Genomic DNA, 56,383 nt, shown 5'->3' on the forward strand with positions numbered 1-56,383 from the left:
CCACCCCGCGCCCGCCCCCACCAGCCGGCCCCCGCCCCCCCCCCCCCGGATGCCGCCCCCCCCCCCCCCCCCCCCGGGGGGTGCGGCGCCCTTGCCGTCGCCGCTCCTTCAGCCCAGGGCGGCGTCGAGGATCCCGGACCACTGGGCGACGACGCGGTCCCGGCGGGCGGTGTCATCGGTCAGGACGTTCGCCAGGCCCAGCCCCCGGGCCATGTCCAGGAGGCCCTGCACGGTTTCCCGTACGCCCGGCACCGACTCGTCCGCGCCGAGCAGCTCGACGGCGATGCGGTGCGTCTCCCGGCCCACCCTGGCCTCCAGCTCCGTCACCTGCGGGCGCAGCTGCTCCTCGTTGGAGGCGGCGACCCACAGCTGGAGGGCGGCCCGGAACAGGGCGCCGGTGTAGAGGTCGACGAGGGCCGCGACGACCGCCGGCCGGGGCGCCGGCGCGGCCTGGAACAGCTCCCGCAGGGCAGTGGAGCGCTCCTCGGCGACGTACTCGACGGCGGCCGTGAAGAGCGCCTCCCGGGTCGGGAAGTGGTGCTGGGCCGCGCCGCGCGAGACCCCGGCGCGTTCGGCGACGACGGCGACGGTGGAGCCCGCCCAGCCGTGCTCGGCGAGGCAGGACACGGCCGCCTCCAGGAGGTGGCGGCGGGTGACCCGGCTGCGGGCCTGCTTGGGGAGGCCGCGGACGGGGGTCGTGCCCTTCTCGGACGCGGTCAGCGCACCCATGACGGGTCCCGGCGCTCGAAGCGGGCGGTGATGCCCTCGCGGGCCTCGGCGGAGGCGAAGAGCCGGGCGGAGAGCTCCGTCAGGCGGCCGCCGTCCCGGTCCAGGGCCTCCCGTACCCCGGCGGCCACCATCGCCTTGGTCTCGGCGAGGGCCTGCGGGGAGGCCTTGCGCAGCCCGTCGAGGACGGGGGCGAGGGCGGTGTCGGGGTCGCCGTCGGTGTGGAGGGTGAGCAGCCCGATGCGGGTGGCCTCGGCCGCGTCGAAGGGTTCGGCGGTCAGGAAGTAGCGGGAGGCCGCGCGGGGGTCGAGGCGGGGCAGCAGCGTCATCGAGATCACGGCGGGGGCCAGGCCGAGGTGGGTCTCGGTGAAGGCGAACGACGACTGCGGGCCGGCGGCGGCGATGTCGCAGGCACCGAGCAGACCGAGGCCGCCGGCGCGGACGTGGCCCGTGACGCGGGCGACGACGGGCTTGGGGAGGGCGGTGATCTCGCGCAGGAGGGCGAGGAAGTCGGCGGGGTCGCAGGGGGACTTCAGGTCGGCGCCGGCGCAGAAGGTGTTGCCGGTGTGGGTCAGCAGCACCGCGCGGGTGTCGGGGTCCCGGCCGGCTTCGGCGAGCGCGCCGCGCAGCTCGGCGACGAGGCGGGCGGAGAGCGCGTTGCGGTTGCCCGGCGAGTCGAGGGTGAGGGTGGTGATGCCGGTGGCCTGGGCGGCGTGCACGAGTGGGGCCATGTCTCCTCCGGAGGGGTCTGTTGACGGGGCGCCCTTCCTCCCGGGAGGGTACGCGGCACCCCCGTGGGGCCCCGTGCCCCGCCGGTCAGCCCGCCCGCCGGGCCGGGACGGGCGCGGGCTGCCGTTCACCCGGTCGGGGGCGGGGTGCGGAACCCGGTGGGGCCCGGCCGGGTCAGTAGGACTTCGGGAGGCCCAGGGTCTGGTGGGAGACGAAGTTGAGGATCATCTCGCGGCTGACCGGAGCGATCCGGGCGACCCGGGCCGCCGTGATCAGGGACGCCAGCCCGTACTCCCGGGTGAGCCCGTTCCCGCCCAGCGTGTGCACCGCCTGGTCCACCGCCCGCACACACGCCTCGCCCGCCGCGTACTTCGCCATGTTCGCCGCCTCCCCGGCCCCCGTGTCGTCGCCCGCGTCATACAGGCGCGCGGCCTTCTGCATCATCAGCCGGGCCAGTTCGAGCTCGATGTGCGCCGCCGCCAGCGGGTGCGCGACGGCCTGGTGGGCGCCGATCGGCTCCTGCCACACCTGGCGGGTGCGGGCGTAGTCCACCGCCCGGCCCAGCGCATAGCGGCCCATCCCGATGGCGAAGGCCGCCGTCATGACGCGCTCGGGGTTGAGTCCCGCGAAGAGCTGGAGCAGACCGGCGTCCTCGTCACCGACCAGCGCGTCGGCGGGGAGGCGGACCTCGTCCAGGACCAGTTCGAACTGCTTCTCCGCCGCCTGGAGTTCCATGTCGATCACCGAGCGGGAGAAGCCCGGGATATCGCGGGGGACGATGAACAGGCAGGGCTTCAGCCGGCCGGTGCGAGCGTCCTCCGTCCGGCCGACGATCAGGGTGGCGTCGGCGATGTCCACGCCGGAGATGAACACCTTGCGGCCCGTGAGGAGCCAGTCGTCGCCGTCGCGCCGGGCGGTGGTGGTGATGCGGTGGGAGTTGGAGCCGGCGTCGGGTTCGGTGATCCCGAAGGCCATCGTGCGGCTGCCGTCCGCGAGCCCGGGGAGCCAGGCCCGCTTCTGGACTTCGGTGCCGAAGCGGGCGATGACCGTGCCGCAGATGGCCGGGGAGACGACCATCATCAGGAGCGGGCAGCCGGCGGCGCCCAGTTCCTCCAGGACGATGGAGAGTTCGGCGATCCCGCCGCCCCCGCCCCCGTACTCCTCGGGCAGGTTGACCCCGAGGTAGCCGAGCTTGGCGGCATCGGCCCACAGTTCGTCGGGGTGGCCGCCCTCGCGGGCGAGGCGGGCGAGGTAGTCGCGGCCGTAGCGCCGGCCGAGGGCGGCGACGGCGGTGCGCAGGGCCTGGTGCTCTTCGGTTTCGGTGGGGCTCATGACGGCGTTTCCTCCTGGACTACGGCGAGCAGGGCGCCGAACTCGACCTGTCGGCCGGTGGCGGCGTGGAGCGCGGTGAGCGTGCCGGAGGCGGGGGCGAGGATGCGGTGCTCCATCTTCATGGCCTCCAGCCAGAGCAGGGGCTGCCCGGCGGTGACGGCCGAGCCGGGGGCCAGGCCCTCGGCGACGCGGACGACGGTGCCGGGCATGGGGGCGAGCAGCGAGCCCGGTTCGGTGCGGTCCTGGGGTTCGGGGAACCGGGGGACGGGGGTGAGGGTGTGGGAGCCGAGCGTGGAGTCCACGTAGACGGTGTTCGATTTGTGTTTCACGTGGAACACGCGTCGTGCGCCGTCGACTTCGAGGGTGACGAGCGTGGGGGTGGCGGCCAGGACGCGTACGCCGGGATGGTCGACGGGCTGGTACTGGACCTCGTGCTCGGTGCCGGAGACGGTGTAGCGGCGGGTCTGCGGCTGGGAGCGGAGGTTGCGCCAGCCGCCGAGGCGGGCGGCGAGCGGCGCGCCGGGGGCCGGGGCGGCCTCGGCGAGGGCGGCGGCCAGGCAGGCGAGGGCGGGGTCGGGGCCCCCGTCGGTGAGGGCTTCGAGGTGGCGGTCGTAGAAACCGGTGTCGAGCCGGGCGGCGGTGAAGTCGGGGTGGCGCAGGGAGCGTACAAGGAGTTCGCGGTTGGTGGCCGGGCCGTGGATCCGGGCCCGGGAGAGGGCGTCGGCGAGGACGCGGACGGCTTCGGTGCGGGTGGGGGCGTGCGCGACGACCTTCGCGAGCATGGGGTCGTAGTGGACGGAGACGGTGTCCCCGTCGGTGAAGCCCGTGTCGACGCGGACGTGGCCGGGGAGGGAGAGGGTGTGCAGGACTCCTGTCTGCGGGCGCCAGCCGAGGGCGGGGTCCTCGGCGTAGAGGCGGGCCTCGACGGCGTGGCCCGAGGGCTCGGGCGGGGCGGGCGGCAGGGGCTCGCCTTCGGCGACGCGCAGCTGGAGGGCGACGAGGTCCAGGCCGAAGACGGCTTCGGTGACGGGGTGTTCCACCTGGAGGCGGGTGTTCATCTCCAGGAAGTACGGGCGTCCGTCGGCGCCGACGAGGAACTCGACCGTGCCCGCGCCCCGGTAGGAGACCGCCCGGGCGGCGGCGACGGCGGCCTCGTGGAGGCGGGTGCGCAGGTCCTCGGGGAGGGCGGGGGCCGGAGCCTCCTCGATGACCTTCTGGTGGCGGCGCTGGAGGGAGCAGTCGCGGGTGCCCAGGGCCCAGACGGTGCCGTGGCCGTCGGCGAGGACCTGTACTTCGACGTGCCGGCCGCGCTCCACGTACGGCTCGGCGAAGACCTCGCCGTCGCCGAACGCGGACAGGGCCTCGGCGCGGGCGGCGTCCAGGTTCTCCTTGAGGGAGTCGAGGTCTCGTACGACGCGCATCCCGCGGCCGCCGCCGCCCGCGGCGGCCTTCAGCAGCAGGGGGAGGTCGGCGGCGGTGGCGGTGGCAGGGTCGACGGGTTCCAGCAGCGGCACCCCGGCGGCCCGCATGAGGTCCTTGGCCCGGGTCTTGGAGGCCATGGCCTCGATGGCCGCGGGCGGCGGGCCGATCCAGGCCAGGCCGGCGGCCTCGACCCGGCGGGCGAAGTCCGCGTTCTCGGAGAGGAAGCCGTATCCGGGGTGGACGGCGTCGGCGCCCGCCGTACGGGCCGCCTCGACCAGCAGGTCGGCGCGGAGGTAGGTGTCCGCGGGAGCGGCCCCCGGCAGCCGGACGGCGGTGTCGGCCGAGCGGACGTGCAGGGCGTCGGCGTCGGGGTCGGAGTGGACGGCGACCGTGGCCAGGCCCAGGGCGCGGGCCGTACGGAAGATCCGTACGGCGATCTCGCCCCGGTTGGCGACGAGGAGGGAGGTGATCGGGTTCGTCATGGGCGGGCTCACATCCGGAAGACGCCGAAGCCGCCACGGGCGCCCTCGACGGGGGCGTTGTGGACGGCCGACAGGCACAGGCCGAGGACGGTGCGGGTGTCGCGCGGGTCGATGACGCCGTCGTCGTACAGCCGCCCGGACAGGAACATGGGCAGGGACTCGGACTCGATCTGCGCCTCCACGAAGGCCCGCATCCCGGCGTCGGCCTCCCCGTCGTAGGGCTGTCCCTTGGCGGCGGCGGACTGCCGGGCCACGATCGAGAGCACCCCCGCCAGCTGCTGCGGGCCCATGACGGCGGACTTGGCGCTGGGCCAGGCGAAGAGGAACCGTGGTTCGTAGGCGCGGCCGCACATGCCGTAGTGGCCGGCGCCGTAGCTCGCGCCGATGAGGACGGACAGGTGCGGGACGCGGGAGTTGGACACCGCGTTGATCATCATGGAGCCGTGTTTGACGATGCCGCCCTGCTCGTACTCCTTGCCGACCATGTAGCCGGTGGTGTTGTGGAGGAAGAGGAGCGGGATGTCGCGCTGGTTGGCGAGCTGGATGAACTGGGCGGCCTTCTGGGACTCGGCGCTGAACAGCACGCCCTGGGCGTTGGCGAGGATGCCGACCGGGTAGCCGTGGAGGCCGGCCCAGCCGGTGACGAGGCTGGGGCCGTAGAGGGGCTTGAACTCGTCGAAGTCGGAGGCGTCGACGATGCGGGCGATGACCTCGCGCGGGTCGAAGGGGGTCTTCAGGTCAGGCGGGACGATCCCGAGGAGCTCCTCCGCGTCGTACAGCGGCTCCTCGGCGCGGGGCGGTTCGGGGTACGGCTTGCGGTGGTTGAGCCGGGCGACGATGCGGCGGGCCTGGCGGATGGCGTCGTACTCGTCGAGGGCGTAGTGGTCGGCGAGGCCGGAGACGCGGGCGTGCATGTCGGCGCCGCCGAGGGACTCGTCGTCGCTCTCCTCGCCGGTGGCCATCCTGACGAGGGGCGGACCGCCCAGGAACACCTTGGAACGGTCCTTGATCATGACGGTGTGGTCCGACATCCCCGGGATGTACGCGCCGCCGGCCGTGGAGTTGCCGAAGACGACGGCGACGGTGGGGATGCCGGCGGCGGAGAGCCGGGTGAGGTCGCGGAAGATCGCCCCGCCGGGGATGAAGATCTCCTTCTGGGAGGGCAGGTCGGCGCCGCCGGACTCGACGAGGCTGATGCAGGGGAGCCGGTTCTGCAGGGCGATCTCGTTGGCCCGCAGAGCCTTCTTCAGGGTCCAGGGGTTGCTGGCGCCGCCGCGCACGGTGGGGTCGTTCGCGGTGATCAGGCACTCGACGCCCTCGACGGTGCCGATGCCGGTGACCATGGAGGCGCCGACGGGGTGATCGCTGCCCCAGGCGGCGAGCGGGGACAGTTCGAGGAACGGGGTGTCGGGGTCGAGCAGGAGCTCGACCCGCTCGCGGGGCAGGAGCTTGCCGCGGCCCCGGTGGCGGGCGGTGTACTTCTCCCCGCCGCCGGCGAGGGCCTTGGCGTGCTCGCCGTCCAGCGCGGCGAGCCGCTCCAGGGCGGCGGTACGGGCCTGCGCGTGCTCGGGGGCGCGGGGGTCGACGGCGGTACCGAGACGGGTCATGAACGGATCCCCTCCGGGGCGGACGGCGTGGGCTCGGGGGTGGACGGCGCCCCGTCGGGGGCGGAGGGCAGGAGGCGGGTCGGGATGTCCACGTGGCGGGCGCGGAGCCATTCGCCGAGGGCCTTGGCCTGGGGGTCGAAGCGGTGGCCGGAGGCGACCCCGGCGCCGAGGATCCCGGTGACGGTGAAGTTCAGCGCCCGCAGGCGGGGCAGCTCGTGGCGGGCGACGGCCAGGGGCGCGGTCTCGGGGAGCAGCTCCCGGAAGAGCTCGACGGTGAGGGTGGCGCGGAGCCACTCCCACGCCGCGTCGGTCTCGACCCAGACCCCGATGTTGGCGTCGCCCCCCTTGTCCCCGGACCGCGCCCCGGCCACCAGCCCGAGCGGGGCGCGGGTGGTGGGGCCGGCGCCGGAGCCCGCGGCCACCGCCGCGCCCCGACCGGAGCCACCCGTCGGAAACCCGGCCCCGCAGCCCCCGGACAGGGTCTCGCTGCCGGGGCCGGGGGTGTTGGGGGCGGGGGCGACGGCCGTGGGCGGGGTCCGGGGCGCAGCCTCGGTTCCGGGAAGGGGCGGGGTGGGGGGACCCAGGTCCCCGGCCCCGCCGCGCGGCCCGGCCCCGGCCCCGGCCGGCGGGACCTCCACCCTGACCCCGTCCGGGAGTACGGCCGTGTGCGGGACCGAGGCCGCCGGGACCAGGACGGACGTGAACACCCCGTACGGCTGGGCCGCCCCCGGCGGGGCCGTGACGTGGAAGCCCGGGTAGCTGGACAGGGCCAGCTCCACGGCCGCCGACGTCAGCTCCCGCCCCACCCGCTCCGCCGACGGATCGCGGACCACCAGCCGCAGCAGGGCGCTGGCCTCCTCCTCCGTGTCCGCGTCCGCGCGATCGGTGCGGGCCAGCGTCCACGACACCCCCGCCACCCCGGCCAGGGCGTCCGCCAACTGCTCGCGCACCAGCGCCGCCTTCGCCTCGACGTCCAGCCCCGTCAGGACGAAGACGACCTCGTTGCGCCAGCCCCCCACCCGCGTGACCCCCACCTTGAGGGTGTCCGGCGGCGGCTCCCCCACGGTCCCGCTGATCCGGACCCGGTCCTCCCCGTCCGGGGTGAGCCGGACCGTGTCCAGCCGGGCCGTGACGTCCGGGCCCAGGTACCGCGCGCCCTGGGTCTCGTACAGGAGCTGCGCGGTGACCGTGCCCGGGGAGACGATCCCGCCCGTGCCGGGGTGCTTGGTGACGACCGCCGAGCCGTCCTCGAAGACCTCCGCCAGCGGGAAGCCGGGCCGGCGCACGTCGTGGGCCGTGAAGAACGCGTAGTTGCCGCCGGTGGCCTGCGTCCCGCACTCCAGGACGTGCCCCGCGACCACCGCCCCCGCCAGCCGGTCGTACTCCTCGGGCCCCCAGTCGAACCACCACGCGGCGGGCCCGCTGACCAGCGCCGCGTCGGTGACCCGGCCGGTGACCACCACGTCCGCGCCCGCCCGCAGGCAGGCCGTGATCCCGGCGCCGCCGAGGTAGGCGTTGGCGGTCAGCGCCCCCTCGCCGGTCACCGCGTCCCCGTACGGCATCAGGTCGTCGCCCTCGACGTGCGCGACGCGTACGGGAACGCCCACCTTGCCGGCCAGCGCGCGCACCGCGTCCGCCAGCCCGGCCGGGTTCAGCCCGCCGGCGTTCGTGACGATCCGCACACCGCGTTCGTGCGCGAGCCCGAGCCCCTCCTCCAGTTGCCGCAGGAAGGTCCTGGCGTACCCGAGGTCCGGGTTCTTCAGCCGGTCGCGGCCGAGGATCAGCATGGTCAGCTCGGCGAGGTAGTCGCCGGTGAGGACGTCGAGCGGGCCGCCGGTCAGCATCTCGCGCACCGCGCCCAGCCGGTCGCCGTAGAAGCCCGAGGCGTTGCCGATGCGCAGGGCGCGCCGGGCCGTCACCGCGTCCCCCGGGGTGCACGGCCCGGACCCGCCGGACCGGCGAAGGCCTGGGCGATGTCCAGCCAGCGGTCGGCGTCGGGGCCGGTGGCGGTGAGCGCGAGGTCGGCGCGGTGGGCGCGCTGGGTGACCAGCAGGCAGAAGTCCGACGCCGGCCCCGTGACCCGCTGCCCGGCGTCCTCGGGCCCGTACGCCCAGAGCCCCGCCCCGTCCGGCGCGGTCAGCTCCACCCGGAACTCCTCTTCCGGCACCGCCAGTCCGCGGACGGCGTACGCGTAGTCGCGCGCCCGGACCCCGATCCGCGCGACGTGCCGCAGCCGGGCGGTCGGGGCCCGGCGCACGCCGAGCGCGTCGGCGACGTCCTGGCCGTGGGCCCAGGTCTCCATCAGCCGGGCACTGGCCATCGAGGCGGCCTTCATCGGCGGCCCGTACCAGGGGAACCGGGCGTCGGAGGGGGCGGCGGCCAGGGCCCGGTCCAGTGCCTCCCGCCCGGCCCGCCACCGGGCCAGCAGCTCGGCCGGCGCCAGCCGGGCCCCCTCCTCCGCGCCCGCGTCGACGAAGGTCTCCGGCGCCTTGAGGGCCGCCTCCACCTCCCGCGCGAACCCTTCGGCGTCGGTGAGGGCGAGGAGCGCGGCCCGGTCGGTCCAGTGCAGGTGCGCGATCTGATGGGCGACGCTCCACCCCTCGGCGGGCGTCGGCCGCGCCCACTGGGACGCGCCCAACTCCGCTACGAGGAAGTCGAGTTCACGGCCCTCCTCGCGGAGATCGGCGAAGACGGCGACGACGGACGGCTCGGGCACGGGCGTGCTCCCCTCTCGGCGTGAGGGGAAGCCTGGCAGCCACCCGAGAAACAATCAAGCACGCTTGCATGATTTTCATCCGATCCCGCCGGAATCCCGCCACCAGCCAACCGAGGCGCGACAGCGGGAACTTGACCCCGCCGCCCTACTTCCCCGAGGCCGCGGGGCCCGCCACCGCCCCCGCCCCGCGGCCGGATCCGGCCGTACGGCCCCCGGCCCCCGGGCGCACCCGGCGCACCGCGCCGATACTGAGTGCGCCGCCGTACCGCCGGAGCAGAAGCAGCGCCGCCGCCCCCCGCATCCGAACACGTCCGTGCCGCGCCAAGCGGAGCCGACGAGATGACGAGACGACGAGGATGATCCGACGTGCACCCTGCTGCCCACTCCCTGTACCCCGAACTCGACGCGACCGCCCTCAACGCCTTCGCCGCCGCCCTGGAGACCGGTGAGCCCGCCGGCCTGCCGCCCGCACGCGCCGCCGAGGCCGCGGCCGTACGCGCCGCCACCGTCTTCAGCCGGGGCAAGGTGACCGGCGCCGACGGCACCCTCCTCGACGCCGCGCTCTGGCGGCACACCGGGCCCGCGCCGCGGCCGGTGGTCGTGATGCCCGCGCCGTGGAGCGACCTGGGCTGGCCCGCGTACGCCGTCCAGGCCTCCCGGTTCGCGATCCGCGGCTACGACGTCCTCGCCTACAGCCCGCGCGGGTTCGCCGCCTCCGGGGGCCACGCCGACTGCGCCGGGCCGCTCGACGTCACCGACGGCCGGCACGCCCTCGACCACCTCCTGGAGCGCACCGCCGGACCCGTCACCCGGATCGGCGTCCTCGGCGTCTCCTACGGCGCCGGCATCGCCCAGCTCGTCGCCGCGCACGACGCCCGCGTGGACGCGGTGGCCGCGCTCAGCGGCTGGGGCGACCTCGGGGAGGTGCTGCGCGAGAACCACACCCGCCGCACCGCCGCCGTCCACACCCTCCTCACCGCCTCCCCGCGGGCCCGGCTGAGCCGGCCGACGGAGCGCGCCCTGGAGGACGTCCTCGCCGGCCACGCCCTCGGGGAGGCCCTGGCGTGGGCGGAGCAGCGCTCACCGTTCACGCACGTCAAGGAGTTGGGACGGCGACGGGTCGCGGTCTTCTGCGCGCAGGCCTGGCACGAGACCCTCTTCCCGGCCGGCCAGGTGCTGCGGATGTTCCAGGAGCTGACCGGCCCCAAGCGCATCGACCTCTCCATCGGTGACCACTGCGGTCCCGAGATGACCGGCCTGCCCGGACTGCCGAACCGGATCTGGGCGGACGCCCTGCGCTGGTTCGACCACCACCTCGCCGGAGTCGACAACGGCATCGACGCGGAGGGGGAGGTCCTCTCCGAGGTGATGTGGACCCGGGCCCTCGAACCGTCCCCCGTCTGGCCCCTCCCCACCCACCGCGTCCGGCGCCTGCACCTCACCGGCACCGGCGAACTGGCCGACGCACCCGACCCGGGCTGGGCGGCGGTCGTGCTGTGCGGGGTCGAGACACCGGTCGCCGTCGCCGACGCGGTCGCCCGCTCCGGGTACGCCGAGCTGGAGGGCCTGCCGAAGCGCTACCCGGCCGCGGACGCCATGGACCGCACCGCGACGGCCGTCTGGACCGCCGCCCCGGCGGCGGAGACCACCCGCCTGCGCGGCACGCCGCGCCTGCGCGTCACCTACCGCGCGGCGAACTCCGGCTCCACCGTCGTCGCGTACCTCCTGGACCTCGCCCCGGACGGCTCGGCCCGCCTGATCACCCACGCCCCGTTCAGCGACCTGGACGCCCCGCCGGACAGCCTGATCAGCGCGGACGTCGACCTCCACCCCATCGCGTACGACCTCCCGCCGGACCACCGCCCGATGCTGGCCCTGACGACCCGCGACCCCTTCTACGCGGACGCCAACCTCCCCCGCGCCACCCTCTCCTTCACCTCCCCGGAGCCGACGCCGTCGTACGTGGAGCTCCCGCTGGGGTGAACCGCCCGCCCCCCTTGACCGGTTTCAGGGAGGGGTTGGGGCTTTCCCGTCCGTCTCATCGTCCTTCCGTGTCGGGCCGGCCTGTCAAGGGCGCTCCTTCGTCGCGTCGCTGCGCGATGGCCTCCGGCCACCCTTGACAGACCGTCCCGCCCCGGAAAAACGAAGACTGCCGGGAAACCCCCAAAGGAACGGGACGGATGTTCATGGACACGCGGCCGACTCAGCGACCGGGCAAGGTGGTCGGGGGCCGGCAGACCAGCCATCCCCCCCCCCCCCCCCCCCTTCAGCCGCAATCGGCGCCACCCCACGCATCAGATCGCTACGTGCTCCTCGTTTCTCAGCGTCTGACGGCCGTCTGTGGCCGCTACCCGCAAGAACCGACGACCAGGAACCCCATCCCGGACCGGTGGACGCCACAGATCGCTACGCGCTGCCCAGGTTTTAGCGCCCGACGGCCGTCGAGGGCTGATACCCGCACGCGAGGACGGACTGGCCCCCGTCGGGCGCCGCCCGGCGCATCAGATCGCTACGCGCTGCCCAGGTTTCGGCGTCCGACGGCCGTCTGGGGCTGGTCGTGGGCGGGGACGACGTTGTCGACAGCGGTGGTGAACTCTCGGCCGGATCCGCCCCGGATATAGGCGAGTTCCATCCAACGTTCGTAGTCGGCGGAGTCCGAGACGTTCTCGTTGACGACGGCCATCAGCACACCCTCGGCCCCGGAGGCGATGTCGCGAACACGGCGATGCAGGAGGCGGTGGGGGACGTATTCGTACTGCTCACTCATCGGTCGTGACCTCGAAGGTGTCGAGGAAGCGCTCCCAACCGGATCGGGCGCGCGCGAGGAGTTGTGGGCTGAGTTCAGGCCTTTGCTCCGAATGCGGCCAGGAGTCAGCAGGTGAGGCGTCAGTGCCGACAGGCATGTGTCGAGTCCTCCGGATCGTCGAGTTATGCCGTTGAGCCCTTCGGGCGGGTGGCATGGAAGGAGGATCTGATGACACTGCGTACGCACTCGATATCCCAGCGGTAATCTCAGCGTGAGATGTCTTTCCGTCTCGGGGGTGCAGATGACGGGAGTAACCGATCATGGCCACACCACTCGTCCCGGTTTCATTGCCGACTTGGGCATGGGAGCGGGCAGATGTCCGTCAGGCCCTTCGCGGACGGGACGTGGCAGCCGTGTTCAGGTACGTGCAGCAGTACAGCGGAGCCAGTCAGGCCCGCATCGCGGCCGCAGTCGGGATGACGCAGGCGCGGGTGAACGAGATCATCAACCGTCGCCGCGAGGTGTCCCGTCTCGATGTGTACGAACGGATCGCCGATGGACTGAACATGCCGGACGACGCACGGCATCTCCTGGGGTTGGCAGCCGGCCGTGAGCGGCGTTCCGGCGGAGCCGCGTTCGATCTCGCGGCCTTCCCGGAGGTGGTTCGGGTCTACTCGGCGCAGGCATCGGCCAAAGAGGAGATTCAACAACAGGTCCGAACTGCGAAGGAGTTGGACGTTCTCGCTGTGCGCGGCCTCGGCCTCGTCGGTTTGAACGACTCGATGTTGCGTCCGCACCTCGTCCGGCAGAACGGCGGCTTGCGGGTGCGAGTGCTGTTGCTGAACCCGGAGGCGCCGGCTCTTGCGTTGCGTGCTGCCGAAATCGGTGAGTCGGCGGAATCGCTCGCCGGTGGTGTGCGGCTGGCCGAGGCCAGGCTGCGTGAGCTTGCCGGGATCTGCGACATCGAGGTGTACAGGTACGGCATGCTGCCGACATGGCGGTTGATCCGCGCTGACTCCACCCTGTTCGTCGGTGCCTTCGACGCAGGCTGGGAAGGCCATGAGTCCGCCACCTACAAGGTGATGCACACCCCGCACGGCCCGCTGTTCAGGGGCTTCCAGCGCATGTTCGAGGCCATGGCCGCAGGTGCTGAGCGCACGGTTTGAGAGGACGGCGCATGATCGAGGCGGAACTGAAGGCACGCGTCCGCGCGCCAGAAGAAGTGTTGCGACGGTTGGATCAACGGTCCGAGGGCCGGGTCGAGGTGTATCAGGACACCTATTACGACACCGTGGACGGAGCGCTCGACGCACGGGATGAAGAGCTCCGGGTCCGGACCGTCCACGGACCGGATGACACGCGCACCCTCCTTACCTACAAAGGCGCCCGTGTGGACGAGGAATCCGGCTCCAAACCGGAACACGAGACCCGAGTCCAGGACGCCGAAGCCGTTCACGCGACCCTGCGCGGTCTCGGCTACGTGCCCGCCATCGCGTTCGAGAAGAGGTGCAGGAACTACACCTTCCAATCCCGGGGCCGCCAGATGCTCGCCACGCTGGTCCGCGTCCCCGAACTGGACGGCACATTCCTTGAGCTGGAGACCCAGGTGGAGGAGAAGGACGTCGCCGCAGCCCTCCATGACATCAGGGCCGTCCTCGCCGAACTGGGCATCGGGCCGGACGACCTCACCAGCGAGCTGTACACGGCATCGGTCAAAGCACACCGCCTGAACGCAACCGCTTGAAGCTGCGCACCGAACCGGGTCAAGCCCCCCTGGTCCCCCTGGCCGCCGTTCGGCGGCAGGTAGCAGCCCAAGACGGCGGCGAGGCGCCGAGATAGGGGTAGTGCGTAGCGATCTGATGCGCCCACCGGCCCCTCTGCCTCTCTGGCTGGCATTTCTTGCGGGTAGCGGCCCCAGACGGTTGGCAGACGCCGAGGAATGAGGAGCGCGTAGCGATCTGGCGCGGAGGGTGGTCCCGGAGGGCGTTCGTGGCGGGGCGGGTGCCCGGTGTGGCGGCCCCGACGAGCCCGACGGGGCGCTGATGCCGCCGCATGTCCACGGAACGTCCGTCCCGTTCCTTTGGGGGGTTCCCGGCAGTCTTCGGCGTTTCGTGGCGGGGCGGGCGGTCAAGGGTCGCCGGAGGCGATCGCGCAGCGACGCGACGAAGGAGCGCCCTTGACGGGCCGGTCCGACGCGGAAGGACGATGAGACTGGCGGGAACCCCCCAACCGATCTCCGAGACCGGTCAAGGGGGTCCCGTCCACCCCCCGGCCCCCCGCACTCTCAGGGCTTCTGCGCCCGTACCGCGCCCATGCTCGCCGCGATGACCAGGGCGATCGCCAGGGCGTCCAGCAGGGACATGGCCTGGTGGAGGACCAGGAAGCCCGCCGTGGCGGCGATGGCCGGTTCCAGGCTCATCAGGATCGCGAACGTCGGAGCCGGGAGGCGGCGGAGGGCGAGGAGTTCCAGGGTGTACGGGAGCACCGAGGAGAGGAGCGCCACGCCGAGGCCCAGGGCCAGGGTGCTCGGGACCAGGAGGGCGGAGCCCGCCTGGATCACGCCCAGCGGGAGGGAGAGGACGGCGGCCACCGCCATCGCCAGGGCCAGGCCGTCCGCCTGGGGGAAGCGGCGGCCGGTGCGGGCGCTGAAGACGATGTACGCCGCCCACATCGCGCCCGCGCCCACCGCGAAGGCCGCGCCGAGGGGGTCCAGGGAGCCGAAGCCGAGGCCTCCGCCGCCGTGCCCGGAGAGGAGGACCACGCCGCCCAGGGCCAGGGCCGCCCACAGGAGGTTCACCAGGCGGCGGGAGACGATGACCGAGAGGGCCAGCGGTCCGAGCACCTCCAGGGTGACCGCCGGGCCGAGGGGGATGCGGTCGATGGACTGGTAGAAGAGGCCGTTCATGCCCGCCATGGCCACGCCGAACGCGACGACGGTGCCCCAGTCGGCGCGCGTGTAGCCCCGTACCTTGGGCCGGCAGACGACCAGGAGCACCAGGGCGGCGGCCGCGAGGCGCAGCGTGACCACGCCGGCCGCGCCCGCCCTCGGCATGATCATGACCGCGAGGGCGGCGCCGAACTGCACCGAGACGCCGGCCGCGACGACGAGCGCCACCGGGCCGAAGCGGCCGCCGGCGGCCTTGGGGACGCGGGACGGGGCGGAGGCCCGGGTGCGGGTGGGGGTGGGGGTGGTCGCGGGGGACGGGGAGGGTGCGGGCATTTCTCCAGATTAAGGGGTGGGTAAGGGTCGTGCCCGCGTGTTCTGGCTTACATCGGGTCCGGCGGAAGGGCCTCCGCGAGGAGTTCCGCCAGGTGGCGGGCGCGGTGGCCGGAGAGCTGGGCGATCTGGGTGCGGCAGGAGAAGCCGTCCGCCAGGACGGCGGTGCCGGGGGTGGCGGCGCGCAGGGACGGCAGGAGCTGCTCCTCGGCGCAGGCGACGGAGACGGCGTGGTGGCCCGGCTCGAAGCCGAAGTTGCCCGCGAGGCCGCAGCAGCCGCCGCTGAGCTCACCGGTGAGGCCGGCGCGCTCACGCAGCCGCCGGTCGGCGGTGTCGCCGAGGACGGCGTGCTGGTGGCAGTGGGTCTGGCCGGCGACGGGCCGGTCCAGGCGGGGCGGGGTCCAGTGGGGGGCGTGCTCCTCCAGGGTTTCGGCGAAGGTGCGGACCGCTGCGGCGAGGCGGTGCGCGCGGGGGTCGTCGGGGAGGAGGGCGGGGAGGTCGCCGCGCAGTGCTGCGGCGCAGCTGGGTTCCAGGACGAGGACGGGGCCCTTGACGTCGCCGAGGGTGTCGAGGGTGCGGCGCAGGACCTTGCGGGCGCGGCTGAGGCGGCCGGTGGAGACGTAGGTGAGGGCGCAGCAGACCCGGTCGGCGGGGACGGTGACGGGGAGGCCGGCGGCCGCCAGTACGCGGACGGCCGCGCGGGCGGTGCCGGGGGCGAGGTGGTCGGTGAAGGTGTCGGGCCACAGCATCACCCGTGCCGGGACCGGGACCGCAGCGTCGGCGGCGGGGGCCGGCGCCGAGTCCGACGCCAGGTTGGGGGCAGGGGCCGCCGCCGGGTCCGAATCCGACGCCGGAGCCGACGCCGACGCCGGAGCGGGGGCGGGAGCCGACCCCGGAGCGGGAGCCGACGCCGACGCCGACCCCGGAGCCGGTCGCGAGTGCGGCGTCGGATGCGTGTCCCGTGGTGCCCCGTGTGTTCGCCACCAGTGGGTGAACGGTGTGGCCGCCACCTTCGGCAGTCTCCGCTCGCGGGCCAGGCCCGGTACCCGCAGGGTCCGCCCCGCCGCGTTGACCAGGCGGGCGGCCCGCAGGGCGGCGATCAGCCGAAGCCAGGTCGGCAGGCCGCCCAGGAGGTAGTGGGACAGGGGGCGCAGGCGGCCCTTCCAGTGGCGGTGCAGGAACTCGGACTTGTACGCGGCCATGTCCACGCCCACCGGGCAGTCGCTGAGGCAGCCCTTGCAGCCCAGGCAGAGGTCGAGTGCCTCGGCCACCTCCGCGGAGCGCCAGCCGTCGCGGACGACCTCCCCCACGAGCATCTCGTGGAGGAGCCGGGCCCGGCCGCGCGTGGAGTGCTTCTCCTCGCCGGTGGCCCGGTACGACGGGCACATCACCCCGGGCCCGCCCGGCTCGCGCGTCCGGCACTTCGCGACGCCGACGCAGCGGGCGACCTCGCTGCCGAACGGGGTGGGGGGCAGGACGGCGAAGCGGAGGTTCTCGTCGAGCCTCGCGGGGCGGACCAGTACGCCGGGGTTCATGCCGCCCGCCGGGTCCCACACGTCCTTGTAGGCCCCGAAGAGGTCGATCACCTCCGGGGGGTACATGCGCGGCAGCAGCTCCGCCCGGGCCTGGCCGTCGCCGTGCTCGCCGGACAGGGAGCCGCCGTGGGCGACGACCAGGTCGGCCAGTGCGGAGGAGAAGGAGCGGAAGCGGGCGATCCCGGGGCGCGACACCAGGTCGAAGTCGATGCGGACGTGGACGCAGCCCTCCCCGAAGTGCCCGTACGGGGTCCCCCGCAGCCCGTGCCCGGCGAGCAGGGCGCGGAACTCGCGCAGGTAGGCGCCCAGCCGGGCCGGGGGGACGGCGCAGTCCTCCCAGCCGGGCCAGGCCATGGTCCCGTCGGGCATGCGCGTCGCGGTGCCGGCGGCGTCCTCGCGGAGCCGCCACAGGGCCCGCTGCCCCGCCGGGTCCGCGACGACCACCGCGTCGAGGGCGTCGGCGGCCCGTACGAGGCCGCGCGCGGCCCCCTCGTCCCGGGTCTCGACGAACAGCCACGCCCCGCCCCGGGGCAGCCCGGCGGCGCCGTGGACCAGGTCCCGGGCCATGCCCTCCACCGTGAGCGGCCCGTACGGCAGCAGCCCGGCGGCGGCGTCGGCGGCGGCGCTCTCGTCGGGGTAGCCGAGCACCGCGAGGGCGGGGGCGGGCGGGAGTTCCACGAGGCGCACCACCGCCTCGGTGACCACGCCCAGGGTTCCCTCGCTGCCGCAGAAGGCGCGGGCGAGCCGCGTCCCGCGTTCGGGGAGGAGGTGGTCCAGGCCGCCGTAGCCGGAGATGCGGCGGGAGAAGCCCGCGCCCAGCCCCGTCCGCAGGACCGCGAGGTTCCCGGCGACCAGTTCCCGCAGGCCGGGCGGGGCCCCCGTCCAGCCGTCGGCGAGCCGGTGGGCGGCACCCCCGTACGCGGTCACCGCCAGCTCGGCCACGTTGTCGGCGGTGGTTCCCCAGGCCACGGAGTGGGCGCCGCAGGCGTTGTTGCCGATCATGCCGCCGAGGGTGCAGCGGGAGTGCGTGGACGGGTCGGGGCCGAAGGTCAGCCCGTACGGGCGCACCGCCCGCCGGAGCCGGTCGAGGACGAGCCCGGGCTGGACGACGGCGGTGCGGGCGGCCGGGTCGACCGACACCAGGGCGTTCATGTGCCGGGTGAGGTCGAGGACCACGCCGGTCCCCGTCGCCTGCCCGGCGATGGAGGTGCCGCCGCCGCGCGGGACGACGGGGACGCCGGCCTCGGCGCACACCCGCAGCGCCTCCGCCACGTCCTCGGCGTCGCGCGGGGCGACGACTCCGACCGGGACGCGCCGGTAGTTGGAGGCGTCCATGGTGGCCAGGGCGCGTGCGGCGGCGCCGAAGTCCACCTCCCCGCGCAGCCGGGTCCGCAAGGTCCGCTCAAGTTCCCCTGGAGACGTCACGGACACACCCTCCCATCACCCGCGTATCACCCGCGCGTGTCTCATCGGGTGGACGCGCCTCCGACGCCCGGTCCGGGACCCGATACGCTCCGCTCGTGGCTGAGATCCAGATTCCCGCTGACATCAAGCCCGCCGACGGACGCTTCGGCGCGGGCCCCTCCAAGGTGCGGACCGAGGCGCTGGACGCCCTCGCCGCCACCGGTAACTCCCTGCTCGGCACCTCGCACCGCCAGGCCCCGGTCAAGAACCTGGTCGGCTCGGTGCGTCAGGGCCTCCGGGACCTCTTCTCCCTCCCCGAGGGCTACGAGGTGATCCTGGGCAACGGCGGCTCCACCGCCTTCTGGGACATCGCGACCGCCGGTCTCATCGAGCGGAAGTCCCAGCACCTGACCTTCGGCGAGTTCTCGTCCAAGTTCGCCAAGGCCGCGAAGCTCGCGCCGTGGCTGGACGAGCCGTCCGTCATCTCCTCCGAGCCGGGTACGCACCCCGAGCCGGTGGCGGAGGCGGGTGTGGACGTGTACGCGTACACGCACAACGAGACCTCGACGGGTGTCGCGGCGCCGATCAAGCGCGTCGCGGGCGCCGACGCCGGTTCGCTGGTGCTGGTGGACGCGACCTCGGGTGCGGGCGGTCTGCCCGTGGACATCACCGAGACGGACGTCTACTACTTCGCGCCGCAGAAGTCGTTCGCCTCGGACGGCGGCCTGTGGCTGGCCGCGTTCTCCCCGGCCGCCCTGGAGCGCGCCGCGCGCGTGCACGCGTCGGGCCGGCACATCCCGGAGTTCTTCTCGCTGCCGACGGCGATCGACAACTCGCTGAAGAACCAGACGTACAACACCCCGGCGCTGGCCACCCTGTTCCTGTTGAACCAGCAGCTGGAGTGGATGAACGGCCAGGGCGGCCTGGAGTTCACGACCTCCCGTACGGCGGCCAGCGCGGCCAACCTGTACGGCTGGGCGGAGGCGTCGAAGTACGCGAACCCGTTCGTGCAGGACGCCGAGAAGCGTTCGGCGGTCATCGGCACGATCGACTTCGACGACGCGATCGACGCGGCGGCCGTGGCGAAGGTGCTGCGCGCCAACGGCATCGTGGACACCGAGCCGTACCGCAAGCTGGGCCGCAACCAGCTGCGCATCGCGATGTTCCCCGCGATCGACCCGGCGGACGTGCAGGCGCTGACCGCCTGCGTCGACTACGTGATCGAGCGCCTCTGACCGCGGTCCGCGTCCGCTGACGCGCGGGGAGCCCCCGGTGCCGTTCCGGCGCCGGGGGCTCCTGCCGTTCCCGGGCCCGGACGCCGGGACTTTCGTCCCAAAAATCGGGGCAAAGAGCATGCAAACGGACACCCTCCCTCTGCCCTGCCGCCTGCGCGTTCCCGGCGCGGGACCTTCGGCAGGGGGTCCCGCCGGGGCTCGGAGCGGGGGCAACCGAACTCATGGAATGTCCCTCATGTCTGGTGTGCCGGGAAAGACCCGGCTGCCCGTTCAGGAGGAGATCCCATGCGCAAGGCACGCACCGTCCGCACCCTCTCGGCGATAGCCCTCGCCTCCACGCTGGCCGTCGCCGGGGGCGCCGCCACCACCGCCTTCGCCGCCGGTGCCCCGTCCCCCTCCCCGTCCACGAGCGCCCCCGCCGCCAAGGCCTCCGTGACGGTGCCCAGCTCGCCCGTGAAGCCCGGCGACGCGGTCAGCGTCACCGTGACCGCCCCCGCCGGCTCGAAGAACCTGACGGTGTCCTCGGCCGCGCTCGGCCCCGTCACGCTCGCCCCCGGCAAGGACGGCACCACCTGGACCGGCACCGCCACCGTCGCGGCCGTCAAGGACGGCGGCCACGGCGTCACCCTCACCGGATCCGGCCCCGACGGCGCCGCACTCCGGGCCGCCGCCGAGCTGACCGTCACGACCGGCTCCCCGAAGCCGAAGCCGACCCCCGCGTCCTCCACCCTCCGGCTGTCCACCGACTTCGGCCGGCCCGGCGACAAGGTCGTCATCACCGTGAGGAGCTCCGAGAGGGAGGCGTACGCGAAGTCCGCCGCCTTCACCGGCGGCCGCGTCGACCTCAAGGGCGACGGCAAGGGCACCTTCACCGGCACCGCGACCGTCGCCAACGACGTGAAGACGGGCTCCTACGGGGTGGAGGCCTTCGCGGGCGGCAGGGCGTTCGACACCGTGAAGTTCTCCGTCGAGGCCAAGGCCGCCCCCGGCGTGAAGCCCGTGAAGCCCCTGACCCCCGGCGAGCACAAGACGCCCAAGGGGTCCGTGAACACCGGCCAGGCCCCGGCCGATGCCTGAGCCCGCCCCCTCCCGCCGCCGGGGCGGCCGCGCACACCGCGCCGCCGCCCTGGCGGGGGCCGCGGCCCTCGCCGCCGCCCTCGTCACCGGCTGCTCCGCGGGCGACGGCGCGCCCCGGGACACCCCCGCGAACGCGGCCGCCGTCCTTGCCCTCCCGCCCTCCGTACCCGACCGCGTGACCATTCCCTCCCTGCACGTGGACGCCCCCCTCGACACCGTCGGCCTCGACCCGCAGGGCGTCATGCGGGAACCGGACTTCGCCACACCGCAGGACGCCGCCTGGTACCGGGAAGGCCCCACCCCCGGCGAGGCGGGCGCCGCCGCGATCGTCGGGCACATGGACACCCCCCAGGCCCCGCGGGCCGTGTTCTTCCGCCTCAAGGACATCGCCCGGGGCGGGGAGATCGACGTCCACCGCACCGACGGCACCACCGCCGTCTTCACCGTCGACGCCGTCGACACCTTCAAGAAGGACGCCTTCCCCACGTCCAGGGTCTACGGCGACACCCACGGCAGGGCCGAACTCCGCCTCATCACCTGCGGCGGCAACCTCACCGCGGACCGCCACTGGGACTCCAACGTCGTCGTGTTCGCCCACCTCACGGGCAAGACGTAGTCGTCCACGCGATACCTTCACAGCAGGACGTGGAGGCAGCACAGCGTGGAGGCAGCGGCGTGAACGTGCGAGTGACGGCGGCCCAGAGCGGCATGGACCCCTTCAGTACCGCCCGGCTCCGGCGGGCGGTGCTCGACGCGTGGGCCGCCGGACCCGCCCGGTTCCGTGAGGACGCCAACGCCGAGGAGGACCTGGCGCTCGGCGGCTACCGCGACCGGCTCGTGGTCGAGCTGGCCCAGAACGCCTCCGACGCCGCCGCCCGCGGCCGCGTACCCGGCCGGCTGCGGCTCACCCTGCACCCCGCCGTCCCCGGCGAGGACGGCCACGGCGTGCTCGCCGTCGCCAACACCGGTGCCCCGCTGGACGCGACGGGCGTCGAGTCGCTCAGCACCCTGCGCGCCTCCGCCAAACGCGCGGGCGCCTCCTCCGCCGACACCGTCGGACGGTTCGGCGTCGGCTTCGCCGCCGTCCTCGCCGTCTCCGACGAACCCGCCGTCCTCGGCCGGCACGGCGGCGTCCGCTGGTCCCTCGCCGAAGCCCGTGAAATGGCCCGCGAGGCCGCCCACTTCAGCCCCGGCCTCGGCGACGAACTCCGCCGCCGCGACGGCCACGTCCCGCTGCTGCGCCTGCCGCTGCCCGCCGAGGGCACCGCCCCCGACGGCTACGACACCGTCGTTGTCCTCCCGCTGCGCGACGCCGCCGCCGCGGACCTCGCCGAACGCCTGCTGCACGGCGTCGACGACGCCCTCCTCCTGACCCTCCCCGGGCTCACCGAGGTGGTCGTCGACACCCCCGCCGGCGGCACCCGCACCCTCTACCGGCACGCCGACGGCCCCTACACCGTCATCGAGGACTCCGCCTCCGGCACCCACCGCTGGCGCACCGTCCGCACCAACGGCCCCATCTCCCGCGAACTCCTCGCCGACCGGCCCGTCGAGGAGCGGCTGCGCCCCACCTGGAGCGTCACCTGGGCCGTCCCCGTCGACGCCGACGGCGCGCCCGAACGCCCCCGCACCGCGCCCGTCGTGCACGCCCCCACCCCCACCGACGAACCCCTCGGCATCCCGGCCCTGCTCATCGCCTCCCTGCCGATGGACACCTCGCGCCGCCACCACGCGCCCGGCCCGCTGGCCGAGTTCCTGGTGGAGCGCGCCGCCGACGCCTACGCCGAACTCCTCGCCGCCTGGGAACCGGTGACCCCCGCCCTGGTGGACCTCGTCCCCGGCCCCCTCGGCAAGGGCGAGCTCGACGGGGCCCTGCGCGCCGCCGTCCTGCGCCGGCTCCCCCGTACGGGCTTCCTCGCCCCGGCCGTCCCGTCCGAGGACCTCACCCGGCTGCGCCCCTTCGAAGCCGAGGTGGTCGAAGGCGCCGGAGCCGACACCGTACGGGTCCTCGCGGAAGTCCTGCCCACCCTGCTGCCCGCCGGGCTGGAGCGCCGGCCCGAGCTGCGCACCCTCGGCGTGGGCCGGCTCCCGCTCGGGGAGGCGATCGAGCGGATCGCCGGCATCGAACGCACCCCGCAGTGGTGGCACGACCTCTACGACACCCTGGCCGGCGTCGACCCCGACCGGCTCTCGGGCCTGCCCGTCCCCCTCGCCGACGGCCGTACCGCCATCGGCCCCCGCCACATCCTGCTGCCCGGCCCGGACACCCCCGCGGACCTGGCGCGGCTGGGCCTCAAGGTGGCCCACCCGGACGCCGCGCACCCCCTGCTGGAGAAGCTGGGCGCCCTCCCCGCCACCGCCCGGGCCGTCCTGACGACCCCGCAGATCCGGGCGGCGGTGGCCGGCTCGCTGGACGCCGGCGAGATCTGGGACGAGGACTCCGACGCCCCCGACGCCGACGAGCTCGCCGACATCGTGCTGACGCTGGTCCGCGACGCCGGCCTGGCCCCCGGCGACGAACCGTGGCTGGGCGCGCTGGCCCTGCCCGACGAGGACGGCGAACCGACCCCGGCTGGGGAACTCCTCCTCGCCGGCAGCGCCCTCGCATCCGTGGTCCGCGAGGACGAGATCCCCTACCTGGACGCCGAGCTCGCCGCCCGATGGGACGCCGACACGCTGGCCGCCTGCGGGGTGCTGACCACCTTCCAGCTGGTCCGCGCCACCGACGTCGTCCTCGACCCGGACGAGCTGGAGCCCCGCGAGGGCGACTACGCCGAGCCGGACGACGCCGGACTGCTCGACGCCGTCGACGTGTGGTGCGAGGACCTCCTCGACCAGCTCCCCGACTCCCCCGTGCCGCCGGTCGCCACCGAGCTGATCGCCGTAAGGGACCTCGACCTCGTCGACGACGACCGCTGGCCCCAGGCCCTGGCGATGCTCGCGCAGCCCCCGCTGCGCGACGCCCTCACCCAGCCGGTGCGGGTCCTGCTGCCCGACGGCACCACCCGGTCGGTGCGCCCGTACACCGCCTGGTGGCTGCGCGACCACCCGGTGCTCGACGGCCGCCGCCCGGCGGGACTGCGCGCCGCGGGCGGGGACCCGCTGCTCGCCGGCCTGTACACGCCGGCGGACGCGACGGGGTTCGAAGACGAACAGGTGCTGCGCGCCCTGGGCGTACGCACCTCGGTGCGGGCCCTGCTGGAGGAGCCGGGCGGTGCGGCCGAGCTGCTGGGCCGGCTCGCCGACCCGGACCGCGAGGTGTCGGGCGAGCAGCTGCACGGGCTGTACGGTGCGCTGGCCGACCTGGACCCGGAGCAGGTGACGCTCCCGGACGAGCTGCGGGCGGTGGTGGACGGCGAGGTGGTCGTGGTGGACGCGGCCGAGGCGGTCGTCTGCGACGCCCCCGACCTGCTGCCCCTGACGCAGGGCCTGCCGCTGCTGCCGGTGGCTCCCTCCCGGGCGGCGGACCTGGCGGAGCTGTTCCAGGTGCGGCGGCTGTCGGAGACGGTCCCGGCGGAGGTGACCACGCCGGGTGAGGTCCACGAGGTCCCGGACGCGGTACGGGTACTCCTGGGCCCGGCCACCCCGCGGACGTACGTGGAGCACGAGGAGCTGGTGGCGGGCGGTACGGAGCTGGACTGGCGCCTCACCCCGGACGGGGTGCTGCACGCGGCCACCCTGGAGGGCGTGGCGGCGGGCCTGGCCTGGTCGGCGTCCCAGTGGCCCCGCCGCTTCGAGGTCGCGGCCCTGCTGGAGGACCCGTCCCGCACGGCTGAACTCGCGCGGGACAGGTGGTTCGACTAGGACGCCGGCCGGCGGCCCCGGCCGGCGGTCTACGCCGCCGGGGCCAGTTCGCGCTGCGGGGTCGCCGGGACGAAGGTGAGCCCGTGGCGGCCGACGCGCAGGCGCAGGTTGCCGACACGGCGCAGGATCAGGCCGACGGCCACCGCGGCCGCCAGGGAGACCAGGCCGCCCGCGGCCATGCCGAGCCGGGCGCCGTAGGTGTCGGTGATCCAGCCGACCAGCGGGGCGCCCACGGGGGTGCCGCCGGTGAACACCATCATGTAGAGGGCCATGACCCGGCCTCGCATCTCGGGGTCGGTGGCCATCTGGACGCTGGAGTTCGCCACGACGTTGACCGTCAGTCCGAACATCCCGACCGGCACGAGCAGCGCCGCGAACAGCCAGAAGCCGGGCGCGAACGCCGTCACCAGCAGCAGGACGGAGAACAGCACGGCCGCCGTCACCAGCAGCCGCAGCCGGGTGTTGCCGCGGCGGGCGGCGAGCAGGGCGCCGGCCAGGGAGCCGGCCGCGATCAGGGTGTTGAACAGGCCGTACGTGCCCGCGTCCCCGTGGAAGACGTCGTCGACGAAGGCCGACAGCCAGATCGGGAAGTTGAAGCCGAAGGTGCCGATGAAGCCGACCAGGACGATCGGCCAGACCAGCTCGGGCCGGCCGGCGACGTAGCGCAGGCCCTCCCGCAGCTGCCCCTTGGCGCGCGGCTGCGGCTCGACCCGGTACAGCTCGCGGGTGCGCATCATCAGCAGCGCGGCGATCGGCGCCGCGAAGGACAGCCCGTTCAGCAGGAAGGCCCAGCCGGAGCCGACGGCGGTGATCAGCACACCGGCGATCGCCGGGCCGACCAGCCGCGCGGACTGGAAGTTCGCGGAGTTCAGGCTGACGGCGTTGGCGACCTGCGCGGGGCCGACCATCTCGGAGACGAAGGTCTGCCGGGCCGGGTTGTCCACGACGGTGACCAGGCCGAGCACGAACGCGGCGAGGTAGACGTGCCACACCTGGACGTTCCCGGCCAGGGTGAGGGCGGCCAGCGCGACGCCGGTCAGGCCCATCGCGGTCTGGGTGGCGATCAGCAGCGGCCGCTTGGGCAGCCGGTCGGCGAGTACGCCTCCGTAGAGGCCGAACAGCAGCATCGGCAGGAACTGCAGGGCGATGGTCACGCCGACGGCGGACGCGGAGCCGGTCAGGGAGAGGACCAGCCAGTCCTGCGCGATGCGCTGCATCCAGGTGCCCGTGTTCGAGACGACCTGGCCCGCGGCGAAGAGCCGGTAGTTCCGGATCTTCAGTGAGCTGAACATGGAGTTCGAGCGGGTGCCCGGTCCTCTGTTCCCGCTCGGGGTCTGGGGGGTGGGTAGGTGGCCGGGTGCGGAGTTCCCTCCGGTTCCCGTACTCAAAAGCGTTCGCCTCCTGGCGTCGTTCCTATAGGTGCGCGAGCTTCTCCAGGACGGGGGCGGCGGCGCGGAGCTTGGCCCATTCGTCCTCGGTGAGCTCGGCGGCGAGCCCGGCCAGGAAGGCGTTGCGCTTGCGGCGGCTCTCTTCGAGCATCGCCTCGGCCTCCTCCGTCTGGCTGACCACCTTCTGGCGGCGGTCGTCGGGGTGCGGTTCCAGCCTGACCAGTCCCTTGGCCTCCAGCAACGCGACGATGCGGGTCATCGACGGCGGCTGGACGTGCTCCTTGCGGGCGAGCTCACCGGGGGTGGCCTGGCCGCAGCGGGCGAGGGTGCCGAGGACCGACATCTCGGTCGGGCTCAGCGATTCGTCGACGCGCTGGTGCTTCAGGCGCCGGCCCAGCCGCATCACGGCCGAGCGGAGGTCGTTCACGGCGGCAGCGTCGTCGCCATGGGAGAGGTCTGGCATGTACTTAGAATAACTCATTACTCTGGCTAACGAACGCTGGGGGTGACGGACAGGGCGGGAAGGGGTCCGGAAACGGATCCGGCCGGATCACTCGTACGGGTGAGTCCGGCGGGGAAAGGGGCGCACGCGCGCGCCCTCTGGCCCGACCCTTTCGCCATGGGGACACATGTGCTGAGCATGCGCATAGACGGGGAGCTGCTGGAGCGGCTGAGGCACCATGCCGCCAAACGCGGAATGAGCGTCCAGGACTATGTCGTCCGGACGCTCATTCGCGATGACTTCGACGAGCGGTTCAAGGCCGCCGTCGACGAGACGGAGAAGTTCTACGGGCTTACGTGAGGCCCAGGGCCGGCATCGCGTAGTAGAAGACGAAGACCCCCGCGACGACGTACATCGCGGCCGGGACCTCGCGGCCCCGGCCCGTCGCCAGGCGCAGCACGCAGAAGCTGATGGCGCCGATGCCGATGCCGTTGGTGATCGAGTAGGTGAACGGCATCATCACCATGGCCATGAAGGCCGGAACGGCGATGGTGAAGTCGCTCCAGTCGATGTCCCTGACGGAGCCGGCCAGGATCAGGAAGCCGACCGCGACGAGGGCGGGGGTGGCGGCCTGCGAGGGGACCATCGTGGCCAGCGGGGTCAGGAAGAGCGCGACCGCGAAGAGGCCGCCGGTGACCACGTTGGCCAGGCCCGTGCGGGCGCCCTCGCCGACGCCCGCGGTGGACTCCACGAAGCAGGTGGTGGCGGAGGACGAGGTGGCGCCGCCGGAGGCGACGGCCAGGCCGTCGATCAGCAGGACCCGGTTGATGCCGGGGAAGGTGCCGTCGGGCTTGGTGAGCTTGGCCTCGTCGCCGACGCCGAGGATGGTGCCCATCGCATCGAAGAAGCAGGACAGCAGCACGGTGAAGACGAAGAGGACGCCGGTCAGCACCCCGACCTTGCCGAAGCCGCCGAAGACGCTGACCTGGCCGACGAGCCCGAAGTCGGGGGCCGCCACCGGGTTGCCCGGCCACTGCGGGACGGTCAGGCCCCAGGCGGTCGCCGGCAGGTCGGCGATCAGCTGCACCGCCACCGCGACGACGGTCATGGCGACGATGGAGATCAGGATGGCGCCGGGGGTCTTGCGGATCAGCAGCGCGAGCGTGAGCAGCACGCCGACGACGAAGATCAGGACGGGCCAGCCGTGCAGGTGGCCGTTGGAACCGAGCTGGAGCGGGACCGTGGTGTGCGCGGCGTCCGGAATGCGGGTGACGAAGCCGGAGTCGACCAGGCCGATCAGCATGATGAACAGGCCGATGCCGATCGCGATGCCCTTGCGCAGACCCAGCGGGACGGCGTTCATGACCCGCTCGCGCAGACCGGTGGCGACGAGGAGCATCACCACGAAGCCGGCCAGGACCACCATGCCCATGGCGTCGGGCCAGCTCATCCGCGGGGCGAGCTGGAGGGCGACGACCGTGTTGACGCCGAGGCCCGCGGCCAGGGCGATCGGGACGTTGCCGATGACACCCATGAGGAGGGTGGTGAAGGCGGCCGTCAGGACGGTGGCGGTGACCAGCTGGCCGCCGTCGAGCTGGTGCCCGTACATGTCCTTGGCACTGCCGAGGATGATCGGGTTCAGCACGATGATGTAGGCCATCGCGAAGAAGGTCGCGAAGCCGCCCCGTACCTCGCGGGCCACGGTCGAGCCGCGTTCCGAGATCTTGAAGAAGCGGTCCAGGCCGCTGGTGGGGGCCGCGGCGGGTGCCGAGGTGCTCATGCGGTCCTCAAACTGGGTCGAGTTAGCGGTTCCTACGACGCAATCCGGCCGTAGGCAAACCGTTTCAGTATGAACACATGAACGGAGGGCAGTCCATCTCCGCGCGTAGACTCCGAAACCGGCCACCTAGACTGGTCCTCATGGCGAAGTGGACCCCTAGGCACGAGGCACCCGAACCCCTGGAGGGGCCGGTTGTCGCCACCATCACCGGCGGAACGATCCTCTGGTTCGCCATGTTCCTCGTCCAGCTGCCCTTCTACGGCTGGTTCGCCGAGCGCGAGCTGCTGTGGTGGGTGTGGACCTGCGCGGCCGGCGGCGGCCTCGGCCTGATCGGCATCTGGTACGTCCGCGGCCGCGACGCGGCCCTCAAGGCCCACGCGGCGCGAGAGGCGGCCGGCGGCGAGGACGGGCACCGGCCCGGCCCGGCCGGACAGTAGGGCCGCCGGGGCACCGCCCGCCCCTCACGGGGGCGACCCGGGGAGGATTCGGCTCATCCTGAAGTCGGATCTTCCCGCCGCTCGGCGGGTGGAGCGCGGGAACGCCCTTTACCGTCGAAAACATGACCCAATGGGCGAGGATCGACCATGACGGGCCCGAGCGGCCCGGTGCCGCCATCGACGCGGGGGCCGAGCTGGACCCCGTCCACCCCGTGAAGCCCCCCGCCCCCCGCTTCAAGCCGGGCGGTCTGACCACCGCCGAGGTCGCCGAGCGCGTCGCGCGCGGCGACGTCAACGACGTACCGCTGCGCTCCTCGCGCTCCACCGCCGACATCGTCCGCGCCAACGTCTTCACCCGCTTCAACGCCATCATCGGCGTCCTCTGGGTGATCATGCTGTGCGTGGCGCCCATCCAGGACAGCCTCTTCGGCTTCGTGATCGTCGCGAACACCGGCATCGGCATCGTCCAGGAACTGCGCGCGAAGAAGACCCTCGACGGGCTCGCCGTCATCGGCGAGGCCAAACCGAGCGTGCGCCGCGACGGCACCACCGCCGAGATCTCCACCTCCGAGATCGTCCTGTCCGACGTCATCGAGCTCGGCCCCGGCGACAAGGTCGTCGTCGACGGGACCGTCGGCGAGGCCGAGGGCCTGGAGATCGACGAGTCCCTCCTCACCGGCGAGGCCGACCCGGTCCTCAAGAAGCCCGGCGACCAGGTCATGTCCGGGTCCTTCGTCGTCGCCGGCGGCGGCGCCTTCACCGCCACGAAGGTCGGCCGCGAGGCCTACGCCGCGCAGCTCGCCGAGGAGGCCTCCCGCTTCACCCTCGTCCACTCCGAACTGCGCACCGGCATCTCCACCATCCTCAAGTACGTCACCTGGATGATGATCCCGACCTCCATCGGCCTGATCATCAGCCAGCTCGTCGTCAAGGACGACAACCTCAAGGACGCCATCGCCCGCACCGTCGGCGGCATCGTCCCGATGATCCCCGAGGGCCTCGTCCTCCTCACCTCCGTCGCCTTCGCCGTCGGCGTGATCCGGCTCGGCCGCAAGCAGTGCCTGGTCCAGGAGCTGCCCGCCATCGAGGGCCTCGCCCGCGTGGACGTCGTCTGCCTCGACAAGACCGGCACCCTCACCGAGGGCGGCATGGACGTCACCGAGCTGCGCCCGCTGGGCGGCGCGGAGCCGGAGTACGTCAAGAAGGTGCTCGGCGCCCTCGGCGAGTCCGACCCCCGGCCCAACGCCAGCCTCCAGGCCGTCATCGACGCCTACCCCGACACCGCCGAGTGGCGCTGCACCGAGTCCCTGCCCTTCTCCTCCGCCCGCAAGTACAGCGGCGCCAGCTTCAGCGAGGGCGACGGCGAGAACAACACCTGGCTGCTCGGCGCCCCCGACGTGCTCCTGCCCAGCGGCGACCCGGCGCTGGAGGAGATCGACGGCCTCAACGAACAGGGGCTGCGGGTCCTGCTGCTGGCCCGCTCCGCGCGCGAGCTCGACGACCCGGCCGTCGCCAGCGGGGTCAGGCCGACCGCCCTCGTCGTCCTCGAACAGCGGCTGCGGCCCGACGCCGCCGACACCCTGCGCTACTTCGGCGACCAGGACGTCAAGGCGAAGGTCATCTCCGGCGACAACGCCGTATCCGTCGGCGCGGTCGCCGGCAAGCTGGGCCTGCCCGGCGCGGCCGACACCGTCGACGCCCGGCACCTGCCGGCCGAACGGGACGCGATGGCCGAGGTCCTCGACGGCAACGCCGTCTTCGGGCGGGTCACCCCGCAGCAGAAACGGGACATGGTCGCCGCCCTCCAGTCGCGGGGGCACACGGTCGCCATGACGGGCGACGGCGTCAACGACGTCCTCGCCCTCAAGGACGCCGACATCGGCGTCTCCATGGGCTCGGGCTCCGAGGCCACGCGGGCGGTCGCGCAGATCGTCCTCCTGAACAACAGCTTCTCCACCCTGCCGTCGGTGGTGGCCGAGGGCCGGCGGGTCATCGGCAACATCACGCGCGTGGCGACCCTGTTCCTCGTCAAGACGGTCTACTCGGTGCTGCTGGCGATCCTGGTGGTCTGCTCCCAGGTGGAATACCCCTTCCTCCCCCGCCACCTGACCCTGCTGTCCACCCTCACCATCGGCGTCCCGGCCTTCTTCCTGGCGCTGGCCCCCAACAAGGAGCGGGCACGGCCGCACTTCGTACGACGGGTCATGCGCTACGCCATCCCCGGCGGGGTGGTCGCGGGGGCGGCCACCTTCGCCTCGTACCTGATCGCCCGGGCGTACTACAGCGGCCCGGACGCGCTGACGTCGGAGACCAGCGCGGCGACGCTGACGCTGTTCCTGACCTCGCTGTGGGTTCTGGCGATCATCGCCCGGCCGTACACGTGGTGGCGGGTGGCGCTGGTGGCGGCGATGGGGGCGGCGTTCCTGGTGGTGCTGCTGGTGCCGTGGCTCCAGCACTTCTTCCAGCTGAAGCTGGAGGGGGTCACGATGCCGTGGATCGCGGTCGCGATCGCCGTGGCGGCGTCGGCCCTCATCGAGGCAGCGTTCCGCTGGGTCGACCGCCGCTTCCCGGCGTGACCCTCCGGGGGCGAGGAGCTCCGCGCAGCGGATATCGTCCGGGCATGAGGCTGTTCGCCGCCGTACTGCCAGAGGCACACGCCGTCGCCGAGCTGCGCGAGGCGGTGGCGGCCACTCCACGCGCCGAAGACCTCCGCTGGACCGGCGAAGCCGGCTGGCACTTCACCCTCGCCTTCATGGGAGAGGTCCCGGACGACCGCCTCCCCGAGCTGCACGCCCGTCTCGCCCGGGCGGCGGCCCACACCGCCCCCTTCCCGCTCCGCCTCCACGGCTCCGGCCACTTCGGCCGCCGCGCCCTGTGGATCGGCGCCGCCGGCGGGCTGGACGCGCTGCGGATGCTCGCCGAGCGGGCCGACGCCGCCGCCCGCCGGGCCGGGATCCCGATGGAGCAGCACCGTCGCTACACCCCGCACCTCACCGTGGCCCGCGCCCGCCACGACGCCGTCGACCTGCGGCCCTGCCTCGACGCCCTGGCCGGGTTCGAGGGCACGCCCTGGCAGGTCGACGCGCTCAGCCTCGTCCGCAGCCATCTGCCCGTCTCCGGGATCCCCGGCGAGCAGCCCCGCTACGAGGTCGTCAACGCATGGCCCCTGACCGGCCATTAGCACTATTCGGGCATTCGTGCAGGGTTTTGGGAAAGGCTTTCACATCCGGAGGCAAAGGATCCGCCGAACCCTTGCCGCGCCGCCGGGGGCCCGATGTGATGCGCGAGTCCTGTCGCTGACATCGAGGTCGAACCACACCGTGCGTTACATATCTCCCGTCGCCACCCTCTTGGCCGTCGCGGCCCTGCCGCTCGCGCTGACCGCCTGCTCCGCCACCCCCAAGGCCGCTCCGAGCACGGCTGCCAAGGCCGCCTCCCCGGCCGCCCCGAAGGCCGCCGACGCGGCCCCGGCCGCCGACGGCCCGAACAAGGGCCTCCTGACGGGTACGCAGCTCAAGGCCGCGCTCGCGCCCGCCTCCTTCTTCGCCCCGGGCTACACCGCCGACCCCGCGGACGCCCGCGACACCGGCCCCGCCTACCGGGCGCCTGCCACCGCCGACGTCCCCACCCCCGACTGCACCAAGCTCGGCGGGACCGCCTGGACGGAGATCACCGGCATCACCGGCGTCTCGTTCGCGCAGAACGCGTACGTCAACAAGAACACCTCCGAGGAGTACGCCCAGGAGATCGACGTCTACCAGGGCACCACCTCGACCACCGTCCTCGGTGCCCTCGGCATGCTCTCCAAGGCCTGCCCGACCTTCTCCGACGAGGCCACCCACAGCACGGTGACCGTCACCGAGAAGCCCCTCGCCGGCATCGGCGACGGCGCCTGGGCCATCACCGAGACCAGCCCCGCCTGGGAGGGCGGCACCACCCTCGTCGCCGCGCGCGTCGGCCACTCGGTGGTGACCGTGCTGGTCAGCAGCAGCACCGACAAGGGCCTGGCGGGTGCCACCAAGCTGACGAACCAGCTGGTCGGCAACCTCAAGGGCAAGGCCTGACGGACCGCCGCCCCGGTGCCGCCCCCGCCCCGCGGGGTCGGCACCGCCGTGCGCGCCTCAGGACCCCTGGTAGGTGATCGTCACGTACAGGTACTCGTCCAGCAGCTTGGCCAGCGGCAGCCCCGGCCGGCCCAGCTCGGCAGCCAGCGCGGCCTCGTCCAGACCGCCGCTCTCCGCGAGCGCGGCCCGCGCCCAGGCCCGGCCGGCCGTCAGGTGCCGGGCGAACGCCGCCTCGTCCCGGGCGCCCCACAGCCGCTGCGCGATCGCCGCGTCCCAGGGCATCACCGTGTCGGGCCGCAGCGCGAACAGCGCCTTGGCGGCAGCCGTCGGCCCGAGGCTGCGCCGCCCGACGGGCAGCGCGGCCAGCTCCCCGTACGCGGCGGCCAGGCAGCCGATCTCCCGGTCGGACAGGGCCGCCAGCCGGGTCCCTGGCAGGCCCCCGTGCCGGGACCACCACAGCGCCAGGCCCTCCCCGAACAGATCCGGCTCGCCCTCGCGCGGGTAGCGGATGCGGCAGCCCCACGCGTTGAGCCACCGGTGCAGGGCCGCCCGGTGCGCGGCGCCGGACAGGTCGAGCCCGGGCGCGGTGTCCGCGCGCAGCGCGAGCCAGCTGCGGTCCACCCCGGGGAACGCCCCGAACACCTCCGCGGCGGCCCGCAGCCGGGCCAGTCCGGGCGCGGGCGGCAGGCCGCCTCCCGCCCCGCCCTCCAGGTGCGCCCGGGCCACCTTGGCCGGCACGCACATCCGCCAGGCGTCGGTGACCAGCTCCTCCAGCTCCGCCGTATCGAGGGCGGCCATCCGCGCCTCCACCCAGTGGTAGCGCATGTCTCCGGAGCCGGGCAGGAAGAACTTCTCCGGCTCGGCGGCGACGAGCGCGGCCCGTTCCTCCTTGGGGAAGGCGAAGCCCAGCTCGGTCTCGTCCCGGGAGAGGGCGAGGTAGACGATCCTGCCTATCCTGAATTTCACCCGGTCGCGGATGAGGTGTTCCTCGGTGCGCGGCAGCGCGAGCGCCAGCCGTCGTACGTCGTCGACTGTGACCATGACGGAAGTCTCGCAGCCCCTGGCACGGGGGCGGGCGGCCGTCGCGTTAGTCTCGACGGGTGGATCCGAAGACCAGAAACCGTGTCATGGCCGGTGTGCTCGTGCTGATGTTCGTCGTCGTCGCCGTGGCGGCCGCGGTCGGCCAGTAGCAGCACCCCCGCGGCCGCCCCCGGGCCTACCAGGCGAAGGCCTCCGGCGAGGCACCCGGGCCGGGGAAGATCTCGTCCAGCCCGTCCAGCACCTCCTGCGACAGCTCCAGCTCCACCGCGCGCAGCGCGGACGCGAGCTGCTCCCGCGTGCGCGGGCCGACGATCGGTCCGGTGACCCCGGGCCGGGTCAGCAGCCAGGCCAGGGCCGCGTCGCCGGGCTCCAGACCGTGCTTGTCGAGCAGGTCCTCGTACGCCTGCACCTGCGCCCGTACCGTGCTGTTGGCCAGCGCGTCCGCGGTGCGGCCGGAGGAGCTGCGGCCGGTGCCGCCCCCGCCGGCGGCCTGCTTGCGGATCGCCCCGCCGAGCAGGCCCCCGTGCAGCGGCGACCAGGGGATGACGCCGAGCCCGTACTCCTGCGCGGCCGGGATGACCTCCATCTCGGCGCGGCGCTCGGCGAGGTTGTAGAGGCACTGCTCGCTGACGAGCCCGAGCCGGCCGGAGCGCGCGGCGGCCTCGTTGGCCTGGGCGATCTTCCAGCCGGGGAAGTTGGAGGATCCGGCGTAGAGGACCTTGCCCTGCTGGACGAGCACGTCGACGGCCTGCCAGATCTCCTCGAAGGGGGTCTGCCGGTCGACGTGGTGGAACTGGTAGACGTCGATGTGGTCCGTCTGGAGCCGCTTGAGGCTGGCGTCGACGGCGCGGCGGATGTTGAGGGCGGAGAGCCGGTCGAAGTTGGGCCAGGTCTCGCCCTCGGGGGACATGGAGCCGTAGACCTTGGTGGCCAGGACCGTCTTCTCGCGCCGGCCGCCGCCCTGGGCGAACCAGGTGCCGATGATCTCCTCGGTGCGGCCCTTGTTCGGGCCCCAGCCGTAGACGTTGGCGGTGTCGAAGAAGTTGATGCCGGCGTCGAGCGCGGCGTCCATGATGGCGTGGCTGGTGGGTTCGTCGGTCTGCGGACCGAAGTTCATCGTGCCGAGTACGAGTCGGCTGACCTTGAGTCCGGTGCGTCCGAGCTGCGTGTACTTCATGGGGCCCAAGCCAACTGCTTGGAGTGCGCTCGAATCAAGTCCCCCGCGACCCAGGCGTGTTACGCGCCGGTCGCCGGGCGGTAGGGGCCGCCGACGCCCCAGGCCTGGTGGAGGACGGCCGCGAACTCGCCGGCCAGGCGGTGTTCGCCGGAGGCGTTGGGGTGCGTGCCGTCATAGGTGTCCCGGTGGATGTCGTACGCGTCCGGCCGCGCGGCCAGCAGGAGGGGCGAGGTGGCGTCGGCTAGGTCGGCGACGGTCTTGGCGAGCAGTTCGTTGAATCGGACGACCTCGGCGGCGAAGGGGGCGTCCTCCTCGGCGCGGACGTTGGGTATGACCGGCAGGAGGACCATCCGGATGCCGGGGCGGGCCTCCCGGGCGGCCGTGACGAAGGCCCGGGCGTTGGCGGCGGTCTGGTCGGCCTTGGTATAGAAGCCGAGGTCGATCAGGCCGAGGGAGACGAGCAGGACGTCGGCGCGGGCCTCGCGGACGGCGGGCCCGATGAGCGGGGCCATGTGCTGCCAGCCCTCGCCCCAGCCGGCCAGGTGGCGGCGGGCGGGGGCGGGGAAGCCGGGGTCGGCGTAGTCGTCGCTGGAGGGGGCGTCGGCGGCGGTGTCGTAGAGCGCGCTGCGCGGGCCGACGATCTCGAAGGAGCCCTCGCCGAGGGTGGCGCGCAGGTGCTGCCACATCCGGTAGCGCCAGGTGTAGTCGCCGGCGCGTCCGATGGTCATGGAGTCGCCGACGAACATGAAACGCATCCGGTCATCATCGCGGATCGGGCCGCCGCAGCCCCTGTGATGCCGGACACGCCGGGCGCGGGACGGGGCGCGGCCCCCGACCGGCCCGGTCCTGGCAGGCTGGGGGGATGCGCCTGCCGACCGTGCCGACGACCGCCGTTCCCGCCGCCCTCGTCCTGGGGCTGCTGCTGCCGGGTGCCGCCGCGGCCTCCGGCGCCGCACCGGCCACCGACAGCCCGGCCCCCACCGTGTCCGGGTTCACGATCGGCGATCCGCGGATCACGGAGTCGAGCGGGCTGGCCGCGAGCCGGATCCACCCGGGCGTGTACTGGACGCACAACGACAGCGACGACGGCCCGTACGTGTACGCGGTCGACTCGTCGACGGGCAGGACGGTCGCCCGCGTGACGATGGCCGGCATCGGCACCCCGCGGGACGTGGAGGCCATCTCGCTGGGCCCGGACGGGAACCTCTACGTCGGGGACATCGGCGACAACCGCGACGGCACCTGGGACCACGTGTGGATCTACCGCTTCCCCGAGCCGAGGGAACTGCACGACACGACGGTCAACGCCGAGCAGTTCACGGCGGTGTACGCGGACGGGCCGCGCAACGCGGAGGCGCTGATGGTGCATCCGGTGACGGGCCGGGTGTACATCGCGAGCAAGAACGAGAAGGGCGGGGGCCTGTACGAGGGCCCGGAGAGGCTGTCGGCGGACGGGCGCAACGTGTTCCGGCGGGTCGCGGAGGTGCCGTGGGTGACGGACGGGGCCTTCTCCCCGGACGGGACCCGGCTGACCCTGCGGGGCTACTTCACCGCGCGGACCTACCCGTGGAAGGACGGCCGGCCGCAGGGGGAGGGCGAACGGGTGGACGCGCCCTGGCAGGGGCAGGCGGAGTCGGTGACGTACTCCCCGGACGGGCGGACGCTGCTGTTCGGGGCGGAGGGCGCGGGCAGCCGCGTGGTGGCCGTCCCGGTGGCCCCCGCCGCCACCCCGGCCCCCTCCGGTGCGGCGCATCCCGCTCCCGGCGCGGCCGCGGAGAAGGGCCCGGCGGCCGGGGCGGAGGGCGGCACCTTCACGAAGGGCGCCCTCGTCCTCGCGGCGGCCACGGCGCTGACGCTGGCGGCCAAGCGGGCCCTGAGGCGGCGCCCGAAGGACTGACCGGTGCGCGGGGCCGTCTCCGGAACCACCGGGGACCGGCGCCGCGTCCCAGCCCTCGAACACGCGCATGGCATGCCCATGCAAGAGGGAAACGGGGGCGGGCGGACATGGAGTACATCGACCTGGGTCCCGTCCGGGTGTCCACCTCCTCCCGCACCCCCGACCCCGACCGCTACCAACTCGCCCTCGGCACCGACGACCTCGTGCTCTGCGACAGCGCGCACCCCTACGAGCCCGCCGCCACGGCGCCCCGCACGGTGGTGCTCCAACTCCCGCGCGCCGCGCTCCCCTTCCGCCCCGAACGGGTCGACCGGCTGCTCGCCCAGCGGATCCCCGCCACCCGCGGCACCGGCGCCGCCCTGGCCCAGTTCCTCGGCAGCGTCGGCGCCCACGCCCACGGCTGCGGTGAACGCGAGCTGGCGCGCCTCGGCTCCGCCGCCCTCGGCCTGGCCACCGCCTGCCTCGCCGAACGCCTCGACGTGTACGACGACCTCCCGGCCGAGGCCCGCGAGGAAGCCCTGCTGCGGCGGATCGACGCCTACATCGAGCACAACCTCGGCGACCCGGAGCTGACCCCGGGCGCGGTGGCCGCCCGCCACCACATCTCCCTGCGCCGCCTGCACCTGCTCTTCCAGGGCCGCCCCGCCGGTGTCGCTGCCACCATCCGCGACCGCCGCCTGGCGGCCGCCCGCGCCGACCTGCTCCGGCCCGACCTGACGCGTCGCCCGGTGCACTCGATCGCCGCCCGCTGGGGCTTCAGCAGCGCCGCCGTCTTCAGCCGGGCGTTCCGCCAGGCGTACGGGACGAGCCCGACGGAACTGCGCCGCAAACGCGTTGCGCGCCAGGTCAACGATCCTTGCGCGCAACGCACGTGCCACCGCGCGGCACCGGCCTAAGATCGCCTTCCGGCCATCAGCCGGCGCATGCGCCGGTCAGGCCCGGTCCTCGTCGATCGGGATCTGTGTCCGACCGGGGCCTCTGCCGTTCACGGGGGTGACGGCAGAGGCCTTCCCCTCCGCCCTCCCCTCCGTCTCGCCCTTCTGCTGGGCGGCCATCGACGCCAGCAGCTGACGGGCCACCCCCAGCCCCGTACCGCCCATCGTCAGGGCCTTCGCGAACATCTCCGACATCCCCTCGGCCCCGTTGAGCAGCACCATGTGCTCCACGTTGCCGAAGGCGCCCGCGCCCGCCTCGACGATCGCCGGCCAGTTCTCGGCGAGCTGCTGGGCGACCACGGCCTCCTGGTTCTCCGCGAGCGCCGCGGCCCGCGCCTTGATCGCCTCCGCCTCGGCCAGACCCCTGGCCTTCGCCGCCTCCGCCTGCGCGAGGCCGTTCGCCCGCGCCGACTCGGCCGCCGCGAGGCCCTTGGCCTGGGTGGCCGCCGCCTCCGCCTCGCCGCTGACGCGGGTGGCGGTGGCCGCCGCGTGCCCGCGCGCCTCGGTGGCCTGGGCCTCGGCGCCCGCGGCCGTCCTGACCCGGGTCGCCTCGGCCGCCGCCGCCAGCTCGGTCTCCTTCGCCTTGGCCTGCGCCGCCGAGATGCGGGCGTCGCGCTCCGCCTCGGCCAGCGTCCTCGTCTGGTACGCGGCCGCGTCCGCGGGCTTGCGCACGTCCGCCTGGAGCTGCTGTTCCCGCCGGTGCGCCTCCAGCTCCGCGACCCGGGTCTCCTGGACGACGACCTCCTGGCGGGCGGCCGCCTCGGACAGCGGGCCCGCCTGCCGGGCGGTGGCCGCGGCCTTGTCCCGTTCGGCCTGGTAGCCGGCCTGGAGGATCTCGCTGTCCCGGGTGGCCTCGGCCATCCGGGCGAAGGCGGTCTGCTCGGCCTCGGTCGCCAGCCGGTTGGCCTCGGCCTGCGCGATGCGGGCGTCGCGCTGGACGGCGGCCGCGTGCGGCATGGCGAGGTTCTTGATGTACCCGGTCGGGTCCTCGATCTCGTGGATCTGGAGCGAGTCCACGATCAGTCCGAGCTTCTCCATCTCCGTCCCGCAGGCCGCCCGGGTCTGCCCGGTCAGCTTCTCCCGGTCGCGGATCATGTCCTCGACCGTCAGACCGCCGACGATGGACCGCAGATGGCCGGCGAAGACGATGTGCACGCGCTCCGGCATCATCTTCTGCTGGTCCAGGAAACGGCGCGCGGCGTTGGCGATGGACACGTAGTCGTCGCCGATCTTGAAGATCACGACGCCCTTGACCCGCAGCGGGATGCCCTGGTGGGTCACGCAGTCCACGTTCAGCTGCGTCTCGTTGAGGTCCAGCGACAGCTTGCGCACCGCCTGCACGCCGGGCAGGACCAGCGTGCCGCGTCCGGTGACGATCCGGAAGCCCATGCCCTCGCCGATGCCCTCGGTCTTGTGCGTGGAGCCGGAGATGACGAGCGCCTCGTTCGGTTCGGCCACCCGCCACATGAGCTTGAACAGGCCGATCAAGGCAATGATTGCGGCGAGAACGACTCCCGCCACGACGCCGACAGCCATCGGCAACGCCCCCTTATCGCGGTGCCGTTCGGCACCGACGGGGGTGAGTGTGCGCCCGTCGGGGGGCGGTGGAGAAGTGGCCGGATCATTCTTGTCGCCATCTTGATACGAGGGCGGGCGTCAGTCCTCGTAGACCGCCATCACGTAGACGGTGCGCGGGGGCTGGTACTCGACGACGGTGACGACGGCCCCCACCCCGATCCGCGAGGTCTCCCCCGGGGCGGGGTGGGCGAGGAAGTGCTCGGCGCCGCCCCGGATGTGCACGATGACCTCCCCGACGAGCCCCGGCCCCACGGCCCCGGTCACCCGCCCGGTCATTCCCACCATGTCCATGCCCTGAGCGTACGGTCCCCCGGCCGCGCGGGGCAGTTCCCCGCCCCGCGCAGCGGCTCCTACGAGTGGCCCAGGTCCTCGGGCGGGACCTCCGACACCGGCACCGAACCCCCGGTCTCGGCCTCGGCCGGCCGCAGCGGGAACTCGTCGATCGCCATCGAATCCAGCACCGGCTCCGCCGGCCTCGGCGGCTTCGGCATCACGGCCGCCTCCGAATGCCCCCCGCACCCGTACGACAGCGACACCAGCCGCCCGTCCGCCGGGCCGAACTCGTTCGCGCACACCCCGAACGCCTGCCCCAGCGACCCCCCGATGGCCACGAGGAAGCCGCAGGACACGCACGACGCCGGCGCGGCCTGCGCCATGGGCGTCTTCGCCCCGAAGGACTCGTCCCAGCGGTCGGCGGCCGTGTGCAGCCCGTACCGGGACAGCACCCGCGCACGCCGCATGCCCAGCTCTTCCGCAACGGCCGTGATCGACCCGCGCACCGGCGCGACCACCCGGTCGGTGACGTCGGCGTCCTCCGCCTCCACCAGCTCGGCCATCTCCGCCGAGACCACCGAGTTCGGCGGCGGCGCGTCCTCGCCGGTGTACCCGGGCTCCAGCCGCAGGTCGTCCGCGTCGGTCGGGAGCAGGTCACCCGGACCCATGTCCCCCGGACGCAGCCGCTCGCTCCACGGGACCCACTCCGGCGCGAGCAGCGCGTCGTCACCCGGCAGCAGCACCGTTTCGTCCAGGGTGACGTTCTTGGCGCGCGACGCGCGGGTGACGGTGACGGCCCAGCGCCAGCCCCGGTAGCCCGCTTCCATGCACTCGAAGAAGTGGGTGACGACGCGGTCGCCCTCCGCTACGACGGAGACGTGCTCGCCCACCACCCCGGGGTGGGCGGCCTCCTCGGCCGCCTCCCGGGCGAGCTCCACGGCCTCGGCGCACAGGCGGTCGGGGGCGGGGGTACGCGGGGTACGCGGGGTACGGCTTCGCGTCGTCGCAGCACTCACAGGTCTCGTTCTCTCCTACGCCGTCTCACGAGTGCGCCGTCCGTACTGTCGTCCACAACGACCCGTCGGTCTCGTCCGTACGTAGCGCGGGCGGAGCGGACCAGAGGGCCGCGTCGACGTCCGCGCCCCGATCGGCCTCGGGCGCACCCCACGTGATCCATTCTGCGGGATCGCGAAGAGGCGCGCGGCCAAGAGCAACCGCCGGTGGCGCGCTACGCACGCTACCTCCTCCGACGCCTTCGGCCCACATGCGAGGTCCGATTCGCGGACATCGGAAGCACCCGGAGCACCCCCGGACGACCCCCCGGCCGCGCCCGGACGCGCCGGGGCGGGTCCCGGCAGGCGCTCTGGGGCACTATGTCCAGGTGGCTCCCGCACGGTCGTCCGCAGACGGCTCGGGACCGGCCAGGCGGGCCGGCCGGGCGGTCGGACGCGCCCTGCGGCTTCCGTTCACCGGTGCGGCGCGCGGGATCCGGCGCGTCACGCACGCCCACGGGGCGGGGGAATCGGGGCTCGGCCGGCTGATCGAGCTGCACGCGATCAACGGCGCCGGGGACGTCATGATCACGGTCGCGCTCGCCTCGACCGTCTTCTTCTCCGTTCCCACGGACGAGGCACGCGGACGGGTGGCCCTCTACCTGGCCATCACCATGGCCCCGTTCACCCTGCTGGCCCCCGTGATCGGCCCCCTCCTGGACCGGCTGCCGCACGGACGGCGGGCGGCCATGGCGTGCGCGATGCTGACGCGGGCGGTGCTCGCGCTGACGATGTCGGGCGCGGTGGCGACGGGCGGCCTGGAGCTGTACCCGGCGGCGCTGGGCGTCCTGGTCGCGTCGAAGGCGTACGGCGTCGTCCGCAGCGCGGTGGTCCCGCGCCTCCTGCCGCACGGGTTCTCCCTGGTCAAGGCGAACTCCCGGGTCACCCTCGCCGGCCTCCTCGCGACGGGCGCGGCGGCGCCCGTGGGCGCCGGCCTGCACACGATCGGGCCGCCCTGGCCGCTGTACGGGGCCTGCGCGGTCTTCGTATGGGGGACGTTCGCGGCGTTCCAGCTGCCGCACAAGGTGGACGAGGCCAAGGGCGAGCGGCGGGCCCGCCTGTCCACCCACGAGGCGCACTCGAAGCGGCCCGGGCTGCGGACGGTGAGCCGTCCGGTGCTGTGCGGGCTGCTGGCGAACGCGGCGATGCGGGCCCTGTCCGGGTTCCTGATCTTCTTCCTGGCGTTCCTGCTGCGCGAGCACCCGCTGGACGGCCAGAGCGCGGCGGTCTCGCTCGGCATCGTGGGCGTCGCGGCGGGCGTGGGCAACGCGTGCGGCACCGCGGTGGGGGCGTGGCTGCGGGCCCGGGCTCCCGAGGCGATCGTGGCGGCGGTCCTGGCCGCCACCCTGGGGGTGGCGATCCTGGCGGCGGTCCTGTTCAGCGGCCCGCTGATGGCCGTCCTGGCCGGCACGGCGGGCTTCTGCCAGGCCCTGGCGAAGCTCTCCCTGGACGCGATGATCCAGCGCGACGTCCCGGAGGCCGTCCGCACGTCGGCCTTCGCCCGTTCGGAGACGCTGCTGCAGATGGCGTGGGTGCTGGGCGGCGGCATCGGCATCGCCCTGCCGCTGAACGGGGTCCTCGGCATGGCGGTGGCGTCCGCCATCGTCGCCCTGGGCACGGCGATCGCCCTGCGGGGCTTCCTCTCCGTCCACCACCGCAGCTCCCCCCACCCCCGCGTGGCCTGAACCCCCCTCCCGCCCCGCGCCACTCCGGGCCGGCGTCGCTGACGCGGGGTGCCCCGGGGTGCGGGGGGCGGCGGCGGAGCCGCGGCCGGTAGCGCCCCGCAGGTCCCCGCGCACCCCGCGGAGCGCAAGGGCACGCCGCCGCACCACCCCCGTGCGGCGGCGCGGCCCGGCGGCCAGATAGCCTTCGGCTCATGACCGCACCGCTTTTCCCGGGTAGGGCCCGCCGCAGCGTCGCGGCCCTCGGAGCCGTGTCCGCCGGCCTCCTCCTCCTGTCCGCCTGCGACAAGCCGACGCCGCTCGCGACCGTGACCGTCGGCAGCTCGTCGGTGTCCGCCGAGTCCGAGTGCCGCGCCGACGGCCAGGAGCTCTCCATGGACAAGGTCCAGGAGTGCCTCACCGGCCGCAAGGACGCCAAGACCATCGAGTACGGCCGCGGCGACACGCTGCGCCTCGGCGTCGAGCCGAAGATCGTCGAGGACGGCAAGAAGTGGCAGGCGGTCCTCGACGGCCAGCCGATCACCGAGCCCTCCGCGAACACCTACCGCAGCTTCGCGGGCGCCGACGTCTTCGCGACCGGCGGCCAGGGCGAGGCGCCCCAGTCGAAGATGCTGAGCTTCGTGCAGGTCGGCGAGGACGGCAAGCCGCTCGCCGTCTGGTCCTTCAAGCTCAAGCTCAAGAAGTAAGCGGCGGCGGCGCAGCGTGCGCGCGCTGATCGTGACCGCGGTGGCCGCGGAGGCCGAGTCCGCGGCCTCCGGGCTCACCCCTCATCAGGACCCGGTCACGCCCGAGCCGCGCACCCTGCCCGGGGGGTACCTCATCACCCGCCGGGACCTGCCCGGCCTCGCCGCCGACGTGCTCGTCGGCGGTGTCGGCCCGGCCTCCGCCGCGGCCGCCACGGCCACCGCGCTCGCGCTGGCCGACTACTCGCTCGTCATCTCCGCCGGCATCGGCGGCGGGTTCGCCCCCGCCGCCCCGCTCGGCTCGCTCGTCGTCGCCGACGCGCTCGTCGCCGCCGACCTGGGGGCCGAAACCCCCGAGGGCTTCGTCCCCGTGCAGGAGCTCGGTTTCGGCCGCAGCGTGCACCTTCCGCCCGCCGAGCTGGCCGCCCTGGCCGCGGAGGCCACCGGGGCGCTGCTCGCACCCGTCCTCACCGTCTCCACCGTCACCGGCAGCGCCGCGCGCGCCGCCGAGCTCGCCGCCCGGCACCCGCTCGCCGGAGCCGAGGCGATGGAAGGCTTCGGGGTGGCGGAGGCGGCCGCCGCGCACGGGCTGCCGGTCCTGGAGATCCGCGCCGTGTCCAACGCCGTCGGGCCGCGCGACCGGGCCGCCTGGCGGATCGGGGAGGCGCTGGCGGCCCTCGCCGACGGGTTCCGCGCGCTGGGACCCGTACTCGTCACCTGGGGAGAACGCCATGACCGCGACCGCTGACCGCACGCCCGCCCCCCTGCGCACCCTGGACATCGCCTACTCGCCCTGCCCGAACGACACGTTCGTCTTCGACGCGTGGGCGCACGGCCGCGTGCCGGGCGCGCCCGCCCTCGACGTGACCTTCGCCGACATCGACGTCACCAACGGGATGGCCGAGCGCGGCGAGCTGGACGTGCTGAAGGTGTCGTACGCGGTGCTGCCGTGGGTGCTGGAGGAGTACGCGCTGCTGCCCTGCGGCGGCGCGCTGGGCCGCGGCTGCGGCCCGCTGGTGCTGACCCGCGAGCCGGGGCTGGACCTGACGGGGAAGACGGTCGCGGTGCCCAGCGAGCGCTCCACCGCCTACCTGCTGTTCCGGCTGTGGGCGGCGGACGTGCTGCCCGAGGGGGTCGGCGAGGTCGTCGTCCTCCCGTTCCACGAGATCATGCCGGCGGTGCGCGACGGCCGCGTCGACGCCGGGCTGGTCATCCACGAGGCCCGGTTCACCTATCAGGAGTACGGGCTGCACCGCCTGGCCGACATGGGTGAGCACTGGGAGTCCACCACCGGCCTGCCGATCCCGCTCGGCGCGATCATCGCCAAGCGCTCGCTGGGCGCGGACGTGCTGCGGGCGCTGGCCGAGGCGGCCCGTACGTCGGTGCGGATGGCGTGGGAGGACCCGGAGGCCTCCCGGCCCTACGTACGGGCCCACGCGCAGGAGCTGGACCCGAAGGTCGCCGACCAGCACATCGGGCTCTACGTCAACGAGTTCACCGCCGACCTGGGCGACGCCGGCTACGCGGCCGTGCGCGGGCTGCTGACCAGGGCCGCGGCCGAAGGGCTCGTTCCGGCCATCGGGCCGGACGCGCTGGACTTCCCGTAGCCGCGCCCCGCACGCGCCGGTGCCCCGTCGCTCGGGCGAGCGGCGGGGCACCGGCGTACGCGCGGGGGAACGGTCAGACGTCGAGCTGGTCGGCCACCGCGCGCAGCAGGCCGGCAATCTTCGCACCGTGCGCCCTGTCGGGGTAGCGGCCGCGTTCCAGCATGGGCGTGATGTTCTCCAGCAGGGTCGTCAGGTCCTGCACGATCGAGGCGAGCTCGTCGGGCTTGCGCCGCTGCGCGGCCGCCACGGACGGCGTCGGCTCCAGCACGACTACCGAAAGCGCCTGGTCACCGCGCTGTCCCGCGACAACGCCGAACTCGACGCGCTGCCCGGGCTTGAGCGCGTCGACCCCGTTGGGGAGCACCGACGAGTGCACGAAGACGTCTCCGCCGTCGTCACGGGAGAGAAAGCCGAAGCCCTTCTCGCTGTTGAACCACTTGACCTTGCCGGTAGGCACGTCCGTCCTCTGTCCTTGTGCTCGTCGGGTCCGGTTTGCCGAGGTGAACGGCTCCGGATAGCAGTACAGCGGGTCCAGCGACCCGCCTCCTCCAGGCTAATGGTCCTGAAACGGGTGACAAGACGTTCCCCGGTCCTTCCCGCTCGACCGCTTCGGCCAGGGAACTACCCTGGTGGGGTGACTGTTACTCCTCACCCAGACGAAGCACGGCCCGGCGACGGACTGGTCAAGGCCGGCGGCGTCGTCTTCATCGTCGGCGCCGTGGCGACGCTCGTGACGATGGCTCCGCTGTTCCTGGGCACCGACCCGTTCCCGTCCTACGCGTGGGCGGTGTGCATGCTCATGGGCGTCGGCTTCGCCGTCTCCGCGGCAGGCGTGCTCCGCTCGGTGGCGGCCCAGCGCCGGGCGGCCCGGGCGTCGCAGGCCGCCTGACGCCCCACAGCCGGGCCGGTGTCAGACCGCGCCGAGGGTGCGGGCGTATTCCTCCAGCCACTCCGGCAGCGCGGTGAGGTCGTCCAGCACGACGTCGGCACCGGCCTCGCGGAGCTCGGACGCGGCGCACGGGCCGGTCGCCACCGCGACCGACAGGGCGCCGGCCGTCCGGGCGCCGCGCACGTCGCCGATGTGGTCGCCGACGTAGACCTGCGCGCCGTACTCCTGCAGCGCCTTGGCCTTGGCCTCGGCCCAGAGCCAGCCGATGACGGCGTCGGCCTCTATCCCGAGGTGGTCGAGGTGCTGACGGGCGTTGGGCTCGTTCTTCGCGGTGACGACGATGGCCCGGCCGCCGAGCGCCTGGACGGCCTTGACCGCCTCGCGGGCACCGGCCATCGCCGGGGTCCGCTCGATGGCGTGCGCCGGGTACAGCTCGCGGTAGAGGTCCCGCATCGCGGGGATCTCCTCCTCCGGGAACCAGTAGGCGAGCTCCTCTTCCAGCGGGGGGCCGAGCCGCGTGATCGCCAGGTCGGCGTCGATGAACGCCCCGGTCTTGGCGGAGACCGCCTGCCACGCCGCCTTGATGCCGGGACGGGAGTCGATGAGCGTCATGTCGAGGTCGAAACCGACGGTGAGCCGCGGGGAGATGTGGGAGGTCATAGCGCCATTGTGCCGAGGCTCCAGCCGACTGCGGGAACCTCGGAGGACGTTGGCTCATCGGATAGCGGTATTTGGCGAAATGTCAGCTATTGCCCTATTTGAGGGCACCCGTTTGCCTTTTCACCTCCGCCGACTGCGCCACATCAGGTAGACCGCGAGCGTGGCGCCCGCCGCACGGCCCAGGACCGGCCACATCGACTGGAAGGCCGGCCCCAGCTGCGCGGCCGCCAGCGCCTCGCCCCAGCGGCCCGTCGTCCGGCCCCACAGCCACAGCGCCGCCACCGTGAACACTCCGGCGGGCACGCCGAGGACCACCCACTTGCGTTCCTGCGGCCCGAGCACGCGCGACGCGTACGCCAGCAGCGCGCCCGCCCCGAGCAGCAGCCAGTACCCGGTGAGCGCCCCGGCCGCGAGCAGCACCGCCGCCAGCAGGAGGAAGCCGTGCGGGCGCGGGCGCGACCCCTTGGCCGGCCCGGGTCCCCTGGCGGCGGCCTCCTTGCCCGCGGCCTCCTTCTCCGCGCCGCCCGCGCCCGCCCGCGCCCGCCGCTCGCGCCGCTGCCGCAGGTGGCGCAGCAGGCCCCCGCCGGCCCCGCCCACCGAGGGGCCGCCGGGCGGCTCGGCGGCCCCCGCCCCGGCCTCCTCCTCGCCCGGCAGGCCGAGCAGCTCCGGGATCTCGATGCCGCCCGCGAACCCCTCGACCTGCGGCCCGCGCCCGGCGGACGGCAGCCGCCACCAGTCGGGTTCGCCGTCCGAGGCGGACCCGCCGAGCTCGTCCAGCCCCGCCAGATGCGGCGGCACGTTCCGCGGCTCCGGGGCCGGAGCGGGCTTCGAACCCGCCCGCCGCCGGTTCCCGCGCTGCTGCGGCACCGCCACCGGCGGCTCGGGGACGCGCGCGGGGGCGACCTCCGCCGCGCCGCGCCGGGCCGCCTCCTCCAGGACCTCCTCCGGCGTGCCGAGCCGCCGCAGGACGGACCGGACCGCGTCCGGCGTCTCCGGCTCGAACCGCGCCCGCCGCCGGTCGATCTCGTCGCGCAGCCCCGACACGAGCCGCATCCGGTCCCCCGACGACAGCTGCCGCTGCTGCGCCAAGTCCCCGACCCGGCTCAGGTATTCGTAGACCAGATGGTCGCTCTCGATCCCCACGTCCCAGAAGGTAGCGCGTGCACGCGTGGAGCGGCCGTCGGCGCAACGGATACCGTTGCCCGGATGGGGACCGGCCGACGACCGGCCGACGTGACCAGGAGGCGACCACCGTGCCCGAGGGAAGTCCACAGGGAAGCGCCGCGGAAGGCATCACGGAAGGCAGCGCGGACGCCGGCACGGCAGGCGGCACGGGAGGCCCCGCGGACGCCCCCGCGGCACCCCCCGCCGGGCCCGCGTCCGCCGGCCCCGCCCCCCAGCCCCCCCGCTCCCTCGCCGAGGCGCTGCGCGCCCGCGACGACGCCGCGCTCGCCGCGCTCCTGCACGCCCGCCCCGACCTGCTGAACCCGGTGCCCGGCGACATCACGCAGCTGGCCACCCGCGCCGGGACCCGGGCCTCCGTGGCCCGCGCCCTGGACCGCCTCGACCGGTTCGCGCTCCAGACCGCCGAGGCCCTCGCGGTCGCCCCCGACCCGTGCCCGTACCCGGTGCTGGAGGAGCTGCTCACCGGTACCGGGGCCGGCGCCCTCGGCGAGGACGCGGACGGCGGCACGGCGCGCGCGGCCCGCGACGCCCTCCCCCGGGCCCTGGGAACCCTGCGCGACCAGGCCCTGGTGTGGGGCGACGACGAACGGCTGCGCCTGGTCCGCACCGCCCGGGAGCTGCTCGCCCCCTCCGCGCAGCGGCCCTCCCCGACCGGGCTCGGGCCGACCGTCGCCGAGGCCACGGCGGGGATGTCCCCGACCCGGATCCAGGAGATCGTCGCGGCCGCCGGGCTGCCCCCCACCCACGACCCCGTCTCGGCGGTCGCCGCCCTGACCGGGCTGTTCACCGACCCGACGCGGATGTCGGCGCTGCTGGACCAGGCCCCGGCGGAGGCGCACCAGGTGCTGGGGCGGCTCGTGTGGGGGCCGCCGTACGGGGAGGTCACCGCGAACCCGGCGCCTCCCGTGCGCTGGCTGCGCGACCGCGGACTGCTGCTTCCGGCCTCCCCGCGCACCGTCGTACTGCCCCGCGAAGTGGCCCTGCACCTGCGGGGCGGGCTGGCGCACCGGCGGACCGAGCCGCTCCCGCCGCCGGTCGGCGCGCACCGCGAGCACCGTCCACAGCTTGTGGACGCCAACGCCGCCGGGCAGGCGCTCGCCGCGCTGGCCACCGTCGAGGAACTCGTCAAATCCTGGGAGCACAACGGCCCGCCGGTGCTGCGGGCCGGGGGGCTGGCCGTACGCGACCTCAAGCGGACGGCGTCCGCCCTCGACACCACCGAGCAGGCGGCCGCGTTCTGGATCGAACTGGCCTACGCGGCCGGGCTGCTCGCCAGCGACGGCGAGGCCGACGAACGGTACGCGCCCACCCCCGCCTTCGACGACTGGTGCGAACTGCCGCCCGCCCCACGCTGGTCGGCGCTGGCCGAGGCCTGGCTGGCCGCCACCCGCACCGCCGGGCTGGTCGGCGAGCAGGACGCCAAGGGCCGCACCCTGTCGGCGCTCGGCCCCGACCTGGACCGCTCACCCGCGCCCGAGGTGCGCCGCCGGGTCCTCGCCCTCCTCGCCGCCCTGCCCGAGGGCGGCTCCCCCGACCCGGACGCGCTGCTGGAGCGGCTCGCATGGGAGCGCCCGGAACGCGGTACGAGCGGCCTGCGGGCCCGCCTCGCGCACTGGACCCTGCACGACGCGGAGGTACTGGGCGTCACCGGCCGGGGCGCGCTGAGCGCGTTCGGCCGGGCCCTGCTGGAGGGCCGCGACCCGGCGCCGCTGCTGGCGCCGTTGCTGCCCGAACCGGTGGACCACGTCCTGCTCCAGGCCGACCTCACGGCGGTCGCGCCCGGACCGCTGCGCCGGCCGCTGGGCGACGTCCTGGCGGTGCTGGCCGACGTGGAGTCCAAGGGCGGGGCGACGGTGTACCGGTTCACCCCGGGGTCGGTGCGCCGGGCCCTGGACTCCGGGCAGACCGCCTCCGACCTGCACGCCTTCCTCGCCGAGCACAGCCGCACCCCGGTACCGCAGCCGCTGGCGTACCTGATCGACGACGTGGCCCGGCGGCACGGACACCTGCGCGTCGGGGCGGCCTCCTCGTACCTGCGCTGCGACGACGACGCCGTGCTGGGCGAGATCCTGGCCGACAAGCGGTCCGCGGGCCTGGGGCTGCGCCGGCTCGCACCGACGGTGCTGGCGGCGCAGGCCGAGCCGGGCGCGCTCCTCGACGGGCTGCGGGCCATGGGCTACGCCCCGGCGGCGGAATCCCGTACGGGCGACGTGCTGGTGGCGCGGGCGGCCGCGTACCGCACCCCCGAGCGCACGGCTCCGGTGCCGGTCCCGGACGGCCCGCCGGTGCCGGACGCGACCCTGCTGGGCGCGGCGGTACGGGCGGTCCGCGCGGGCGACATGGCGGCGACGGCGGTCCGCAAGGAGCCGGCCGGGGCCTCGGCCGCCCCGGCCCCGGGCGAACTGCCCCGCACCAGCCCGGCGGAGACCCTTGCGACGGTGCAGGCGGCCGCGCTGACCGGGTCGGCCGTGTGGATCGGGTACGTCAACGCCGAGGGCGGGGCGAGCCAGCGGGTCATCGCCCCGGTGCGGGTGGAGGGCGGATTCGTCACCGGCTACGACCACACGGCCGACGAGGTCCGCACCTACGCCCTGCACCGGATCACGGGGGTCGCGGAGCTGGCGGAGGACCAGGTCTAGGGCCTGTCGTCACACTCCCGTCGTCGCCCGGAGGGCGGCCCCGCGGCGTCATGGGGGTCCCCCCTGGTCGAGCGAAGTCGAGAGCTTGGGGGAGCGTGCTCTCGGTGCGCCGGGCGGAAGCCCGCGTACTGGACGTACTCGGCTTGCGCCCGGTGCGGCGAGAGCACGTGCCAGGCGTCGCGGGGCAGACGGGAGTTTGACGACAGACCCTAGGGCTTCCGGGGAGGAAAACCCCTGGCGGGAAGGGGTGCGCGCGGCGCACCCTGGCCGCATGCAGGAAACCACCCAGGAAATGCCCCGGGAGACCGGGCGGGTTCCGACGCGCCAGATCCGCGCCGCGCACACCGCCGCCACCGTGACGGTGTACCAGGCGTACTCCCCCGCACTCGGACTGCCGGCGGCCCGTGACGGCCGCTTCCCGCCCGCCTGGAAGCGGGAGCGGATGACGTGGATCAAGCCGTCGTTCCTGTGGATGATGTACCGCTGCGGCTGGGCCACGAAGGAGGGTCAGGAGACCGTGCTGGCCGTCGAGATCAGCCGCGAGGGCTTCGACGCGGCCCTGGCCCAGGCCTGCCTGTCGCACTACGCGCCGCGCGTGCACACCGACCGCGCGGCCTGGAAGAAGACCCTGTCGCGCTCCCCGGTCCGCGTCCAGTGGGACCCCGAGCGCGACCCGCACCTGAACCCGCTGCCCCACCGGTCCCTCCAGTTGGGCCTGTCGGGGCCGGCGTCACGGGCCTACGCCGACGAGTGGACGGTCTCCATCCGCGACGTCACCCCGCTGGTCCGCGAGATCCACGGACTCGTCCGGGCCGGCGACACGGACGCGGCCCACGCCCTGCTCCCGGTGGAGACCCCGTACCCGGCGGGCCCGCTTCCCCACCTCGACGCGTAGGCCGGCTCTTCCGGATCTCGCCGCTCGGGGTGTCCCCCGGGCGGCCCGGCAGGACCCCCACGCCCCCGGCGGGATACGGCAGACTGGAGGTTTGGCCGCCCGCGCCCGGGCGGCCGCCACCCCGCCGGAAAGGGACAGGCGTGAACGGGCCTCTCATCGTCCAAAGCGACAAAACCCTCCTCCTGGAGGTCGACCACGAGCTCGCCGGTGCCGCGCGCCGGGCCATCGCCCCCTTCGCCGAGCTGGAGCGGGCGCCCGAGCACATCCACACGTACCGCATCACCCCGCTGGGGCTGTGGAACGCGCGGGCCGCCGGGCACGACGCCGAACAGGTCGTCGACGCGCTCGTGGAGTTCTCCCGCTATCCCGTCCCGCACGCGCTGCTCGTCGACGTGGCCGAGACGATGGCCCGCTACGGGCGGCTCACCCTCTCCAAGCACCCCGTCCACGGGCTGGTGCTGACCAGCACGGACCGGCCCGTGCTGGAGGAGATCCTGCGGTCGAAGCGGATCACCCCGCTGGTCGGGGCGCGGATCGACGCGGACACGGTGGCGGTGCATCCGTCGGAGCGCGGGCAGATCAAGCAGACGCTGCTCAAGCTGGGCTGGCCGGCGGAGGACCTCGCCGGGTACGTGGACGGCGAGGCGCACCCGATCGAGCTGGAGGAGGACGGCTGGGCGCTGCGGCCGTACCAGGCGCAGGCCGTGGAGGGGTTCTGGCACGGCGGGTCCGGTGTGGTCGTGCTGCCCTGTGGCGCGGGCAAGACGCTGGTCGGGGCCGGGGCGATGGCGAAGGCCAAGGCGACCACCCTGATCCTGGTGACGAACACGGTCTCCGCACGGCAGTGGAAGCACGAGCTGGTCAGGCGGACCTCGCTGACGGAGGAGGAGATCGGCGAGTACTCGGGGACGCGCAAGGAGATCCGGCCCGTCACGATCGCCACCTACCAGGTCCTCACCACGAAGCGGAAGGGCGTCTACCCGCACCTGGAGCTGTTCGACTCCCGGGACTGGGGGCTGATCCTCTACGACGAGGTGCACCTGCTGCCGGCGCCCGTCTTCAAGTTCACCGCCGACCTCCAGGCGCGCCGCCGCCTCGGGCTGACGGCGACGCTGGTGCGCGAGGACGGCCGGGAGTCGGACGTGTTCTCGCTGATCGGGCCGAAGCGGTTCGACGCCCCGTGGAAGGAGATCGAGGCGCAGGGCTACATCGCGCCCGCCGACTGCGTCGAGGTGCGGGTGAACCTGACCGAGTCGGAGCGGCTGGCGTACGCGACGGCCGAGACGGAGGAGAAGTACCGCTTCTGCGCGACCACCGCGACGAAGCGGAAGGTCACCGAGGCGCTGGTGCGCAAGCACAAGGGCGAGCAGACGCTGGTCATCGGTCAGTACATCGACCAGCTGGACGAACTGGGCGAGCACCTGGACGCGCCGGTCATCAAGGGCGAGACCTCCAACGCCCAGCGCGAGAAGCTCTTCGACGCCTTCCGTGAGGGCGAGATCAACGTGCTGGTCGTGTCGAAGGTCGCGAACTTCTCCATCGACCTGCCCGAGGCCACCGTCGCCATCCAGGTGTCGGGCACCTTCGGTTCCCGGCAGGAGGAGGCGCAGCGCCTGGGCCGGGTGCTGCGGCCGAAGGCGGACGGGCACGAGGCACGGTTCTACTCGGTCGTGGCGCGCGACACGATCGACCAGGACTTCGCCGCCCACCGCCAGCGCTTCCTGGCGGAACAGGGGTACGCCTACCGGATCATGGACGCCGACGAGCTGCTGGCGGGTGACTGAGCCGGGCGGCGTCCGGTGCGGGTCCCCGCCCCGGGGGTGGCCTCGGGGCGGGGGCCCGGGCCGCCGGCCGCACGGTGGCGGCGGCTGCGGAGGGCCGCCGCCGCCCGGGCCGCGAGGGCGGTGAGCGGCAGGACGGCCCACACCCACAGGTGCTGCCAGTGCAGCAGCGGGGCCCCGCCGGCCGTGGGCGGGAGGTGGGCCCAGAAGCCGGCGGAGGCCTCCGGCAGGACCAGCGCCCCGAGCAGGGCGGTGCCAGTGAAGCCGGCCAGGGCGGTCAGGCCGGCCCGGACCCGCCCGGTGAGCAGCAGGTACGGGACGAACACCGCCGGGGTGAGGGTGATCCCGGCAGCGACGCCCAGCGCGAAGCCCTTGCCGAGCGCGGCGCGCGGCCGGCCCAGGTCCCACAGCGCCAGGCAGGCCAGGGCCAGGTTGATCTCTCCGGGCAGCGGGCTCTGGAACAGGGGCTCCAGCCACAGTCCGGCGATGGTGGCGGCCAGGACGGGACCCGGCCGGGCCCGTACCCCCGCGAGGCGGCAGGAGAGCAGGACCAGCAGGGCGAGCAGAGCGCCGCTCCCGAGGACGAGGACGGCCTTGAGCACACCGGCCGGCAGCCAGGCGGCGGGGGTGAAGAGGATCGCGGCGAACGGCGGATAGCCGGCGGGCGGGTGCCAGTCGGCGGCGGAGAACCCGCTGAAGAGGGCGTCGGCGGCCGGGACGCGCAGGGCGACGCACAGGACGCCGAGGGCGAGCAGCGCCCCCGTGACCAGCATGCCGGCGAGAGGCGACGGCGAGCGGTCGGGATCGGTGCTGCGGGTCACGCGCGTGACCCTAGTGGATCAACACGCGGCCTCCGCCGGGATCAGGCCACGCGTCGGTGCCGCAGGTCAGCGGCCTGGTCAACGGCTTGGTCAGCGGCCTGGTCAGCCGGGTGGTCAACGGCGTATGACGGCCGTGTCCTCGGGGTGGTCGGGGTGCTCGGCGTGCTCGGAGTAGTCGGAGTACTCGCCGAGGACGACGACGCTCACGGCCGCGGCCGCGAAGACCTTCACGGCGCGCAGCGCGTCGCCGACGCGGTGGCGGGGGTGGTGGGAGGCGATGGCGGTGGCGCCGCGAGGGCGGCCGCCCTGGATCGGGGTGAAGGTTGCGGTGCTCATGTATCCATGGTGCGTTTTTCCGCCGTCCCGCACATCGGTCTGGAGAGCCAACCTCACGGGCCGGCGGGTCCTCCTCCAGTCCCACGGCCTCCCCCCGGGCTCTGCCGAAGGTCTGACACTCCCGGGTATGACACCCGTTCGGGGGTACCGGGCCCCCGGGACCTTCGTCCCGTAAATCCGTTCGCGCCGCCCGCACCCGCTGACTACAATCTCCGCTCTTGCCGCCTCCCGCCGCCGTACCGGGGAGAGCCGCCTCCCGGCCGGAAACCGGGGGCTTTCTGTTCCGCACCGAAGCCGCTGGAGGCAGTCCCGTGCCCGCGCACGCCCCCGACACCACGCCCGACACCGCCGATCTCCTCGGGCGCGAGCGCGCCCACCTGGCCGCCTCCCGGGCCGCCCTGCGCGCGATGCGCGAGGACGTCGAGGCGCTCGACATCCGCGACGTCACCGCGAACTGGGTCAACGCCGTCGTCCTCCAGGCGCAGATCGACGACCGGATCAAGGCGCTGGCCGACCTCGCGCACACGCCGCTGTTCTTCGGCCGCCTCGACTACCTGCACGCCCCGGGCGCCGACCTCGCCGAGGGCGCGGGCGGCGAGCAGTTCTACATCGGCCGCCGCCACGTCCACGACGCCGACGGCGACCCGATGGTGATCGACTGGCGCGCCCCCGTGTCGCAGCCGTTCTACCGCGCCTCCAAGGCCGACCCGCAGGACATCGCCCTGCGCCGCCGCTTCGGCTACACCGGCGGCGACCTCACCGCCTACGAGGACGAGCACCTCTCGGACCCCGCCGAGACCGCGGCCGTCAGCAGGCTGCTCCAGCAGGAGATCGAGCGCCCGCGCGTCGGCCCGATGCGCGACATCGTCGCCACGATCCAGCCCGAGCAGGACGAGATCGTCCGCTCCGGCCTGTCCGGTTCGGTGTGCGTGCAGGGCGGCCCCGGCACCGGGAAGACGGCCGTCGGCCTGCACCGGGTCGCGTACCTGCTGTACGCGCACCGCGAGCGGCTCGCCCGCACCGGCACGCTGGTCATCGGGCCGAACCGTTCCTTCCTGCACTACATCGAGCAGGTCCTGCCGGCCCTGGGCGAGCTGGAGGTCCAGCAGGCCACCGTGGACGACCTCGTCGCCCGCCCCGGTCTGGAGGTCCGCGGCGCCGACGCCGCCGCGACCGCCGTGGTCAAGGGCGACGCCCGGATGGCGGAGGTGCTGCGCCGCGCGGTCCGCTCCCACGTCACCGCGCCCGCCGAGCCCCTGATGGTGGTCCGCGGCTCGCGCCGCTGGCGGGTCCCGGCGTACGAGCTGGAGGAGATCGTCACCGAGCTCCAGAACCGCGACATCCGCTACGGCGCCGCGCGCGACGCGCTGCCGCAGCGGATCGCGCACGCCGTCCTCGTCCGCATGGAGCAGGCGGGCGAGGCCCCCGACGACCGGGTGCAGGACGCGGTGGCCCGCAACGCGGCGGTCAAGGCGGCGGTCAAGGCGGTCTGGCCGCAGATCGAGCCGGCGAAGCTGGTGCTGCGGCTGCTGTCGGACCCGGAGTTCCTGGCGGAGCACGCCGAGGGGGTCCTCACGGAGGAGGAGCAGAAGCTGCTGCTGTGGCCGAAGCCGTTCCGCAGCGTGAAGTCGGCGAAGTGGTCGGCGGCGGACCTGGTGCTGATCGACGAGGCCGCGGACCTGGTGGAGCGGACGCACTCGCTCGGGCACGTCGTCGTCGACGAGGCGCAGGACCTGTCCCCGATGCAGTACCGGGCGGTGGGGCGGCGCTGCACGACGGGTTCGGCGACCGTCCTGGGCGACCTCGCGCAGGGCACCACCCCGTGGGCCACGCGCAGCTGGGCCGAGGCGCTGGGGCATCTGGGGAAGCCGGAGGCGGTGCTGGAAGAGCTGACCGCGGGCTTCCGCGTGCCGCGCGAGGTGATCGCGTACGCGTCGCGGCTGCTGCCGGAGATCTCGCCGGGACTGGCGCCGGTGTCGTCGGTGCGTGAGACCCCGGGGTCGCTGACGGTGACCCGGTCCGCCCCGGAGGACCTGGTGGAGGACGTGATCGGAGCCTGCCGGGCCTTCCTCGCGCACGAGGGGTCGATCGGGCTGATCGCGGCCGACGCCCGGATCCCGGTCCTGGCGGAGGCCCTGCTGGCGGCGGGGCTGCCGTACCTTTCGCCGGGCGAGGAGACGACGGCCGAGTCCCGGCTGACGCTGGTGCCGGCGTCGCTGGCGAAGGGTCTGGAGTACGACTACGTCGTGCTGGACGAGCCGGCGGCGGTCGTGGACGGCGAGCCGGACGAACGGACGGGGCTGCGCCGCCTGTACGTCTGCCTCACCCGAGCCGTCTCGGGCCTCACGGCCCTCCACGCCGCCCCCCTGCCGGCGGCCCTGTCGGCCGCCTGATCCCCTTCGGACACGGTTGTACGGCGGCACGGTGGGCGGGACTTCACCCCCCGCGAGGCGCCGGGGGCGGGCCGGTGGCTGCCCACCCGCCGGCCGGGGGTACCGCGGGGCGGGGGCGGCTAGTCCAGTGCCGCCCGCCACTCCGCCACCGCTGCCGCCGAGACCGGCCGGGCCCAGCCGGCGGGGCGGGCCGCGCCGCCGATGTGGAAGGCGTCGATCCCCGCCTCCTTCAACGCCGGTACGTGCGCCAGTGTCAGGCCGCCCCCGACCATGATCCGCGGGCCGTACCCCGGCTCACCCCGCCGCTCGGCCTCCGCCAGCAGGACCGGGAGCCCCTCGGGGACCCCGGCCGCGGCGCCGGCCGTCAGGTACGTGTCCAGCCCCGGCAGGTCGGCCAGCGCCTTGCGCAGCCCGTCCCGGTCCGCCGCGCGGTCGATGGCCCGGTGGAAGGTCCAGCGGCAGCCGTCCAGCTCCGCCAGCACCGCCTCGACCGCCGCCAGGTCGGGGCTGCCGTCCGGGTGCAGGAAGCCGAGGACGAACTCCTCCGCCCCCTCCGCCCGCAGCTCGCGCGCCGCCCTGGCCAGCCCGTCGACGTCGCCCGCCGCGAACCCGTCCGTCAGACGGAGCATCACGCGCAGCGGAATGCCGACCGCGGAACGGATCGCCGCGAAGGTCCCGCGCGACGGGGTGAGCCCGTCGGCGGCCATGTCGGTGAC

48 protein-coding genes (1 of these 48 cut by a window edge) are annotated in these 56,383 nt (G+C 74.2%); 23 read left to right on the top strand and 25 right to left on the bottom strand.

Translation table 11 applies throughout. The features are described 5' to 3' along the window. Nucleotides 1–108: 108 nt before the first annotated feature. The 7 genes from WDV06_RS00005 to WDV06_RS00035 all read right to left on the bottom strand — a co-directional run bounded on the left by WDV06_RS00005 (nt 109) and on the right by WDV06_RS00035 (nt 9,014). The gene (locus WDV06_RS00005) at nt 109–729 is read right to left on the bottom strand and encodes a TetR/AcrR family transcriptional regulator (RefSeq protein ID WP_395507470.1); all 621 of its coding nucleotides are present in this window, start codon (nt 727–729) and stop codon (nt 109–111) included. Then, nucleotides 717–1,457, bottom strand: a complete 741-nt coding sequence (locus WDV06_RS00010; RefSeq protein ID WP_395507471.1) for an enoyl-CoA hydratase family protein — start codon at nt 1,455–1,457, stop codon at nt 717–719. The genes WDV06_RS00005 and WDV06_RS00010 overlap by 13 nt, the downstream gene beginning before the upstream one ends. A 172-nt stretch (nt 1,458–1,629) precedes the next feature. Continuing rightward, nucleotides 1,630–2,787 (bottom strand): acyl-CoA dehydrogenase family protein, encoded by a 1,158-nt coding sequence (locus tag WDV06_RS00015; protein ID WP_395507472.1) that lies wholly within the window; start codon nt 2,785–2,787, stop codon nt 1,630–1,632. Beyond that, entirely contained in the window at nt 2,784–4,691 is a 1,908-nt protein-coding gene (locus WDV06_RS00020; RefSeq protein WP_395507473.1) for an acetyl/propionyl/methylcrotonyl-CoA carboxylase subunit alpha, read from the bottom strand. The genes WDV06_RS00015 and WDV06_RS00020 overlap by 4 nt, the downstream gene beginning before the upstream one ends. 8 nt (nt 4,692–4,699) lie before the next feature. Next, nucleotides 4,700–6,298 (bottom strand): acyl-CoA carboxylase subunit beta, encoded by a 1,599-nt coding sequence (locus WDV06_RS00025; RefSeq protein ID WP_395507474.1) that lies wholly within the window; start codon nt 6,296–6,298, stop codon nt 4,700–4,702. Continuing rightward, nucleotides 6,295–8,142 carry an acyclic terpene utilization AtuA family protein gene (locus tag WDV06_RS00030; protein ID WP_395507614.1) on the bottom strand — a complete coding sequence of 616 codons (1,848 nt, stop codon included), beginning with the start codon at nt 8,140–8,142 and terminating at the stop codon, nt 6,295–6,297. The genes WDV06_RS00025 and WDV06_RS00030 overlap by 4 nt, the downstream gene beginning before the upstream one ends. 71 nt (nt 8,143–8,213) lie before the next feature. Continuing rightward, complete coding sequence (locus tag WDV06_RS00035; protein ID WP_395507475.1) at nt 8,214–9,014, bottom strand: TIGR03084 family metal-binding protein; 801 nt, start codon at nt 9,012–9,014, stop codon at nt 8,214–8,216. A gap of 366 nt (nt 9,015–9,380) precedes the next feature. On the opposite strand from WDV06_RS00035, the gene WDV06_RS00040 reads away from it, so the two are divergent. Further along, entirely contained in the window at nt 9,381–10,997 is a 1,617-nt protein-coding gene (locus tag WDV06_RS00040; protein WP_395507476.1) for an alpha/beta fold hydrolase, read from the top strand. Between the two features lie 526 nt (nt 10,998–11,523). Here WDV06_RS00040 and WDV06_RS00045 read toward each other — a convergent pair. After that, complete coding sequence (locus WDV06_RS00045; protein WP_395507477.1) at nt 11,524–11,781, bottom strand: hypothetical protein; 258 nt, start codon at nt 11,779–11,781, stop codon at nt 11,524–11,526. Nucleotides 11,782–12,080: 299 nt separating this feature from the next. Between WDV06_RS00045 and WDV06_RS00050 the strand changes: the two genes are divergently transcribed. Together WDV06_RS00050 and cyaB are read left to right on the top strand one after the other, a co-directional pair. Next, a complete protein-coding gene (locus WDV06_RS00050; protein ID WP_395507478.1) occupies nt 12,081–12,926 on the top strand; it encodes a helix-turn-helix domain-containing protein in 846 nt (281 codons plus the stop codon). 11 nt (nt 12,927–12,937) lie between these two features. Next, complete coding sequence (gene cyaB / locus WDV06_RS00055; protein WP_395507479.1) at nt 12,938–13,504, top strand: class IV adenylate cyclase; 567 nt, start codon at nt 12,938–12,940, stop codon at nt 13,502–13,504. Nucleotides 13,505–14,044: 540 nt separating this feature from the next. Here the strand turns inward: cyaB and WDV06_RS00060 are convergent. Then, complete coding sequence (locus WDV06_RS00060) at nt 14,045–14,980, bottom strand: EamA family transporter (protein WP_395507480.1); 936 nt, start codon at nt 14,978–14,980, stop codon at nt 14,045–14,047. Nucleotides 14,981–15,027: 47 nt separating this feature from the next. Further along, nucleotides 15,028–17,937: an FAD-binding and (Fe-S)-binding domain-containing protein gene (locus WDV06_RS00065; protein ID WP_395507481.1), complete on the bottom strand. Its 2,910-nt coding sequence runs from the start codon at nt 17,935–17,937 to the stop codon at nt 15,028–15,030. Between the two features lie 95 nt (nt 17,938–18,032). On the opposite strand from WDV06_RS00065, the gene serC reads away from it, so the two are divergent. The 4 genes from serC (at nt 18,033) to WDV06_RS00085 (ending at nt 24,032) form a co-directional block, all read left to right on the top strand. After that, nucleotides 18,033–19,151 carry a phosphoserine transaminase gene (serC, locus tag WDV06_RS00070; protein WP_395507482.1) on the top strand — a complete coding sequence of 373 codons (1,119 nt, stop codon included), beginning with the start codon at nt 18,033–18,035 and terminating at the stop codon, nt 19,149–19,151. A 285-nt stretch (nt 19,152–19,436) separates the two neighbouring features. After that, a complete protein-coding gene (locus WDV06_RS00075) occupies nt 19,437–20,228 on the top strand; it encodes a hypothetical protein (RefSeq protein ID WP_395507483.1) in 792 nt (263 codons plus the stop codon). Then, nucleotides 20,221–20,844: a class F sortase gene (locus tag WDV06_RS00080; RefSeq protein ID WP_395507484.1), complete on the top strand. Its 624-nt coding sequence runs from the start codon at nt 20,221–20,223 to the stop codon at nt 20,842–20,844. The genes WDV06_RS00075 and WDV06_RS00080 overlap by 8 nt, the downstream gene beginning before the upstream one ends. A gap of 92 nt (nt 20,845–20,936) precedes the next feature. Further along, the gene (locus WDV06_RS00085; RefSeq protein ID WP_395507615.1) at nt 20,937–24,032 is read left to right on the top strand and encodes a sacsin N-terminal ATP-binding-like domain-containing protein; all 3,096 of its coding nucleotides are present in this window, start codon (nt 20,937–20,939) and stop codon (nt 24,030–24,032) included. A 29-nt stretch (nt 24,033–24,061) separates the two neighbouring features. Here WDV06_RS00085 and WDV06_RS00090 read toward each other — a convergent pair whose 3' ends face one another. Further along, on the bottom strand, nt 24,062–25,420 hold the full coding sequence (locus tag WDV06_RS00090; RefSeq protein WP_395507485.1) for an MFS transporter: 1,359 nt from the start codon (nt 25,418–25,420) through the stop codon (nt 24,062–24,064). A 25-nt stretch (nt 25,421–25,445) separates the two neighbouring features. Then, nucleotides 25,446–25,883, bottom strand: a complete 438-nt coding sequence (locus WDV06_RS00095) for a MarR family winged helix-turn-helix transcriptional regulator (RefSeq protein WP_042820695.1) — start codon at nt 25,881–25,883, stop codon at nt 25,446–25,448. A 156-nt stretch (nt 25,884–26,039) separates the two neighbouring features. On the opposite strand from WDV06_RS00095, the gene WDV06_RS00100 reads away from it, so the two are divergent. Beyond that, nucleotides 26,040–26,222, top strand: coding sequence for a hypothetical protein (locus WDV06_RS00100; protein WP_007265601.1), 183 nt, complete (start codon nt 26,040–26,042; stop codon nt 26,220–26,222). Here the strand turns inward: WDV06_RS00100 and WDV06_RS00105 are convergent. Next, entirely contained in the window at nt 26,215–27,642 is a 1,428-nt protein-coding gene (locus WDV06_RS00105) for an NCS2 family permease (RefSeq protein WP_045948076.1), read from the bottom strand. The two genes, WDV06_RS00100 and WDV06_RS00105, sit on opposite strands and share 8 nt — an antisense overlap. A 140-nt stretch (nt 27,643–27,782) precedes the next feature. Between WDV06_RS00105 and WDV06_RS00110 the strand changes: the two genes are divergently transcribed. The 4 genes from WDV06_RS00110 (at nt 27,783) to WDV06_RS00125 (ending at nt 32,143) form a co-directional block, all read left to right on the top strand. Next, complete coding sequence (locus WDV06_RS00110) at nt 27,783–28,079, top strand: DUF2530 domain-containing protein (protein WP_395507486.1); 297 nt, start codon at nt 27,783–27,785, stop codon at nt 28,077–28,079. A 122-nt stretch (nt 28,080–28,201) separates the two neighbouring features. Beyond that, complete coding sequence (locus tag WDV06_RS00115; RefSeq protein WP_395507487.1) at nt 28,202–30,655, top strand: cation-translocating P-type ATPase; 2,454 nt, start codon at nt 28,202–28,204, stop codon at nt 30,653–30,655. 44 nt (nt 30,656–30,699) lie between these two features. Continuing rightward, nucleotides 30,700–31,260, top strand: a complete 561-nt coding sequence (gene thpR, locus WDV06_RS00120) for an RNA 2',3'-cyclic phosphodiesterase (protein ID WP_395507488.1) — start codon at nt 30,700–30,702, stop codon at nt 31,258–31,260. Nucleotides 31,261–31,399: 139 nt separating this feature from the next. After that, nucleotides 31,400–32,143, top strand: coding sequence for a hypothetical protein (locus tag WDV06_RS00125; RefSeq protein WP_395507489.1), 744 nt, complete (start codon nt 31,400–31,402; stop codon nt 32,141–32,143). A 57-nt stretch (nt 32,144–32,200) separates the two neighbouring features. Here WDV06_RS00125 and WDV06_RS00130 read toward each other — a convergent pair whose 3' ends face one another. The 3 genes from WDV06_RS00130 to WDV06_RS00140 all read right to left on the bottom strand — a co-directional run bounded on the left by WDV06_RS00130 (nt 32,201) and on the right by WDV06_RS00140 (nt 35,116). Next, on the bottom strand, nt 32,201–33,184 hold the full coding sequence (locus WDV06_RS00130; protein WP_395507490.1) for an MmcQ/YjbR family DNA-binding protein: 984 nt from the start codon (nt 33,182–33,184) through the stop codon (nt 32,201–32,203). A 175-nt stretch (nt 33,185–33,359) separates the two neighbouring features. Beyond that, a complete protein-coding gene (locus WDV06_RS00135; protein WP_395507491.1) occupies nt 33,360–34,361 on the bottom strand; it encodes an aldo/keto reductase in 1,002 nt (333 codons plus the stop codon). 59 nt (nt 34,362–34,420) lie between these two features. After that, a complete protein-coding gene (locus WDV06_RS00140) occupies nt 34,421–35,116 on the bottom strand; it encodes a GDSL-type esterase/lipase family protein (protein WP_395507492.1) in 696 nt (231 codons plus the stop codon). Nucleotides 35,117–35,223: 107 nt separating this feature from the next. On the opposite strand from WDV06_RS00140, the gene WDV06_RS00145 reads away from it, so the two are divergent. Then, complete coding sequence (locus WDV06_RS00145; RefSeq protein WP_395507493.1) at nt 35,224–36,258, top strand: WD40 repeat domain-containing protein; 1,035 nt, start codon at nt 35,224–35,226, stop codon at nt 36,256–36,258. 107 nt (nt 36,259–36,365) lie between these two features. Continuing rightward, on the top strand, nt 36,366–37,154 hold the full coding sequence (locus WDV06_RS00150; protein ID WP_395507494.1) for a helix-turn-helix domain-containing protein: 789 nt from the start codon (nt 36,366–36,368) through the stop codon (nt 37,152–37,154). Nucleotides 37,155–37,190: 36 nt separating this feature from the next. Here the strand turns inward: WDV06_RS00150 and WDV06_RS00155 are convergent, their stop codons facing one another. The 3 genes from WDV06_RS00155 to WDV06_RS00165 form a co-directional block, all read right to left on the bottom strand. Beyond that, on the bottom strand, nt 37,191–38,729 hold the full coding sequence (locus WDV06_RS00155) for an SPFH domain-containing protein (RefSeq protein ID WP_395507495.1): 1,539 nt from the start codon (nt 38,727–38,729) through the stop codon (nt 37,191–37,193). Nucleotides 38,730–38,849: 120 nt separating this feature from the next. Then, nucleotides 38,850–39,056 (bottom strand): hypothetical protein, encoded by a 207-nt coding sequence (locus WDV06_RS00160; RefSeq protein WP_395507616.1) that lies wholly within the window; start codon nt 39,054–39,056, stop codon nt 38,850–38,852. A 65-nt stretch (nt 39,057–39,121) separates the two neighbouring features. Then, nucleotides 39,122–40,060 carry a DUF3027 domain-containing protein gene (locus WDV06_RS00165; RefSeq protein ID WP_395507496.1) on the bottom strand — a complete coding sequence of 313 codons (939 nt, stop codon included), beginning with the start codon at nt 40,058–40,060 and terminating at the stop codon, nt 39,122–39,124. A 347-nt stretch (nt 40,061–40,407) separates the two neighbouring features. On the opposite strand from WDV06_RS00165, the gene WDV06_RS00170 reads away from it, so the two are divergent. From WDV06_RS00170 to WDV06_RS00185, 4 genes are all read left to right on the top strand, one after another. Beyond that, on the top strand, nt 40,408–41,781 hold the full coding sequence (locus WDV06_RS00170) for an MFS transporter (protein ID WP_395507617.1): 1,374 nt from the start codon (nt 40,408–40,410) through the stop codon (nt 41,779–41,781). A gap of 191 nt (nt 41,782–41,972) precedes the next feature. Further along, nucleotides 41,973–42,464 (top strand): hypothetical protein, encoded by a 492-nt coding sequence (locus WDV06_RS00175; RefSeq protein ID WP_045948094.1) that lies wholly within the window; start codon nt 41,973–41,975, stop codon nt 42,462–42,464. A gap of 16 nt (nt 42,465–42,480) precedes the next feature. Continuing rightward, nucleotides 42,481–43,209: a futalosine hydrolase gene (locus WDV06_RS00180; RefSeq protein WP_395507497.1), complete on the top strand. Its 729-nt coding sequence runs from the start codon at nt 42,481–42,483 to the stop codon at nt 43,207–43,209. Next, nucleotides 43,193–44,068: a 1,4-dihydroxy-6-naphthoate synthase gene (locus WDV06_RS00185; protein ID WP_395507498.1), complete on the top strand. Its 876-nt coding sequence runs from the start codon at nt 43,193–43,195 to the stop codon at nt 44,066–44,068. Before WDV06_RS00180 ends, WDV06_RS00185 begins: the two co-directional genes overlap by 17 nt. A gap of 73 nt (nt 44,069–44,141) precedes the next feature. Here the strand turns inward: WDV06_RS00185 and WDV06_RS00190 are convergent, their stop codons facing one another. After that, nucleotides 44,142–44,525: a cold-shock protein gene (locus tag WDV06_RS00190; protein WP_395507499.1), complete on the bottom strand. Its 384-nt coding sequence runs from the start codon at nt 44,523–44,525 to the stop codon at nt 44,142–44,144. Nucleotides 44,526–44,702: 177 nt separating this feature from the next. Between WDV06_RS00190 and WDV06_RS00195 the strand changes: the two genes are divergently transcribed. Then, entirely contained in the window at nt 44,703–44,957 is a 255-nt protein-coding gene (locus tag WDV06_RS00195) for a hypothetical protein (protein WP_395507500.1), read from the top strand. Nucleotides 44,958–44,978: 21 nt separating this feature from the next. On the opposite strand, the gene WDV06_RS00200 is transcribed toward WDV06_RS00195, so the two are convergent. Further along, a complete protein-coding gene (locus WDV06_RS00200; protein WP_395507501.1) occupies nt 44,979–45,617 on the bottom strand; it encodes an HAD family hydrolase in 639 nt (212 codons plus the stop codon). A 120-nt stretch (nt 45,618–45,737) separates the two neighbouring features. Then, nucleotides 45,738–46,760: a hypothetical protein gene (locus tag WDV06_RS00205; protein ID WP_395507502.1), complete on the bottom strand. Its 1,023-nt coding sequence runs from the start codon at nt 46,758–46,760 to the stop codon at nt 45,738–45,740. Nucleotides 46,761–47,041: 281 nt separating this feature from the next. Here WDV06_RS00205 and WDV06_RS00210 point away from each other — a divergent pair, with 281 nt between their 5' ends. The 3 genes from WDV06_RS00210 to WDV06_RS00220 all read left to right on the top strand — a co-directional run bounded on the left by WDV06_RS00210 (nt 47,042) and on the right by WDV06_RS00220 (nt 52,120). Further along, nucleotides 47,042–49,441 carry a helicase C-terminal domain-containing protein gene (locus WDV06_RS00210; protein WP_395507618.1) on the top strand — a complete coding sequence of 800 codons (2,400 nt, stop codon included), beginning with the start codon at nt 47,042–47,044 and terminating at the stop codon, nt 49,439–49,441. Nucleotides 49,442–49,712: 271 nt separating this feature from the next. Continuing rightward, nucleotides 49,713–50,336 (top strand): DUF4291 domain-containing protein, encoded by a 624-nt coding sequence (locus WDV06_RS00215; protein WP_395507503.1) that lies wholly within the window; start codon nt 49,713–49,715, stop codon nt 50,334–50,336. 140 nt (nt 50,337–50,476) lie between these two features. Continuing rightward, a complete protein-coding gene (locus WDV06_RS00220; protein WP_395507504.1) occupies nt 50,477–52,120 on the top strand; it encodes a DNA repair helicase XPB in 1,644 nt (547 codons plus the stop codon). On the opposite strand, the gene WDV06_RS00225 is transcribed toward WDV06_RS00220, so the two are convergent. Together WDV06_RS00225 and WDV06_RS00230 are read right to left on the bottom strand one after the other, a co-directional pair. Beyond that, nucleotides 52,078–52,938, bottom strand: a complete 861-nt coding sequence (locus WDV06_RS00225; protein ID WP_395507505.1) for a glycosyltransferase 87 family protein — start codon at nt 52,936–52,938, stop codon at nt 52,078–52,080. The two genes, WDV06_RS00220 and WDV06_RS00225, sit on opposite strands and share 43 nt — an antisense overlap. Before the next feature lie 114 nt (nt 52,939–53,052). Next, on the bottom strand, nt 53,053–53,274 hold the full coding sequence (locus tag WDV06_RS00230) for a hypothetical protein (RefSeq protein WP_395507506.1): 222 nt from the start codon (nt 53,272–53,274) through the stop codon (nt 53,053–53,055). Between the two features lie 407 nt (nt 53,275–53,681). Between WDV06_RS00230 and WDV06_RS00235 the strand changes: the two genes are divergently transcribed. Then, complete coding sequence (locus WDV06_RS00235) at nt 53,682–55,667, top strand: HelD family protein (protein ID WP_395507619.1); 1,986 nt, start codon at nt 53,682–53,684, stop codon at nt 55,665–55,667. Nucleotides 55,668–55,786: 119 nt separating this feature from the next. On the opposite strand, the gene WDV06_RS00240 is transcribed toward WDV06_RS00235, so the two are convergent. Then, nucleotides 55,787–56,383, bottom strand: partial view of a copper homeostasis protein CutC gene (locus WDV06_RS00240; protein WP_395507507.1) — the 3' portion only. Its footprint extends 90 nt past the window's final position; the window shows 597 of its 687 coding nt (coding positions 91–687); its start codon lies off the right edge, out of view; its stop codon occupies nt 55,787–55,789.

Origin of the sequence: Streptomyces racemochromogenes (assembly GCF_044129415.1) — a bacterium.
GTDB classification, from domain to species: Bacteria; Actinomycetota; Actinomycetes; order Streptomycetales; family Streptomycetaceae; genus Streptomyces; species Streptomyces racemochromogenes_A.

What these genes read in the sequence shown, in the direction of transcription:
- WDV06_RS00005 (WP_395507470.1), bottom strand. Translation starts at nt 729, where the DNA reads ATGGGTGCGCTGACCGCGTCCGAGAAGGGCACGACCCCCGTCCGCGGC.
- WDV06_RS00010 (WP_395507471.1), bottom strand. Translation starts at nt 1,457, where the DNA reads ATGGCCCCACTCGTGCACGCCGCCCAGGCCACCGGCATCACCACCCTC.
- WDV06_RS00015 (WP_395507472.1), bottom strand. Translation starts at nt 2,787, where the DNA reads ATGAGCCCCACCGAAACCGAAGAGCACCAGGCCCTGCGCACCGCCGTC.
- WDV06_RS00020 (WP_395507473.1), bottom strand. Translation starts at nt 4,691, where the DNA reads ATGACGAACCCGATCACCTCCCTCCTCGTCGCCAACCGGGGCGAGATC.
- WDV06_RS00025 (WP_395507474.1), bottom strand. Translation starts at nt 6,298, where the DNA reads ATGACCCGTCTCGGTACCGCCGTCGACCCCCGCGCCCCCGAGCACGCG.
- WDV06_RS00030 (WP_395507614.1), bottom strand. Translation starts at nt 8,142, where the DNA reads ATGCTGACCGGCGGCCCGCTCGACGTCCTCACCGGCGACTACCTCGCC.
- WDV06_RS00045 (WP_395507477.1), bottom strand. Translation starts at nt 11,781, where the DNA reads ATGAGTGAGCAGTACGAATACGTCCCCCACCGCCTCCTGCATCGCCGT.
- WDV06_RS00050 (WP_395507478.1), top strand. Translation starts at nt 12,081, where the DNA reads ATGGCCACACCACTCGTCCCGGTTTCATTGCCGACTTGGGCATGGGAG.
- cyaB (WP_395507479.1), top strand. Translation starts at nt 12,938, where the DNA reads ATGATCGAGGCGGAACTGAAGGCACGCGTCCGCGCGCCAGAAGAAGTG.
- WDV06_RS00060 (WP_395507480.1), bottom strand. Translation starts at nt 14,980, where the DNA reads ATGCCCGCACCCTCCCCGTCCCCCGCGACCACCCCCACCCCCACCCGC.
- WDV06_RS00075 (WP_395507483.1), top strand. Translation starts at nt 19,437, where the DNA reads ATGCGCAAGGCACGCACCGTCCGCACCCTCTCGGCGATAGCCCTCGCC.
- WDV06_RS00080 (WP_395507484.1), top strand. Translation starts at nt 20,221, where the DNA reads ATGCCTGAGCCCGCCCCCTCCCGCCGCCGGGGCGGCCGCGCACACCGC.
- WDV06_RS00085 (WP_395507615.1), top strand. Translation starts at nt 20,937, where the DNA reads ATGGACCCCTTCAGTACCGCCCGGCTCCGGCGGGCGGTGCTCGACGCG.
- WDV06_RS00095 (WP_042820695.1), bottom strand. Translation starts at nt 25,883, where the DNA reads ATGCCAGACCTCTCCCATGGCGACGACGCTGCCGCCGTGAACGACCTC.
- WDV06_RS00100 (WP_007265601.1), top strand. Translation starts at nt 26,040, where the DNA reads ATGGGGACACATGTGCTGAGCATGCGCATAGACGGGGAGCTGCTGGAG.
- WDV06_RS00105 (WP_045948076.1), bottom strand. Translation starts at nt 27,642, where the DNA reads ATGAGCACCTCGGCACCCGCCGCGGCCCCCACCAGCGGCCTGGACCGC.
- WDV06_RS00110 (WP_395507486.1), top strand. Translation starts at nt 27,783, where the DNA reads ATGGCGAAGTGGACCCCTAGGCACGAGGCACCCGAACCCCTGGAGGGG.
- WDV06_RS00115 (WP_395507487.1), top strand. Translation starts at nt 28,202, where the DNA reads ATGACCCAATGGGCGAGGATCGACCATGACGGGCCCGAGCGGCCCGGT.
- thpR (WP_395507488.1), top strand. Translation starts at nt 30,700, where the DNA reads ATGAGGCTGTTCGCCGCCGTACTGCCAGAGGCACACGCCGTCGCCGAG.
- WDV06_RS00130 (WP_395507490.1), bottom strand. Translation starts at nt 33,184, where the DNA reads ATGGTCACAGTCGACGACGTACGACGGCTGGCGCTCGCGCTGCCGCGC.
- WDV06_RS00135 (WP_395507491.1), bottom strand. Translation starts at nt 34,361, where the DNA reads ATGAAGTACACGCAGCTCGGACGCACCGGACTCAAGGTCAGCCGACTC.
- WDV06_RS00140 (WP_395507492.1), bottom strand. Translation starts at nt 35,116, where the DNA reads ATGCGTTTCATGTTCGTCGGCGACTCCATGACCATCGGACGCGCCGGC.
- WDV06_RS00145 (WP_395507493.1), top strand. Translation starts at nt 35,224, where the DNA reads ATGCGCCTGCCGACCGTGCCGACGACCGCCGTTCCCGCCGCCCTCGTC.
- WDV06_RS00150 (WP_395507494.1), top strand. Translation starts at nt 36,366, where the DNA reads ATGGAGTACATCGACCTGGGTCCCGTCCGGGTGTCCACCTCCTCCCGC.
- WDV06_RS00155 (WP_395507495.1), bottom strand. Translation starts at nt 38,729, where the DNA reads ATGGCTGTCGGCGTCGTGGCGGGAGTCGTTCTCGCCGCAATCATTGCC.
- WDV06_RS00160 (WP_395507616.1), bottom strand. Translation starts at nt 39,056, where the DNA reads ATGGTGGGAATGACCGGGCGGGTGACCGGGGCCGTGGGGCCGGGGCTC.
- WDV06_RS00175 (WP_045948094.1), top strand. Translation starts at nt 41,973, where the DNA reads ATGACCGCACCGCTTTTCCCGGGTAGGGCCCGCCGCAGCGTCGCGGCC.
- WDV06_RS00185 (WP_395507498.1), top strand. Translation starts at nt 43,193, where the DNA reads ATGACCGCGACCGCTGACCGCACGCCCGCCCCCCTGCGCACCCTGGAC.
- WDV06_RS00200 (WP_395507501.1), bottom strand. Translation starts at nt 45,617, where the DNA reads ATGACCTCCCACATCTCCCCGCGGCTCACCGTCGGTTTCGACCTCGAC.
- WDV06_RS00215 (WP_395507503.1), top strand. Translation starts at nt 49,713, where the DNA reads ATGCAGGAAACCACCCAGGAAATGCCCCGGGAGACCGGGCGGGTTCCG.
- WDV06_RS00230 (WP_395507506.1), bottom strand. Translation starts at nt 53,274, where the DNA reads ATGAGCACCGCAACCTTCACCCCGATCCAGGGCGGCCGCCCTCGCGGC.
- WDV06_RS00235 (WP_395507619.1), top strand. Translation starts at nt 53,682, where the DNA reads ATGCGCGAGGACGTCGAGGCGCTCGACATCCGCGACGTCACCGCGAAC.